The organism is Hyphomonas neptunium ATCC 15444, assembly GCF_000013025.1.
Classification (GTDB): domain Bacteria; phylum Pseudomonadota; class Alphaproteobacteria; order Caulobacterales; family Hyphomonadaceae; genus Hyphomonas; species Hyphomonas neptunia.
The window spans coordinates 3,390,403-3,444,646 of record NC_008358.1; the positions used below are offsets into that span (position 1 = coordinate 3,390,403).

Here is a 54,244-nt window from a genome sequence, read left to right on the forward strand (position 1 = left end):
TATTCAGGCTGTCTGTGACCAGATGAAGGCCGAAGGGGGCCAGAAATCGCGCGTTACATTCTACTACCTTCTGGCGGAACACTTTGGCCGCCTGGATGCCCTCGCGGGTTGAAGCCGCGCTGGAAAGCCAGACTGAAGATCAGAGTGGCTTTTCATCGGATTAAGTGTGTGGTGAACAGGCGGTATGTTCCGCCTGTTTGCTGCGCTCCCGATTCCGCCTGAAGTCTCGGCTCCCTTGCGGAAGCTGCAGAAAGATCTGCCCGGCGCCAGCTGGCGGCCGGAAGAAAACTTCCATGTCACCCTCTGCTTCTATGGTGAGCTTACCGGCAATCAGGCCCGCGATCTGGACGAGCTGCTGGACGAGATTGAAGCCGATGCGTTCGATCTGAGGGTCGAGGGCATGGGCTGGTTCGGCCGGCGCGAGCCGAACGCCGTCTGGGCACGGATTGGCGAATGCGATGCGCTACGCGCCCTCGCCAGCCAGTGTGAGCGCGCCGCAAGACGCCTCGGCCTCCCGCTGGAGAAACACCCCTTCACCCCGCATATTACGTTGGCCTACCTGCACGCCACGCCCCTAGAGGCCGCTCAGGAATGGGTTCACACTCACCAGTCTCATCGCAGCGAGCCCTTCCGCGCGCGCCTCTTCCACCTCTATGCAAGCCGCCCCCGCCGCGGCGGCGGCCCCTCCCGCTACGAGCCAATGGCCGACTATCCACTGCGAGACCTGCTGGCAGGATTTGACTGATCTGAAACGTCTGACTGGTGCCCCTGGCCGGACTCGAACCAGCACTCCTTGCGGAAGCGGATTTTGAATCCGCCGCGTCTACCATTCCACCACAGGGGCTCCCGTGCAGGACGGGCAAACTCCTGCCGCAGAGGGAAGTGATATGTCAATCTCTCTGCTATAGTCTGAGGCTATTATGACCACACCCATGACCGCCACGCCCGAGCGCACATTGCTGCAGACGATCGAACTTCTGGCGGAGGCTGCGCCGGAAGAAGGCTTCTCCCTGCGCGAAATCTTTGACCGGCTGGACGAGAGCGCTTTTGGCGCGGGCCTCTTTCTGCTGGCCCTGCCCTGCTGCATTCCGTTTCTGTATGGCGTGCCGCAGGTGGTGGCGTTGCCGATGCTGGCGCTGGCTTTCCAAATGGTGATCGGGCGTGAAGAACCCTGGTTGCCTGCCAAACTTGCCGCCCGGAAAATCGACCGGAAGGGCTTGACCCAGATGGCCCAGGGCGGGCGCAAATGGTTTGGCTGGATCGAGGCGATCATCCGCCCGCGCCTGAGCTTCATCACCGGGCGCAATTCAGAACGGGTCATCGGGCTGTTCCTGTTCATCTTCAGCGCCTCGATCCTGGTTCCCCTGCCAATGACCAACACCGTGCCGGGCATGGCCGTGGCGATTACGGCTTTTGGCCTGATGCAAAAGGATGGTCTGGCTGTGATGGGCGGCATTGTGCTGGGCACATTCTGGGTTGGCGCGCTGATCACCGGAGCGTTCCTCGGCCTCAACATCATCACGCAGATTTCAACCGCCCTGCTGGGCTCGTGACACGCCGCCGCATTGCGTTGTGAGGGGTTTCCCCCCGAAGCTCCAATTCATGCAGCTGCTTACGACTGCCCTGACCGGATGGCGCTGGCCCGCCTTAGCCCTTGCTGCTTCAGCCCTCATGCTGGCGGCGGCCCATGCGTTCGAATCCATTGGCGGTCTGCCGCCCTGCCCGCTCTGTCTGCGGCAGCGGGAGGTCTATTGGGCGTTGATCGCGATGACCCTGACAGGCCTGGCCTGGTGGCGCTTCATGCCCAAGCGCCGCTTCCTGGTGGCGCTGAATGTGCTGATCGGCCTCGTTTTCATCGTCGGCGTGATCGTGGCGGGCTATCATGCGGGGGTGGAGTGGGAGATTTTTCCGCCCCCATCTGGCTGCTCTGCCGGCCCGCCGGTTGATCCCTTTGCCGTGGGCGATCTCAGCCAGGCATTCGAACTGCCGGCCTGCAACGAGGCCCCGTTTTACATCCTCGGCCTCTCGATGGCCGGATGGAACGGCGTGATTTCAGCCATCCTCGCCGCGATCAGCTTTGCGGCCGCCGCCATTACGTTCCGCAGCTATCGCCCCGCCTGAACTTGACTGCGTATGCAGATCAGAGCCCCAGCACCTTGCGGGCAATGATGGTTTTCTGGATTTCATTCGTCCCGCCATAGATCGACTGGGCGCGCCCGGCAAAATACGTCGCTACATCACGCGGCGTGGTGCCGGAAGATGGCCCGCGATGGCCTACATGCGGCCCCGCAGCGTCCAGAAACAGCTCGGTGATCTGCTGGTGGGTTTCGGTGGCAAGGATTTTCACCGTGGAGGCCGCATCCCCTGGCGTGCCGCCCGCAGCAACGGCAGAAAGAATGCGGAAAACCGTCATCTCAAGCCCGTCCACAGCAATCTCGGCCTCGGCAAGGCGCATGGCAAATCCCGGATCATCGATCAGCCGCTCGTTGGTTCCGGGCGACCCTGCCGTGGCCAGCGCGCGCACATAGCGCAGCATCGCGCGCTTGCCGCCGATACGCGCGTAAGAGGTGCGCTCAAAGCCGAGGAGATACTGGGAATAGGTCCAGCCCTTCCCTTCCTCGCCGATGCGGTTGTCCTCAGGCACCTTCACATTGTCGAACAGGACTTCATTGAGCACATGCGCGCCATCAATCGTCACGATCGGCTTCACGGTCAGGCCGGGTGCGCCCATCGGGCAGCAGATGAAGGAGATGCCTTCCTGTTTCTTCTCGCGGCGGCTGGTGCGCGCCAGCAGGAAAATCCAGTCGGCATGCTGGGCGGCGGACGTCCAGATCTTGTGGCCGTTGAGGGTATAGGTTCCGTCTTTCAGCTCGGCTGAAAACTCCAGGCTGGCGAGGTCAGAGCCTGCGCCGGGTTCCGAATACCCTTGCGCCCAGCCATTGGAGCCATCGCGGATGCCTGGCAGCCAGCGCTGTTTTTGCGCCTCTGAGCCGAATGTGTAGATCACCGGGCCGACATAGACGACGCCCATCGGCGTAACGGTCGGTACGCCGGCGCGCTCCAGCTCCTCATCGAAAACATACTGCTCCTCGATGCTCCAGCCGGGACCGCCATGCTCCTTTGGCCAGGCCGACGCTAGCCAGCCTTTGGCGCCCAGCGCCATTTCGGAACGGCGCACGTCCGCCGTGGCCAGAGGCTGGCCAGCCTTGTATTTCTCGATGATGTCCTTGGGAAACTGCGTTTCAAACCAATGGCGGACCTCCCGGCGGAAATCCTCGACATGCGCGCTGAACTTCAGGTCCAAAACGATCCTCCCCAAGCATTCAGGCGTGCTCTGCCTGTTCCCAGAAAAGAATGAGGGCAGGGCGCCATCTGGCAAGCCCTGCCCTCGCGTTCAGTCCAGCAGCTTGGGCAGATCAGCCGGCCGCTTTGACCTCTTCAATCCAGCGGTCAATCTTGGCTTCCAGCATGGCCAGCGGCAGTGCGCCGCCGCCCAGAACCGTGTCATGGAAGGCGCGGATGTCGAACTTCTCGCCCAGCTCGGCTTCGGCTTTGGCCCGCATCTGCTGGATTTCGATCATGCCGATCTTGTAGGCGGTGGCCTGCCCCGGTATCACGATATAGCGGCGCACTTCAGAACGTGCCTGGCCTTCGGTGATCGCTGAATTGTCGAGGAAGTATTGCACCGCCTGTTCTTCGGTCCAGCCTTTGGAATGCAAACCGGTATCGACCACCAGACGGATCGCGCGCCAGATTTCCGAGCCGAGCCGGCCGAAGTCCGAATACGGATCAGTATAGGTGCCAGGCATTTCCTTGGCGAGCTTTTCCGAATAGAGGCCCCAACCTTCCGAATAGGCGGTGAAACCGGCCTGCGTGCGGAATTGCGGAACGCCGGTCAGCTCCTGCGCGATCGAGATCTGCATGTGGTGGCCCGGCAGACCTTCGTGATACGCGATCACTTCCAGCTCACCCTTGGGCATCGCCTTCATGTCGAGAAGGTGGGCATAATAGACGCCGGGGCGCGAGCCATCGGGTGTGCCCGGATAGTAATGCTGGGCGGCGCCTGCCTGCTCGCGGAAGGGCTCAACCCGCTTCACGACCAGATCAGCTTTCGGCAGAATGCCGAAATAGTCCGGCAGAACCGCCTTGATCTTCTCGATGGCAGCTGTGGCGTCATCGATATAGGCCTGACGGCCTTCATCCGTGTCAGGATAATAATGCTTTGGATTATCCTTGTCGTCGCGGATGCTGGCGAAGAATTCGTTCAGCGTACCGGTAAAGCCAACCTGCGTCTTGATCGCTTCCATCTCTTCATGAATGCGATCGACCTCCGAAAGGCCCAGATTGTGGATCTCGTCAGCCGTCATGCTGGTCGTGGTCATCTGCGACAGCATGAAGTCATAGAAGGCTGAACCGTTTGGCTGAGTGCTGATCCCCTGCGGCCCGGCCGGGTCCGGAGAGTTGACCAGATCTTCCTCAGTGAAGGCGATGATCTCGTTATACACGGCCTGAAAATCGCCCGTCAGCGCGGCTTCGGCTTCGGCGATGAGCTCAGCGGCCGTTTCCGGCGTGGTCTTGCCCGCATCGACGAGGGCCTGAACATCGGTCTTGAAGTCTGCCAGAACGGCGCTGTCGGGGCCGTCCGTGAACGGCGCGCCGGTGATCAGCTTCTTCGACTCTTCGGCAACTGCTTCATACGCAAACTTCGGCGCATGAACGCCCTTGCCGGCCTTGTCCCGTGCCTGCGCCAGCAGTTCGCGCAGCGCGCGGGCGCCTTCGGTGATGCGCTTCACATAGGCGCGGGCGTCGGCCTCTTCGTCCACCGAATGGAACTGCATCAGGAAGGTCGGCACGAAAGTGTGCATGCCGCTCATCTGGTCGAAGATCAGGCCGTTGTCGCGGAAATCGACCGCCTTTGCGGCCTGCTCATACTGGAATACCCAGAGATCGTAGGAATCCTTGTCGGCGGCCGAAAGCTGATCGTAATTGAAGGTCGCCTTCAGCTCATCAACAGCCGCTTTCGCCTTGGCCAGCTGCTCGTCCTGGCAAGCAATAGTCATGCAGTCGATCTGGTCATTCTTGTCCTTGCGGCCAAGGAAAGAGAGCTGAACCGGGCTCTCCTGAAGCTGTTCTTCATATTTGGTATCAAACCACGCGTTCAGCTGCTCGCTGATCGCGGCCTGCTCTTCAGCAGTCATTTCGGCCGGGGCAGCCGGCTGGGGTGTCTCGGGCGCGCACGCCCCAAGAACAAAAACGAGGGCGAGAGCGGACGCAGCGCTGCGCAACATGGCGAATCCTCCAAGGTATTTGCCGTAAAACGATAAGGATGGGTACCCCCCTGCGCTCCCGGCGTCAATTGGCAAGCGCCGCTTCCGCGGTTAGGGAGAACCATGACCCAGATAGACCCTCCCAAAGGCGGCAAACGCCTCCGGCTTGGAACGCGCGGCTCTCCGCTGGCGCTGGCCCAGGCCCACCAGATCGCAGACGGTATCCGCGCCGCTTCGGCCGGCGCCTATGACTGCGAAATCGTGGCTTTCACGACCACCGGCGACAAGCTGACCACCGAACGGCTGATCAACTCCGGCGGCAAGGGCCTGTTCACGCGCGAGCTGGACGATGCCCTTTCGCGCGGAGAGCTTGATCTGGCCGTCCACAGTCTCAAGGACGTCCCCTCGGTGCTGCCACCTGGTCAGATCTTCGCTGCGTTCCCGAAGCGGGAAGATCCCCGCGACGGCTTCCTCTCCCACGGCGCGAAGTCGATCCAGGACCTCCCCGAAGGTGCCACACTCGGCACCGCCTCCCTGCGCCGCGAAGCTCAAGCGCTCGCCCTGCGGCCAGACCTCAAAGTTGTCACCTTCCGTGGCAATGTCGCCACCCGCATGCGCAAGCTCGAAGAGGGCCTGGCTGACGCCACCTTCCTGGCGATGGCCGGCCTCACCCGCCTTGGCCTTTCAGAGGTTGCCACCCCCATCCCGCTCGAAGACATGCTGCCCGCTGCCGGGCAAGGCATCATCGGCGTGGTCACACGTGATGATGTGGATACGGAGCTTCTGGAGATTCTCGGCCAGCTCAGCCATGAGCCGAGCCGCGTCGCCGCGATTGCCGAGCGCGCCTTCCTCGAAAAGCTCGATGGCAGCTGCCGCACGCCGATTGCCGCCCACCTGTTTGACCGAGGCGATGAATGGCAGCTGATCGGGGAAGTGCTCAGCCCCGGCGGTACGACCCGCTGGCGCGGAGACGGGGTATGCCGCAAGGATGCCACCGATGCCCAGCTGGTCCTCTTGGGCCGGGCCGTCGCGCAGGAGATCATCTTCGCGGCCAAGGAAGCCCTTCCCGTTTTCGGAGACGAGCGTTGAATCTGGCGGTGATCGTCACGCGCACACAGCCGGGCGCGGACGAAACCGCCGCCCGTCTCACCGCGCTGGGCTACCACGCCATCCTCTCGCCCATGCTGTCGATCCTGGAAACAGGGCTCGCCCCGGCCGCCCTTGAGGGCGTGCGCGACATCATCTTTACCAGCGCCAATGGCGTGCGGGCCTTTGGATCAGCGCGCCTTCCCGCCTCCGGCTTCACAGCCTGGTGCGTTGGCCCTTCCACGGCCACAGCCGCGCGCGAGGCAGGCTTTGACCAGGTGGTGGAGGGCGACGGCGATGCAAGCGACCTTGCAAGGCTCATCCTCACCGCCCGCGCCGAACTTTCCGGCCCTCTCCTCCACATCGCCAATGACGCCGCCGCCGGACATCTGGTCGCCAGCCTGAAGGCGGCAGGCCTCGATGCCCGCTTTGCTGCGGCCTACCAGACGGTTGCCGCGCCCTCCCTATCGGCCGGCGCCCTCGCCGCGCTGGCCGAAGGCCCAGCCATTCTGCTGATCCATTCGGCAAAGGGCGCTGAGGCCCTCGTGCAATCTGGCGCGGCGCTGGACCGTGCCGCGGCCATCGCGATTTCAGCGCCCGCTGCCGTGCCCCTTGAAAAGACCCCGCTGGCCGGCCTCTGGATTGCCGCGCGGCCCAACGAAGACGCGCTGATGGCCGCCCTTGAAGAAGCGGCCACCTCGCTGCGCGCCTGAGGCGCCTGCTTTGCCGTAGAGGCGCGGTGTGCCACACTCATGCCCAAGAGTTAGACCACCGAAGGCGACATGACAGATACTCCCCCACCCGGTCAGGAACCGCCCGGCGAGCCGATCGACGCTCATTTCGAGCCGGCGCCCGACCCCGTGCCCGCAAAGTCGAGCTCCGGCAGCCCCGGCTGGGGCGGGGTTGCGCTTGCCGCTGGCCTCGCGGCCCTTGCGGGCGCCGCTGGCGGCATCTTCGGGCACGACATGATCCTGCCCGGCAAAACTGCAGCTCTGGAAGCCCAGGTTGCCGGTCTTGAAGCGCAGCAAGCGGAGTTCGAGCGCCTCATCAGTGAAATGCCCGAAGCCTCTGATGAACTTTCTGGCCTGATCGGTGACGTCAGCGCCAATTCCAGAAAACTCAACGAACTGCTGGCCAGCGGCGCAGGAATCCCCGCCGTCGAAACGCTCGCTGCCCGGATCGACGCGCTGGAAAGCATAGAGCCCGGCGAAGGCGCCACACCGGCCGAAGCCCTGCGCACGATCACCGCTCTGGAAGCGCGCCTCGCCGCGATGGAAGAAGCCGCTGCTACTGCGGCGGCAACACCAGTGGCGCCTCCGGAACCAGTGGCTGAACCGGAAGAGGACCGTCAGGCAGAGGCCGCCCTCGCCCTCTCAGCCATCGAAAGCGCCGCCCGCCGGGGTACAGGCTTTGAGGCGGATTACCGCACGCTGCGCGCTGCGGCGCCCTCAAACCAGACCGTGCGGCGCCTTTCCCCCTACATCACCGGCGTGCCGACAACTTCGAAACTGCAGGCAGACTTTGCCACCATGCGAACGGCTGTCACAGCTGCCGGCAAGGCCGACGCGGCCGCCGAAACACCGCAGAGTCAGCTTTCCTGGCTCAATCGTGTTTTTGGAGACGCCGTCACCGTGCGCCCCGCCAACAAGCGCGAGAACCCGGTCACGGCCGCGCTGGACACTTCGGCCAAGGCGCTTGCCGCCGGAGACTTGCCAGCCAGCGTCAAAGCCCTCTCAACCCTCGACGGCACTGCCGCCCGCGCGGCGCAGGACTGGACCCGCGAAGCAAACCGCCGCATCACGCTGGAGGCGGTGCTCGAAGATGTCAGGCTGAGCCTGGTCGAGCCGGAGAACTAAGAAGAATGAGCCGGTTTTTTCTTTTCATTTTCGTCCTTCTGCTGATTTCCATCGGCGCAGTGCTGGCCTGGTGGGCCTTCAGCCTGCCCGGTGAAGTCACTTTCCCTGTGGGTCAGGAGATTGTTTCGGTCCGCGCCGGCGTGGCGGCGATCCTGCTGCTGGTGTTTGGTGGCCTGATTGCGCTCGCCTGGTGGCTGGCAACCGGCATCCTTGTGCTGCCGGGGCGCATCTCCAAGGCCCAGCGCCTCTCCCGCGCCCGCAAGGCCAATGCCGCGCTCGCTGAAGGCTTGCTGGCGGCAGAAGGCGGCGATTCCAAAGCCGCGCTTCGCCTCGCCAGGAAATCCATGCGCCACGCGGAAGATGAGCGCCTGAAGCTGCTGCTGGAAGCGCGCGCCGCCGAGGCCAATGATGACTGGGCCGGCGCCGAGCGCGCCTGGGGCCTGCTCACCCGTCTGCCGGGCGGACAGCTTGCCGGCCTGCGCGGCTCCGCCACCGCCGCCTCCGAACGCGGCGACCCCCTCACGGCCGAAACCCGCGCCCGCGAAGCCCTTGAACTGCGCTCCGACGCAGACTGGCCGTTCAACTCCCTGTTCGACATCCAGGTCGCCAAGGGCGACTGGGACAAGGCGCTCGATACCCTCGCCATGGGCGAGAAGCGCGGCCTCGTCGAAGGTATCAACCTCAAACGTCGCCGCGCCGTGCTCTTCACCGCGCGCGCTGTAAACCTGCCTATCGCGGAAAAACCCGCCGCCCAGAAATCCCTGGCCGATGCCATTCGCTCTGCCCCGGACTTCCCTCCCGCCGCGTATCATGGCGCCCGGTTCCTGATGGTCGATGGCAAGGCGAAAGCGGCGCAAGGCGTTTTGGAGCTTGGCTGGAAAGCCCGGCCCCACCCCGCTCTCGCCCAGCTCTCCCGCCGCCTCGTGCCACAGGACACCCGCGAGAACATCGCCGCACGGCTCAAGGCACTTGTGGACGCTCACCCGAGCCATCGCGAGAGCCGCATCCTTGCCGCTGAGCTGTCGATGGACTCCGCCGATTGGGTCGAGGCCATCAAGACGCTCGCCCTGCTGGTTGAAGAAAACCCCACCGCCCGCCTCTGCCTACTCATGGAACGCGCCCTCAAGGGCTATGGCGATCTGGGCGAAGCCCAGCGCTGGGGCCGCATGGCGGTTTCTGCTTCCCGCGAGGCCGACTGGTCAGACATCGACCCCAAGGGCGGCGCCTTTGACTATGACCGTCAGGGCTGGGCCCGCCTCGTCTATGCCTTTGGCGATGTCGGCGAGCTGATCCATCCGCGCTATGAAAGCTATGGCCGCGAACTGGAAGCAGGCCGCGTGCTGGCCCTGGCGCACCAGCCCGAAGACGGCCCCCTCAGCGCCCCCAAACCCCCGCAGGGCCCGCTGACCCAGCCGCTGGATTACGCCCCGGACGAGGACTGACACCGAAGCCAAAACCGGCTTGCATGCCAAGGGCCCTGCCAGTATATGCGGGGCCTGCCGAAACGGCATGCCGCTTTAGCTCAGCTGGTAGAGCACATCATTCGTAATGATGGGGTCAGGTGTTCAAGTCACCTAAGCGGCACCATTTCCCCTTTCCCTCCGCCCTGTGCGCCTTATCTCGCTGCCCATCATGATCGCAGCAGTTTTCGGCAGTTCCGGCGGTATTGGCCGCGCCCTGGTCAGCGCGCTGCTCGCGCGCGGCGGCTACACGCACGTCTTCGCCATCTCCCGCAGCGGCGCCGCCCATGAGGGCGCGCAGGCCCGGCAGGCCGACTTTCTCGATGCGGCAGACCTCGCCGCCCTTGCCGAGGAAATCGCGGCAGCCGGGCCACTCTGCCTCGCCATCGTAGCCAGCGGCCTCCTCTCCGATGGCGACGCGCTGCAGCCGGAAAAAACCTATCGCCATCATTTGCTCGAAAACTTCCAGCGCGTGTTCGAGGCCAACACCTTTGCGCCCGGCCTTATCGCCAAACACATGCTGCCGCTTATGCCGAAGAAGGAGCGCGGCGTGTTTGCTGCCCTCTCCGCCCGCGTCGGGTCTATAACGGACAACCGCCTCGGCGGCTGGCACGCCTACCGCGCCTCCAAAGCCGCCCTCAACATGCTGATCCGCAACTACGCCATCGAGCAGGCAAGACGCGCGCCCGGCGCGATCTGTGTTGGCCTTCATCCGGGCACGGTGGATACCGGCCTCTCCAGGCCCTTCCAGTCCGGCGTCTCCGAAGGCAAGCTGTTCACCCCGGACCAATCGGCCGGCTACCTGCTGGATGTCATCGGTAATCTCACTCCGGAAGACAGCGGCAAATGCTTCGACTGGGCCGGCAAGGAAGTGCCCGCTTGAAGCCCCGGGTCTAAAGCCGGAACTGCCCCTCAATGACCGTCACCGCCCGGCCGACCAACTTTACCCGGTCGCCCTCCAGGCGCACATCCACGCGCGCGCCCCGCCCAGGATAAGCCTGCCAACAGGCCGCTTCAGGCAGATCAAAATGCGTACCCAGAATACGCGACAGCATTGTGTGCCAGCTGCCGGTCGCCGGGTCTTCATCAATGCCCGAACCCGGCGCAAAGAACCGGCTGGTCACCTCCACCCCGTCCCCGCCCAGCGCAAAGCAACCAAAATTGCCCCGGTCCCAGCCGCCCCCTTCGGCGCCCAGCGCTTTAAGTGCCTTCAGATCAGGGCTCAGCTGTTTCACCGCATCCGGGCTGTCAAACCGCGCGGCATAAAACATGCCGCCCCAGGCCTCCAGCGGGCGCGCGCCCAGCGCTGCCACAATCTCGTCCGTCACCGGAACAGGCCGGATCGGCGCGGAAGGAAAATCCATCTCCAGCCGGCCATCGTCCAGACGCCGCACGCTCAGCCGCCCGGACTGAACTGTATCGAAATGAAGGATGTCGGCGTCATACCCACCCGCATCAAACAGGACATGCGCCGAGGCCAGCGTCGCATGTCCGCACAGTGGCACCTCCACCGCCGGCGTGAACCAGCGCAGCGCCCAAACCCCATCCGCCTGCGGAACAAGATAGGCTGTCTCGGCCACATTGTTCTCCGCCGCGATTTTCAGCAGTATGTCATCGGGCAGAAACGCCTCCATCGGCATGACGCAGGCCTGATTGCCCTCAAAGGGCTGGTTGGCGAACGCATCGACCTGATAGAAGGGATAAGTGGGCATGTAACCGGCTCCGCTGAAGCGAGCCCTTCTCTGGCATGGCCCACCGGCAGCGTAAAATGAAGTTTTCTGCAGGGCCGTTAAGCCTGGCTAATCATCCGCCTTCAGCGTCCAGCCATGATTGACCGGGTGATGGCCCTTGCCAAACCCCTGTGCATTCTGGATCGCGCCAAACAGATACGCCCGCGCCCGCTCGATTGCTTCGGGCAGGCTCACCCCTTGCGCCAACAGCGCGGCAATTGCCGAGGCCAGCGTGCAGCCCGTGCCATGGGTTGCCTGCGTATCGATGCGCGGCCCCTCGAAAATCCACTCGCCGGTCGTCGTCTGCAACACGTCGTGAATCATTGAGCCGCCCACATGCCCGCCCTTCACCAGCGCGCCATGGGCGCCCAGCTCCAGCAGCCGCTCTGCCGCCCGGCGCTGGCCGTCGAGCGTATCGACCGCCTTGCCCGTAAGCACTTCAGCCTCCGGCGCATTCGGCGTCACCAGGCGCGCGCGCGGCACCAGCTCCGCGCGGATCGCGCCGATCGCCCGCTCGTCCACGAGCCTGTGCCCGGAGGTCGAAATCATCACCGGATCAATGACGCGCGAAATCCCGAACGCGCGCGCCTCCAGCATTTCCGCCACCGCCTCGACCAGCGGCGCGGTGCCCAGCATGCCGGTCTTGATCGCATCAGCGCCAATGTCAGCCAGCGTCACCTGCATCTGCGCGGTCACGGTCTCGACCGGCACAGGCCACACGCCATGCACGCCGGTCGTGTCCTGCACCGTGATGGCGGTCACCGCCGTCATCGCGAAGCCGCCCAGCATCGTCACGGTCTTGATGTCGGCTTGAATGCCCGCCCCGCCCCCGGAATCGGAGCCGGCAATGATCAGGACACGGCCGCGCGGGCCTTCTGCCTCCGCCATAGGGATCAGACCTCGATGCCGGCCTTCTTCGCGTCCGCAAGGAAGGTCTCAAGACCTTTATCCGTCAACGGATGGCTGACAAGACTACGGATCACTGCCGGCGGCGCCGTCATCACGTCCGCGCCGGCCAGCGCGCAGAGCCGCACATGGTTGGGGCTACGGATCGAGGCGGCAAGGATTTCCGTCTCGAACATGTAATTGTCATAGATCTGGCGGATCTCCTGGATCAGCTCCATACCGTCGATGTGAATATCGTCGAGGCGCCCGATGAACGGCGAAATGAAGGTTGCGCCCGCCTTGGCCGCCAGCAACGCCTGATTGGCCGAGAAGCAGAGCGTGACGTTCACATCAATGCCATCAGAGGTCAGCGCCTTGCAGGCCTTCAGCCCCTCAAGCGTCAAGGGCAGCTTGACGGTGACATTGTCTGCAATCTTGGCCAGCTTTCGGCCCTCGCGCATCATGCCGTCAAAATCGATCGCCACAACTTCGGCGCTCACCGGCCCGTCCGTGAGGGCGCAGATTTCAGCAATCACCTCGGCAAACGGGCGGCCAGACTTTGCGATCAGCGAGGGATTGGTGGTCACCCCGTCAATCAGACCCGTGGCGGCAAGGTCGGCAATGTCTTGGGTGTCGGCGGTGTCGACGAAGAACTTCATGAGCTTGCTTCCTGATGCGCTGCTTGGGGAGGACTATACGGCAGGCCGGCCGATGGAGGTATAGGCAAAGCCATGTTTGGCCAGATCGTCGGGGTGGTAGATGTTACGCAGGTCGACGACGACATTGCCCTTCATCGCGGTTTTGAGGCGGTTGAGGTCAAGCGCGCGAAACTGATCCCATTCGGTAATGATGACCATCGCGTCCGCCCCGTCGACGGCCTTATAGGGGCTGTCGACAAACTCGATGTCTTTCAGCAGATGCGCCGCTTCCTTCATTGCTTCAGGGTCATACGCGACAACCCGCGCCCCGGCTGCCTGCAGCGCGGGCAGAATATCCAGAGATGGCGCGTCGCGCATATCGTCCGTATTCTGTTTGAAGGCGAGGCCGAGCACGCCGATCGTCTTGCCGGTCACACTCCCGCCCATCGCGGCGATGACCTTGTCTGCCATGGCTTTCTTGCGGTCTGCGTTGACCTCGATCACCGTGTCCACAATGCGCACGGGGCTACCATAGTCATTCGCCGTCTTGGTCAGGGCGAGGGTGTCTTTCGGGAAACACGAGCCGCCATAGCCCGGACCGGCATTGAGGAATTTCGCGCCGATGCGGCCATCCAGGCCAATCCCGCGGGAGACCTCCTGAACGTTGGCACCGACCTTTTCGCACAAATCGGCCATCTCGTTGATGAAGGTGATTTTCACCGCGAGGAAGGCGTTAGCCGCATATTTGATCAGCTCGGACGTGCGCCGTGAGGTGAACAGGATCGGCGTCTCATTGAGGAAAAGCGGCCGGTAAAGCTCGCGCATGACATCGCGCGCGCGCTCATCATCAGTGCCGACAACCACACGGTCAGGGATCTTGAAGTCCTTGATCGCCGCGCCTTCCCGCAGGAATTCGGGATTTGAAACCACCGCAAAGTCAGCGTCGGGCCGGGTCTTGCGGATGATTTCCTCTACCTCGTCTCCGGTGCCCACCGGCACAGTCGATTTGGTGACAACGACTGTGAACCCGTCCATCAGCTGGGCAATCTCTTCGGCAGCGCCGTACACATAGGAGAGGTCGGCATGCCCGTCGCCCCGCCGGGAGGGGGTGCCCACGGCGATAAACACCGCATCGGCATCCTGGATCGCTTCGCGCGCCTCCGTCGTGAAGAAGAGACGCTCCTCTTTCACATTCTTCGCAACCAGGCTTTCGAGACCAGGCTCGAAGATCGGCATGATGCCATTCTTCAACTTCTCGATTTTGGCAGCGTCCTTGTCGACGCAGGTGACCGTATGGCCGAAATCGGCAAAACAGGCGCCCGAAACCAGGCCAACATAGCCCGTACCGATGATCGCAACACGCATGGGATTCCCTCAACACTCTTGAAGCGAGGCAGATGCTCGCGGGGTGCATTTTTTAGGCAGCAGAATCAAGAGGAGATTGCCGCAGCGAAAGATGGGTTGACGGAAAAGATCTGGCACAACAGGATCAGACCGTGAACAATCGGAGCGTCGCATGAGTCTCGTTTTCTACACCAATCCCATGTCGCGCGGCCGGATTATCCGCTGGATGCTGGAGGAAGCCGGCGCGCCGTATGAAACCCGCTTCCTGCGCTATGGTGAGGAAATGAACAGCCCGGCCTACGCGGCCATAAATCCCATGCGCAAGGTGCCCGCCATTGTGCACAACGGCCATGTGGTGACCGAGTGTGGCGCCATCTGTCTTTATCTTGCCGATGCGTTTCCGGAAGCCGGCCTCGCTCCGCCTCCGGCCGGGCGGGCAGACTATTATCGCTGGATGATGTTTGCCGCCGGCCCCTGGGAACAGGCCAATGTGAACGCCGCTCTGGGCGTCAATGTGACGGCAGAACAGTCCCGCATGGCAGGCTATGGCACGTTTGACCGGGCGCTGGATGTTCTGCTCAGCCTGGTCCCGGAAGACGGCTACATGCTGGGGGAAAAATTCTCTGCGCTCGATGTCTATGCCGGGTCGCATATCGGCTGGGCCATCGAGTTCGGGTCCGTGCCCGCCACGCCGGAAGTGGAGGCCTATATCAAGCGCATCCGCGCCCGCCCGGCCGCATTGCGCGCCGTTGAACTCGACGACGCCGCGGCGGCCGAGTATGGGCCGGTCAGATCTTGACCGGCCGCAAAGCTCAGATTTCCCGGCTTCAGATTTCCTGATTGTATTTGCCCACTTCGGCATGCTTGCCGAGGCGCGGTTTCACTTCCTTATGGAAGAGGTCCTTCATGTCGGCTTCGCTGCTCATGGATTCCACCACGACCACCAGTTCGGGCTTGTTTGAAGAGGCCCGCACCAGCACCCAGGAGCCATCCTCAAGCGTCACCCGCGCGCCGTTGACCGTATTCACTTCCACGACCTTCCGCCCCAGGATCATCGTGCCATCGAGGCCCTGATATTCGGCAACCATCTTGTCAACGACATCATATTTCACCTCGTCGCCGCAATGGGCCGCCATGGTCAGCGAGGTGTAGGCGACGCCCAGCTCGCCATTCAGGTCCGCCATCGTCTTGCCGGGGTTGCGGTCCAGCATTTCGAGGATCGCCTTGGCCGCAATCAGCCCATCATCATAGCCCAGCCCAATCGGCGGCCGGAAGAAGAAGTGGCCGGACTTTTCAAACCCCGCCAGCGCGCCGAGCTCATTTGTGCGGCGCTTGATGTAGGAGTGGCCGGTCTTGTAATAATCCACCGTCGCGCCGTTGGCCTTCAGCACCGGGTCGGTCTTGTAGAGGCCGGTCGATTTCACATCGACCACAAATTTCGCGTTGGCAAAATTCTTCGACAGGTCGCGTGCCAGCATCAGGCCAATCTTGTCGGCGTAGATTTCCTCGCCGTTATTGTCGACTACGCCGCACCGGTCCCCGTCCCCGTCAAAGCCGAGCGCCAGATCCGCCCCGGTTTCCTTGACGGTCACCGCCATGGCATGCAGCATTTCCTGATCTTCCGGGTTCGGATTGTATTTCGGGAAGGTCATATCGAGATTGCAATCCATCTCGATCACGTCCGCGCCAATCGCGCGCAGCACGTCGCCCGCAAAGGCGCCTGCCGTGCCATTGCCACAGGCAGCCACCACCTTCAGCTTGCGCGTCAGCTTCGTGTCGCCCACCACAGCCTTGATATATTTCTCGCGGATACCGTCGATGCGGCGGTGCGTGCCGCCCTCACGGGTGACGAACTTGCCGCCCATGACAATCTCTTTCAGGCGGCCCATTTCGTCCGGCCCGAAGGTCAGCGGCCGGTCGGCGCCCATCTTCACGCCCGTCCAGCCATTCTCGTTATGCGAGGCGGTCACCATCGCGCAGCACGCCGCGTCGAGCTCAAACTGGCTCCAATAGACCATCGGCGAGAGCGCCAGGCCCACATCCAGCACCTCACAGCCCCCGGCCATCAACCCCAGGGTCAGCGCATTCTTGATCGGCTGGCTGATCGAGCGATAGTCATGCCCCGTCACCACGGTCGGCTTGACGCCCAGCTCATGGAACAGCGTCGCCATCCCCAGCCCCAGCGCCTGAACGCCCGTCAGGTTCAGCTCGGCCGGCTTGGCGTGCCCGATCCCGTTGAACCACCAGCGCGCATCATACTCCCGGAAGCCGGTCGGTTTCACGAGGGGCAGCACCTCGAATTCAAGCGTATTCGGGGCGATGTCAGCGAGCGGTTTTGGAAACATGTGTCTCTCCGTGAAACGGTTTGGCGCGTGTTGAACACGAGCCTTGGGTCTGACGCAACACAATGCAGATTTCGCGCCGCAGGGGAACGGCGCGTGATTCTCACGAAAAGTTCAGAAATAAAATATTGAAGGCCATATATTTTATTCTACTTCCCTGATCAGATGGGGCGCCCGGCATCCACCGCCGCCCATCTCCATTGAAAATCAGGAGATAGACGCATGAAATTCTACTCTGCTCTGGCGCTCGCAGGTGCGTTCGCCGCCAGCCTCGCCCTGCCGGCAACCGCGCAGGAATGGTATGTCAGCGGCTCGGCTGGCTACGTCCTCCAGAATGACAGCTCCAATTCCGGCACCACCGGCGCCTTCACCACCGGCAACGGCGCCCCCGCCCTGCCCTTCGGCACCGCTATCGCAGCCGGAACCCCCTATGGCTGGGAAACCGAGTTCGACAATGGCTACGCCATCGCCGGCGAGTTCGGCGGCTTCTATGAAAACGGCTTCCGCAGCGGTCTGGAACTTGTCTACAGCAAGGCCGACGTGGACACCCATAGCGGCGTAAACGTCGCCGGAACGGTCATCGACGGCGTCGACGCCGCCGTGCTCACCGGCTCCCCCACCCAGCTTGGCGCCACCGTCGGCGCTGTCGTGGCCGATGGCCAGGGCGACCTCAAATCCACCAGCGTCTTCGCCAACATCTATTACGACTTCAACCGCGACGGCATGATCCAGCCCTATGTCGGCGCCGGCCTTGGCTATTCCGATGTCAGCGTGGATTACAGCCCGTCTGGCGTCGGCATCATCGACGACAGCGAAGGCAAGCTCGCCTACCAGATCAAGGGCGGCGCCAGCTGGGCCATCACCGACAAGATCGACCTCTTCGGGGAAGCCGTCTACCGGGCGACAGATGACGTGGAACTCAGCAACCAACTCTTCCCCGGCACGCTGAACATCGAGAACACGCAAACCGTCCTCAGCGTCGGCGCGCGCTATCGCTTCGGCGGCTAAGCCTTCGCCGGGCCTGCCGTTTCCCTAAGGAAGCTGGCAAGCCACTGCGCCAGAAACCGGCGGTCGTTTTCTTCCTGCAGGGAAGCGACCGCCGCATCGGCCAGATCTTCGCTCAGCGACTGTCCCCGGCGCGCCGTATACAGCGCGGCGAGAAAATCCGCCTCAAACTCAGGGTGGCATTGAAAACTGATCGCCGGGAAGCCCGCATAGGAAAGTCCGGCAAACTCGGTAAAATCCGAATGCGCAATCACATCCGCGCCCGGTGGCACGGCGACCACCTGATCCTGATGGCTCACACCCACGCGCATCTGCGCGGGCGCCGCGCCGCCTCGCCAGCCCGGCAGGGCCGCGATCTCATACGTATGCGCGCCCACGCCCCAGCCCTTGTCAGACTTGACCACGTTGCCGCCCAGCGCCTGCGCCATCACCTGGTGCCCGAAGCAGATGCCCAGCTGCGGGCACTTCGCCTGCGCGCCTGCCCGGATGAAATCCATAAGCGGCGCCATCCACGGCTCATCATCATAAACCCCTGCGGGCGAGCCTGTGTAGAGCACAGCCTCAAGGCGCGCCGGGTCAGGCAACGCCGCCCCCTTCACCAGCGACACCGTCTCGCACACGATCCCGGCGTCCACCCCGGCAAACATCTGCGCAAACATCTCCGGATAGCTCGGAAACCGGTCGCGGATCGCGGCGGGCGCGAGGCCCGTTTCAATAATTGTCAGCTTCACTCTGCCGGCTCCGTGGCGAGGTCTCTCTCAATCGGCTCAGGCTCGATCAGGAACCCGCCGGACTGGCGCGCCCAAAGCTCCGCATAGAGACCGCCTGCTGCGACCAGCTCGTCATGCGTTCCCTGCTCCACGATGCGCCCCTGATCGAGCACGATCAGCCGGTCCATCTCGGCAATCGTGGAAAGCCGGTGGGCAATCGCCAGCACGGTCTTGCCTTCCATCAGGCGGAAGAGGTTGTCCTGGATCGCCGCCTCCACCTCTGAATCGAGCGCAGACGTTGCCTCGTCCAGGATCAGGATCGGCGCGTCCTTCAGGAAGATGCGCGCAATCGCGATCCGCTGGCGCTGGCCACCAGAAAGCTTCACGCCCCGCTCGCCCACATGCGCGTCAAACCCGATGCGGCCCTTGGAATCTTCCAGCGTCTCGATGAACGCCATGGCCTCCGCCTTGTTGGCGGCAATACGAATGTCATCATCGGTGGCGTCCGGTCGCCCATAGGCGATGTTGTCCCGGATCGAGCGGTGCAGCAGCGAGGTATCCTGCGTCACCATGCCGATCTGTGCCCGGAGGGTATCCTGGGTGACCTTGGAAATGTCCTGCCCATCAATCAGAACGCGCCCGCCCTCGGCATCATAGAAGCGCAGTAAAAGGCTCGTCAGCGTCGTCTTGCCCGCGCCCGAGCGGCCGACAAGGCCGATCTTCTCGCCCGGCCGGATCGCCAGGTTCAGCCCCTCGATCACGCCCGCGCCCTTGCCATAATGGAAGGCCACATCTTCAAACACGACCTCCCCTTTTACGCGCGGCAGATCAACCGCCGCCGGGTCATCAGTTACCGCCACCGGCGTCTGCAACATCGCCATGCCGTCATAGACCACGCCGATATTTTCGAAGAGGCCCGCCACTTCCCACATGATCCATTGCGACATGGACTTGATGCGCAGCGCCAGGCCGACCGCTGCCGCCACCGCGCCGGCGCCAACCAGATTACCCATCCACAGATAGATGCCGCCTGCCGCGATCAGGAACACCAGCAGCGAGTTGTTGAGATAGACCACCACATTGAAGCCCGTGACCATCCGCATCTGGCGATAAACCGTCTGCAGAAACCCGTCCATCGAGCCCTTGGCATACTCTTCCTCGCGGCCGGAATGGGCAAACAGTTTCACCGTCTGAATGTTCGTGTAGGAATCAACAATGCGCCCCGTCATGATCGAGCGCGCATCGGCCTGCGCCTCGGCAATCTTGCCCAGACGCGGCACAAACCAGCGCAGCACAAAGCCATACACCACCGCCCAAAGCAGCAGCGGCAGGGTGAGGCGCCAGTCCGCACTCGCCACCAGCGCGAGGGCCGAAACGAAGTACACGATCACGAAGACGAAGACGTCGAGCACCTTCATCACCACTTCGCGCACGGACAAGGCCGTCTGCATCACCTTGGTGGCGACGCGCCCGGCAAACTCGTTGCCGAAGAAACCCATCGACTGGCCCAGCATCTGCCGGTGCATCCGCCAGCGCGCGCTCATAGGCACGTTCCCCATCAGGCCCTGATAGACGATCAGCCCCTGTATCAGCGTTGCCAGTGGCAGGCCGATCAGCAGCACGATACCCATAATGGCGAGCGTGCCGCCTTCCCGCTGGAGAAAGCCTTCCCGGTCCGCCGTCGCCAGCCAGTCAACAATCCCGCCCAAAAAGCCGAACAGCGCCACCTCGCCGGCCGCAATCAGCGCGGTGAAGATCGACATCGCGATCAGCCAGGGCGCGGCCGGGCGGATGTAATACCACAGGAATGACCGGAACCCGCTCGGCGGAACGCCTTGGGGATTTTCCGGAAACGGATCGATACGGCGTTCAAAGAAGCGAAACATGACCCGCCCCATTTGGAGAGGCAGGCCGCAAAGAGCAAGCACGCTTCCGGAGAATTGTGCGCCCTAAGGCGCCGCTGGCGCATCCGCAACAGATTGCGTCGCGATCCAGGCCTTCACCTGCATCTCAAGCACATCCATCGGCACCGCGCCCTGCCCCAGCACCACATCATGGAACGCACGAATGTCGAACGCCTCGCCCAGCGCGCTTTCGGCATCCGCCCGCAACGCGCGGATTTTCAGCTCGCCGATCTTGTAGGCCGTCGCCTGCCCCGGCCAGCCGATATAGCGGGTCACTTCGGTCTGGATGTTGAGCGGGGCCAGCGCCGTATTTTCCTTGAAGCAGGTCTCGGCCTCTTCCCGGCTCCAGCCATACCAGTGCAGCCCGGTATCGGAGACCAGCCGGCAGGCCCGCCACATCTCCATGGACAGCGCGCCAAACTCTTCATACGGCGTCTGCATCAGCCCGGCTTCACTGGCGAGCCATTCGGCATAAAGGCCCCAGCCTTCGCCGAAGGCCGTCGCATAATAGTTCTGACGGAAATAGGGCTGGTCGGCCATCTCCTGCGCCAGCGCGATCTGTAGATGGTGCCCCGGCACCGCCTCATGCGCCGAGAGCGCGGGCAGCTCATATAAAGGCCGCTGATCGAGCGCATAGGTATTGACCAGATACGCCCCCTTGCGCCCCTCCGCCGGATCGCCGGACATATACCGCCCGGACGTATACCCCGGCGCAATCGAAGCCGGCACAGGGTCCACCGTATAGCCCAGCTCCGGCAGCCGGTTGAAATAGAGGGGCAGGATCGCGTCGAGCCGCGCGGCAATCTCCGTCGCCGCCGCCATCAGTTCCCCTTCGCTCCGGGCGTAGAATTGCGGGTCGGTGCGCAGGAAAACGAGGAAGTCGGCAAAACTGCCGTCAAACCCGGTTTCGGCAATCACCGCCTCCATCGCCGCCCGGATGCGCGCCACCTCTTCCAGGCCGAGGGCGTGGATCTCTTCAGCCGAGTAGCCCGCGCCCGCCGTATGGGTCTCGATCAGCGCGGCATAGGCCTCTCGCCCCCCTTCCAGCCCGGCAATCCCGGCGCCAGCGCGCGCGGCGGGGGCATACGTCCCATCGATATAGGCAAGCGTCTCGCGATAGGCCTCGATCGCCCGCGCCGCTGCGGCCAGCCCTTCAGCCTGAAGTCTTGATCTGGACTCCGGGTCGATCGCTTCGCTCATGTCGGCCAGCGGCCGGTACAGCTCGCTCGCGGCCACATCATCGGTGATCTGCGCCGCGATCTGTTCACGCACCGTGTTGAGCGGATCGATATGCGCCGTCCAGCCGGTCTCGATCCCGCGGGTCATGTTCTCCCGGTTCTGCGCAAAATAGCGGGGCACATCATTCAGCCGGGCAATCCAGGCTTCCGCCTCGTCGGCCGTGCGCAGCCGCAGGCGCATCGCGGCAAACACCGGCTCGGCCTGAAAGCCCCAATCCCCGGTGAAGGGAATGCGCGCCGAATCATAATGATATTCCGCCAGCTCGTCCGTCAGCAGCCGCGCCAGGATCGCCTGATCCACCTGCCGCACGGTTTCGGCTGCCTCAATTTCAGCCAGCAGGCCCGCCGCCCGTTCTGCCCGCGCCGCCACTGCGCCGGGCGAAACATCGCGCCAGCGCCGGGGGGCCTCATCGCCCATATCCCTTGCCTGCGCCGGGTCACTCAGGCGCACATGCGCCTCATATTCAGGGATCAGCGCGTCCAGCGTGTCTCCAGGCTCCGCGAGGGCAACCGGGCCGAGCAAACCCAGCAAAAGGGCAAAGACTGCAGGTTTCAATTTGTCGCTCCCTCCAGGGCTTGCGTTGACACGACCCTAGAGGCTCGTAGAAGCGGTTGCCAGCATCCCATTGCACGCGAGGAAACCTCAATGTCCGGAACGAAGCGCGCCGCCACGCGCCCCTTGTCCCCGCATATCCAGATCTGGCGGTGGCACATCAGTGCCCTCGCCTCGATCACCCACCGGATCACTGGGGGTGCCCTGTATGTCGGAACCTTCCTGATCGCCGCCTGGCTCGTCGCCCTGGCGATCAGCCCGGACGCCTACGCCGCGATGGAAGGCATCATCACCTCCATCCCCGGCAAGATCGTCCTCTTCCTCTGGGCGGTCGCGACCCTTTTCCACCTGTATAACGGCATCCGCCACCTGATCTGGGACGGCCCCGGCATCGGCTTTTCGCCGAAAGTCGCCAGCCAGGTTTCCACATTCATCTACGTCCTCGCGATCCTCAGCGCCGCTGCGCTGATGTTCGCCGCTGGCGCGGTCTGAGGAGAGTTCCATGTCTGAAGGCCAATACGTCACCCCCACCAAGGCCGCACGGGGCCTGGGCTCTGCCAAGTCCGGCACGCAGCACCACATCCGCCTGCGCGTCACCGCCATCGCCCTGGCATTCCTGGTGCCCTGGTGCCTCTACGCCGTCATCAAGGCGTCGGGCGCAGGCTATGAAGGCGCGCTCGCCTGGGTCGGCCAGCCGATCAACGCCACCCTGCTGATCCTGACAGCCGCTGCGGTATCTTATCACATGCGCCTCGGCATGCAGGTTATCATCGAAGACTACATCGCCAAGACCGCCACGCGCACTACCCTCCTGATCCTGAACACCTTTGCCGCCTATGCGATGTTCATCGCCGTCGCCATGGCCGTGGTTCAGATCTGGACGGCACGCTGAGACACGCGAAGAAGAGATAAAAGAATATGAGCAGCTATAACTGGATTGATCATACCTACGACGTGGTCGTGGTCGGCGCCGGCGGCTCCGGTCTCCGCGCAGCCCTTGGCGCCGCGCAGGCGGGCCTGCGCACGGCCTGTATCACCAAGGTCTTCCCCACCCGCTCCCACACCGTGGCAGCTCAGGGCGGCATCGCCGCCTCGCTCGGCAACATGTCCGACGACAGCTGGCAGTGGCACATGTACGACACCGTCAAGGGCTCCGACTGGCTCGGCGACCAGGACGCGATCGAATATCTCGTGCGCAACGCGCCTGACGCGGTTTACGAACTTGAGCATTGGGGCATGCCCTTCTCGCGCACCGAGGAAGGCAAGATCTACCAGCGCGCTTTCGGCGGCATGACCCGCAATTTCGGCGAAGGCCCCGTCCAGCGCACCTGCGCGGCGGCAGACCGGACCGGCCACGCCATGCTGCACACCCTCTATGGCCAGTGCGTGCGCGAAGAGACCGAATTCTTCATCGAGTATTTCGCCCTTGATCTGATCATGGATGATGACGGCGTCTGCCGCGGTGTCACCGCCTGGAAACTCGACGATGGCACGCTTCACCGCTTCCGCGCCCAGAAAACCATCTTGGCAACCGGCGGCTATGGCCGCGCCTATTTCTCCTGCACCTCGGCCCACACCTGCACCGGCGATGGCAATGCCATGGTCCTGCGCGCCGGTCTGCCGCTTCAGGACATGGAATTCGTCCAGTTCCACCCCACCGGCATCTACGGCTCAGGCTGCCTGATCACCGAAGGCGCCCGCGGCGAAGGCGGCTATCTGACAAACTCCGAAGGCGAACGCTTCATGGAGCGCTATGCGCCATCCGCCAAAGACCTCGCCTCGCGCGATGTTGTCAGCCGCGCGATGACCATGGAAATCCGCGACGGCCGCGGCGTCGGGCCGGAGAAAGACCACATCTTCCTCCACCTGAACCACCTCGCGCCTGAAACCCTGCATGAGCGCCTTCCGGGCATCTCGGAAACCGCCAAGATCTTTGCCGGCGTCGACGTCACCAAGGAGCCGATCCCGGTTCTGCCGACCGTCCACTACAATATGGGCGGCATCCCGACGAACTTCCACGGCGAAGTCCTCACCAAGAAGAACGGCGATCCCGACGCGGTTGTCCCCGGCCTGATGGCTGTGGGCGAAGCGGCCTGTGTGTCCGTACACGGCGCAAACCGCCTCGGCTCCAACTCGCTGATCGACCTGGTCGTGTTCGGCCGCGCCGCCGGTCTGCGCTGCGGCGCCACCACCGAGGCAGGCGCCCGCCAGCCCGGACTCGCCAAGACCGCAACCGACAGCCACATCGCCCGCCTCGACAAGATGCGCAACGCCACCGGCGACCAGCCGGTTGCCAAGCTCCGCCTAGAAATGCAGCGCGCGATGCAGTCCAACTGCGCCGTGTTCCGCACAGGCTCGGTGCTGAAAGAGGGCGTCGACGCAATCGAGGACGTCTACAAGAAACTGCCGGGCATCGATGTCAAAGATCGCGGCATGGTCTGGAACACAGATCTCGTTGAAGCGCTCGAATTTGAAAACCTGATCTGCCAGGCGGCCGTGACGGTGAATTCGGCCGCAAACCGGGAAGAAAGCCGCGGCGCTCATGCCCGCGAAGATTTCGCCGACCGCAACGACGAGACATGGATGAAACACACCCTCGCCTGGTGCGACGATGCCGGTAAGGTCTCGCTCGATTACCGCCCGGTTCACGAATACACGCTCTCCAACGAGATCGAGTACATCAAGCCAAAAGCGCGGGTATACTGATCACTTGACTATCAAGACCGGCGCGGTGCCCAGATGACCCCCTACAAGACTGTCTGGGTTCGCGCCGGGAAACTGAAGAAGGAAGAGAAGAAACTCCTCGGCAGGGGCAAAAAACTGGTCGACGACCCGCACCAGGCGGACATCGCTGAACTGGCCACCCTGATCGAGACCGCCTGCAACACATTGCACGAAGAAGGCTACGACATCATTTCCATCCTGCCGTCCGTCAGCGGCCATTCGGAAAAGGGTGTCATGAGCCAGGGCGGTTACGGTTTCGGATTTAGCATAACCGATGGCGCGGTGATCACAGCGCGCCGCAAGACAACAGACTGAAAGACGGCACGCACAGCCCGAGGGAATTGAAGACATGGTACAGCTGACCCTTCCCCAGAACTCGAAGGTCAAAAAAGGCAAGACTTGGCCCAAGCCCCAGGGCGCGACCAATCTGCGCGCTTTCAAGATCTACCGGTTCAGCCCTGAAGAGGGCGGCAATCCGCGCTGGGACACCTATTGGGTGGATATGGACCGCGCCGGCACGATGATCCTCGACGTGCTGATCTACATCAAGAACAACATCGACCCGACCCTCGCCTTCCGCCGCTCCTGCCGCGAAGGCGTGTGCGGTTCCTGCGCGATGAACATTGCGGGCCGCAACACGATTGCCTGCACCAAGGGCTTTGAAGAACTTCCCTCCGGCGAAGTCATCATCGCGCCCCTGCCCCACCAGCCCGTCGTCAAGGACCTGATCCCGGACCTGACGAACTTCTACGCCCAGCACGCCTATGTGCAGCCCTTCCTGAGAACCTCCACGCCCACGCCGGAGAAGGAATGGCGCCAGTCGGCCGAAGACCGCACCAAGCTCGACGGCCTCTATGAGTGTATCCTGTGCGCCTCCTGCTCCACCTCCTGCCCATCCTATTGGTGGAATGGCGACAAATATCTCGGCCCTGCCGCGCTTCTGCAGGCTTATCGCTGGCTGATCGACAGCCGCGACGAAGCCACCGGCGAACGCCTTGACGATCTGGAAGATCCCTTCAAGCTCTATCGCTGCCACACGATCATGAACTGCACGCAGGTCTGCCCGAAAGGCCTCAACCCCGCCGAGGCCATTGCCAAGATCAAGCACATGATGGTCGAGCGCGTGGCGTAAGGCATTTCCTGCTTATTCAATATGATCGAGCCCCTGAACCGGAAGGTTTCAGGGGCTCTTCATTTCCTGCCCAAGCACAACGCCAAACCCCTTGTATGTCATCTTTTGCCCGGCCTGCTATATTTCCGCGGTCGGCAGCGGATGAGAGCACCCCACCCCTGAGGGACACCAAGCCCGTGGGAGAGCGTGTCGCCTCATCCGCCTTGGTCATCACCCCGGACAGTCGCTTGGGCCGGCGAAAGCGAAGCCCGCATGCGCAAGGTCGGGATATGAGCGAGAGATTTGTTGGAATTGATGTGTCGAAGGAGACATTGGACGTCCATGTATTGCCGGAGGGGCGTGCCTTTGCCGTCGCGCGCACTCCAGCGGGGATAGACAGCCTTCTGGCCGCGTTGTCGGAGCTGGGCGCGGACCTGGTGGTGCTGGAGGCCACCGGCGGGCTGGAACGGGTGGTCACCGCCGCCCTGGCCGGGGCGCAGATCCCGGTTGTTGCGGTCAATCCCCGTCAGATCCGGGACTTTGCCCGCGCCACCGGGCAGCTGGCCAAGACGGATGCGATCGATGCGGCGGTAATCGCCCGGTTCGGACAGGCGATCCGGCCGGCCCCGCGAGCCCTTCCGGACGCCGCGGCCCAACAGTTGGCAGAGCTGGTCACCCGGCGGCGGCAGGTCATCGACATGGCGGTGGCCGAACGCAACCGCCGCCGCCTGGTGACGGCCAGGCCGGCCCTGCGCAGCATCGACCGGGTGCTGAAGGTTCTGGAAGCCCAGCTGGCAGACATCGACAGGGAGATCGGGGACCGCATCCATGCCAGCCCGGCCTGGCGGGAGGCAGAGGACCTGCTCAAATCCGTACCCGGCGTTGGCGACCAGACGGCCCGCACCCTGATTGCGGCCCTCCCGGAACTAGGCACCCTTGGCCGCCGTCAGATCGCGGCCCTCGCGGGGCTTGCCCCCTTCAACCGCGACAGTGGCCAGTGGCGCGGCCGCCGCTCCATAACCGGCGGCCGCGCCGATGTGCGCAGCGTCCTCTACATGGCTGCCCTGGCCGGCATCAGGTTCAACCCAGCCCTGAAAGCCTGCTACCAGCGCCTCCGGACCGCCGGAAAACCCGCCAAGGTCGCCCTCGTGGCCGTCATGCGAAAACTTCTCACAATCCTCAACGCAATCCTCAGAGACAAATCCCCATGGCAAACACAAAACGCTTGAAAGCGAACACAGTCGCTCTCCCTCTGGGAGAGGCTGCGGAGGATCAGCGTTTGCACTGCAAACGCCCGGAGCAGCCCATCGCATAGCAATGGGAGGTGAAGGCCTCCGCCCTATCCGACAAACCCAACCCCCGCCGCCGCAAAAATCCCCATCCCAATCAACCCCTTGCAAATAATCTCCCAAAACCTTCCCCACCCCCTCGGCCGGCGGACATATACTCGTCCCCATGCCGAGCTTGATGCGCCTCCGCAGACATCCAGACTTCGCCGGGTTCTTTGACCTGGTGCACCCCTTCTTCTGGCCGGTGCTGTTCTGGCAACTGATCCGCGCGTCGAAATACATCGCCACGCTCGGCTGCCGCGAGGCCCTGGTGGATGTAAACTGGTGGGGCTTTGTCACCATCGCCTTCCTCGGCGACCGCGATCCCAGCCCCTCCGCCTACAGACCACTGGCGCCCACACGCAAACCGTGGAGCGACCCTGTCTGGTCGAGTTCCGTTCCCGCAGACCTTCTCCCCGAAGCACGACGCCTTATCTTCCCCTGCACAAGCGGGGGAAGTGGCAGGGCGCGCAGCGCCCTGACGAAGGGGGCCTCCGCCCTCACGGCCACCGCCGACACCTCCTAGCTTTAAACAGATCTCGAATTCAGCCCAACACACCGGCCAGCCCCGCTGCGTCCGGCCAATCGTGCTGCCTGAAACCTGAATGCTCCGCGCAGGCGGGGATCTCGCAAGGAAAATCCAAACAAATCCAGACCGTGATCAGAAATTCAATTCACACTCACTAGCGTCTCGCAAAAGAAATCATGTAACAAATCAGTAATTATCACCTTGTCTCGGTTATTATTGGGTATTTTACTCGAAGCTTTATTTATTTCCGGACAGATGGGTGTAATCCATATTTTGAGCGCCACTTGTATTAAGCGGAATAACCTTTCCGTGGAAACGAAAGCCAAAACCATGGCCGACCAAAAAAACCAGAACAATCAGAACAGCCAGAACGCTCCTAACAAGGGCGAGCCGATGACCGAACAACAGAAGCAGGCTGCCGAAACCGAGCGCAAGAACCACGCACCCGGCTCACAGGAAAAACAGCCAGGCGCGCCAGGCGGCGACACTGACAAGAAGTAAGATCAGACCTTCAGGCAATTCCCCTGTCTGAAGTCACCTGTGAGCCGCTTCCAGCCCTTCGGGGCCGGGACGCGGCTTACGGTTTATTCGCCATCCAGTCAGCATAAGGATCAAATGCCTTGACAAACCGCGTCTCAAAAAGGCTGGTTACCTTCAATAAACCCTTCCGCCTCGACAGTATCGAGCGTCAATGGCCTGCGGGTGATTACACGATCGAGACCGAGGAAGAGCCCCTCGACAGCAAGTCTCTCCTCGCCTACCGCACCATCTGCACAACGATGATCCTGCATCCGCCTTCGGGAAAATCGGGCCGGCACATCTTCATCGAGATCGAAGCTTCAGAACTTGACCAGGCCCTGCTGCGCGACCGTGAAGAACACGGGCAGTCGCAAAGCGAAGGCCTTTCGGCCTGATTTCGGTTTGATCCGGGTGGCTGGCAGGTCAGCTCCGCCCCTTCTTCCAGTTACATTCGGCATGGGCCAGCTGAAGGTTCACCGGCTTGTCCGATCCGCCCCGCGCCCGCGCGCGGATATGATCAAAGCTCGGCCGCTGTTTTTTCCAGAGCGTGGCATGGGCAACCTCGAACCGGTGGCGTGGCATCGGTTGTCCGCAAAGGGCGCAGAGACCGCCCTGTTTGTCCCAAAGTGTCCGGAATTGTCCTGATTCTGGCGGCGTATGGCTCTGGCTCACAGCCCCTCCGGCACGGTCCAGCCGCGCCGCGCGCAGGCCGCCAGCACCGTATTGCGCAAGAGACAGGCAATCGTCATCGGCCCCACCCCGCCCGGCACCGGCGTGATGAACCCGGCCACTTCCGCGCAGCTTTCATAATGCGCGTCGCCCACAAGCCTTGTTTTTCCTTCACCTTTTTCAGGCGCCGGAATGCGGTTGATGCCCACATCGATCACGGCAGCACCGGGCTTCACCCAGTCGCCCCGCACCATCTCCGGCCGGCCAACCGCTGGCACCAGGATGTCTGCAGACCGGCACACGTTGGCCAGGTCTGCCGTCTTGCTATGGGCGATGGTGACGGTGCAGTTTTCGGCAAGGAACAGCAGGGCGGCGGGCTTGCCGACCAGGATCGAGCGGCCGATGACGACGACATTTTTCCCCGAAAGATCAGGGCCTAAGGCGCGTTTGGCCAGGATGACGGAGCCAACGGGGGTGCACGGGCGCAGGCCCGGCTTGCCGAGGCTGAGACGGCCGGCGGACACTTCCGTCAGACCGTCTACATCCTTGTCCGGATTGATTTTTTCAATTGCCGCGTCGGCGTCGAGGCCCTTTGGCAGGGGCAGCTGGAGAAGGATGCCGTCGACTTCCGGGTCAGCGTTGAGGCTTTCGATGAGGCGCTCAACCTCGGCCTGGCCCGTATCTGCGGGCAAACGATGGTGGATGGAGACCATGCCGGCGGCCTCGGTCATCTTCACCTTGTTGCGGACATAGACCTCGCTGGCAGGGTCTTCGCCGACCAGCACAACGGCCAGGCACGGCTGCCCCGGAAGGGCCGAAACTGCAGCGGCCACAGCAGATCGCACATCCGCCGCCACTGCATTGCCATCAAGTCTTGTCGCTGTCATCGCCCGCCAATCCGCTTATACGGGCCGCGAGGTCGGGCGGCCCCTCGATTTCGAGGCTTTTTAGCCGGTTCTTGCCGCCCGTCACCACCCTGACGGCAGACTTCGGGACACCGAGTGCTTTTGCCACAAGGGCTTCCACGGCGGCGTTCGCCGCGCCCTCCGCTGGAAGCGCGCGCACGCGCAGTTTCAGAAAAGGGCGCCCGGCCTCATCGGCGGCCCAGCCATCCAGCCGGTCAGACGCCGCCTTGGGCTGGACCCGCGCAGTCAGACGGTGCCGCATTCAGCCCCCACCCGGACCCGCTCAGAACGGCACCAGACCATAGCCATACCGCGCGATGACCTGGCGCAGGAAGAAGATGATCAACAGCACGATCAGCGGTGTCAGGTCGAGCCCCTGCATCGGCGGCAGAAGATTACGGATCGGGCGGTAGACCGGCTCGGTCATCCGCTCCAGCCCCGACCAGATGGACCGCACGGTCGGGTTGCTGAGGCTGATGACGTTGAAGGTGAGAAGCCAGGACAGAATCGCCTGGATGATGATGATCCAGGTGATGATGTTCAGGATCACCAGAATGACGTCGAGGATGGCGGCCATCGGCCCGGTCTCCATTAGGCTGCAATGTTGGCCCGAGACTTAGGGGGCGCCGCCCCTTGAGGCAAGCGCGGCTATGACGCGGCTTCAAATGAAGGAATGCTTTGGCAAGGGCGCCCGCCCGGCCTAGTTTGGTATATCTTTTAATGGGTATATCGAATGCATTCCACTGACACGCCGCTGCATCCGCTGACGGCTTTCCAGAGAGCCATGCTGATGGTGGGCACGGTGGCGGTTGCTGCCGGCATGAGCATCAACTTCGTGGTGGTGACGCCTTTGACGCGCAAGGCAGGCCTCAGCGAGATGGAGGTGGCGGGGTTCATGACGCTGTCGACCATCATTTTTGCGGTGATGATCCCCGTCTGGGGCCGGATTGCCGATCTTGTGGGGCGCAAGCGGGTGATGATCTTCTCCCTGTTTGCGACCGCGCTGACCAATATGGCGTTTCTCTTCACGCTGGAGGCCGGGCTTGCGGGCATTCTGACCGGCGCGTCCCTGCTGTTGACGCTGACTTTCGTGCGGGCCTGGTTTGGCCTGCTGGCGCCGGGGCTGCAGCCGGCGGCGATGGCGGCGATGACGGACGCGACGGTGCCGACAAACCGGGCGGCGGGCCTGGGCATGATTGGCGCGGCGATGGCCATCGGCTCGATCATCGGCCCGGCAGGCGCGGCCGTGCTGGCGCCGTTCGGCGCGCTGGCCCCGCTCTGGGGCACGATCGTTTTCTGTGTGCTCGTTGGCTTCCTGATTGCCTTCACCCTGCCCAGGACGGTGAAGCGCGCGCGCAATGCGCCGCGGCCCAGGCCTCTGTCGCTGACGGACACGCGGATGCGCCCGCACCTCCTCTTCCTGCTGATCTATTTCATCGCCATCGGCATGATGCAGCAGACGCTCGCCTGGTTTATCGAGGACCGCTACCGGCTGACCGAGACGCTGGGCGAGGACGCAGGCAAAGCCGCAGTGCTCTACACGGGCATCACATTCGCCTGTTATGCGGTGGCCTCGCTGATCGTGCAGTTTGGCTATATCAACCGTGTGAAGCCGGACCCGCGCAAGGTGTTGCCCATTGGCCTGGCGATGGTGGCGGGGGGCTATCTGGCCGCCGATCTCTTCTATGAGCTGTATGTGGTCTATGCCTGCTTCTTTGTTGTGGGCGCAGGCGCGGCGCTGGCGATCCCTTCCGCCAATGCGCTGGGCAGCCTCTCGGTGAGCCGGGAAGAACAGGGCGCGGCGGCCGCGCTGCTGGCGGTTGCCCCGCCCAGCGGATTTATCTTCGGGCCGATGATCGGCGCGTGGCTTTATGGGGTAAACCATGCCCTGCCCCTGCTTGGAGCTGCCACCATGGTGGGCGCGCTGGCGGTGTATGCGGTGCTGGTGACGGCGCGACGGCCGCTGACGCCGGGCTAGCAACGGGCAATTCGCCCTGCCCCGAGGAAAGGGTTTGCAAGGATTGGGTGGCGACATAGCTTGTGTCCCTTCTAGGGCGCCGGGGACCACACCAAATGGACGACACCGAAACGCCGCTGCACCCGCTGTCTCCCTTCCAGCGGGGCATGCTGATGCTGGCGACCATTGCCATGGGCGCGGGCATGAGCATCAATTTCGTGGTGGTCGCCCCGCTGACGCGCAAGGCGGGCCTTGGCGAGGTGGAGGTGGCAGCGATCCTCACCCTCTCAACCCTGCTTTATGCCGTGATGATCCCCCGCTGGGGCCGGATTGCCGACCGGGTAGGCCGCAAGCGGGTGATGGTGTTCTCGCTGATCGCGATGGGGGTGACCAATATGGCGTTCCTGTTCGCGCTGGAGGCGGGGCTGGCAGGCGTGATCACCGGCACGTCGCTGATGCTGACACTGATCTTTGTGCGGCTGTGGTTCGGTCTTCTGACGCCGGGGCTTCAGCCCGCCTCGATGGCGGCAATGACGGACGCCACGACCATACGCGACCGGGCCGCCGGGCTGGGCATGCTGGGCGCAGGGATGAGCATTGGCTCGATCCTCGGGCCGGCGGGCGCCGCCGCGCTGGCGCCCTTTGGCGCGCTGGCGCCGCTCTGGGGCACGATTGTGTTCTGTATCCTGATCGGCATTCTGCTGGGCTTTTCCCTGCCCCGCACGGTGAAGCGGCCGAGGAATGCGGCGCGGCCAAAACCGCTTTCGATGTTTGATGCGCGCGTGCGCCCACACCTTCTCTTCCTGCTGTCCTATTTCATCGGTGTGGGGATGGTTCAGCAGACGCTCGGCTGGTTCATCGAGGACCGGTATGCGCTGGCCGGGGACGACCCGGCCGCCGTGGGCCAGACAGCCGTGCTCTACACCGGGATCGTATTCTCGTGCATGGCCGTCTCCACGATCGCCGTGCAGTTTGGCTATATCTCTCGCCTGAAACCTGACCCGCGAAAGATCCTCTGGGTCGGCCTCGCGCTGGTGGCGGTAGGCTATACTGCCGCCGACGTGTTCCACGCTTTCCCTGTGCTCTGCGCCGCGTTCCTGCTGATCGGGGCGGGCTCCGCGCTCGCCATCCCTTCGGCCAATGCGCTGGGCAGTCTTTCGGTAAGCCGAGAGGAACAGGGAGCAGCCGCCGCGTTGATGTCGGCTGCGCCGCCGGCGGGGTTCATCTTCGGGCCATTAATGGGCGCCGGGCTTTACCAGGTGAACCATGCCCTGCCGCTGATCGCGTCGGCGGTGCTGGTGGGATCGCTGGCGGTCTATGCGATGCTGGTGACGGCGCGCAGGCCACTAGCCGAGGGTTAGCGGCTGAAAGGTTCGGCGCAGGCGGTGCCCTGTCTTGGCGAGCCGAAGAGGCCGGGCGGAAGGCGCAGCGCGCCGCCAACAAGCTCTGCCGTACCGGTGAAGGCTGCATCTGCCGGGATGTGGTTGCCGTCCTCAGGGGAGAGTTGCAACCGGCCATCCTCAAAGGCGTAACCGCCCCAGTAATCCTTATATATCTCGAACGGCGTCCAGGTGAGGGAGAAGGTGCCATCGGGATGGAAGATCAGCTCACGGACGGGCTCGGCGCCCGATGCGGCGCACGCCGCCTCCGGCTGAGCCCATGTGCCGACGAGAGGCAAGGCCTCCTCCAGATAAACGAGCATACGGCCGGACAGGCTGGACTCTCCCACCCTGCCCTGCAGCTGAATGGCGGCGCCGGGAGCCGCGTCCGCATCTATCAGGATTGTGCGCCCGCCCGGCCCAAGCGTGGCCGGGCCGCTGATGGCAACGTCTTCAAGGCAGGCGGGGGGCACGGGCTCGACCATGCCGGGCCGGCGCGTGAACCAGGGCGTCAGATCGATACTGGCGCCCGGCAGCACAGCTGGCGGCTCGAGCCAGAAGATATAGCCGCCAAACTCGGAGGGCGGCGCGCAGCCGACCGGAGCAGCGGGCGCGGCGCGCTCCTCCGGCGGGTTGGCGCAGGCCGCCAGAAGCAGACCTGCGAGGCAAAAACCCGATTTCTTCATGCAGACCTTGCTGAAACGAGCCATGCGCCAATAGGTGACGGTTATTTCTGGAGTGATTTGGCCAGCGCTGTCTACCGCCTACATCGCGCTGATGCCGCCATCGACTTTCAGTTCGGCGCCGGTGACGAGTTTGGATTCGTCCGACGCCAGATAAAGCACGGCATAGGCGATGTCGTCGGGCTCACCCACCTTGCCGAGCGGGACCTGGCGGGCGAGCTTTTGCAGGCCCTTCTCCTCGCCGAACATTTCCTTGATGCCATCAAGGATCGGCGTGTTGATGAATACGGGGTGGACGGAGTTACAGCGGATCTGGCCGCCGGTCTTGGCAAGGTGGAGCGCGATGGATTTCGACATGTGACGCACCGCCGCTTTGGCCGTGTTGTAGGAGATATAATTGGCGCTGGCGATGATGCCCGCGATGGACGAGATGTTGACGATGGAGCCGAGGCCATGGTCGCGCATCAGGGGGATGGAATATTTGCACCCCAGAAAGATGGAATCGACGTCCACGGCCTGCACTTTCCGGAAGCGCTCATAGGTTTCGTCCTCGACCGAGCCGAGGCCGCCGATGCCGGCATTGTTGATGAGGATGTTGAGGCCGCCCATCGCGTCATGGGCTTTCTGGGCGACGTCTTTCCACTGTTCTTCGCTGGTGACGTCATGCTGGAAGGCAAAGGCGGTGCCGGGCCCGTGGGCCTCGTTGATGGAGGCGGCGACCTTTTCGGCGCCGGCGCCGTTCACGTCGGTGACCGTGACCTTGGCGCCTTCGCGGGCGAACATGCGGGCGGTGGCTTCGCCGAGGCCCTGGGCCCCGCCCGTGATGAGTGCCATTTTACCTGAAACGCGGCCCATTGAATTTCCTCCTGATTTTTTCCTGATCCCAGCCCTAGCAGCCCGCTTCCCCGCTCGCCAAGCCCGGCTTTTGCCCGATCGATCAAATTTCCAACAATCCGTTCAGCGGGCACTTACCTTGCCCGTGATATGCGGGCGGGATGCCACGGCGCCTGATTTACCTCCTCCTGACGGGCTATGCGATTGCCTTTGCCTTTGGCGCGATGACCGCTGTGCGCTGGCCGTCGATCGTGATGGTGATGGGCTGGATCGTGACCGATGATGTGGCCGGGGGCCTGAAGGCCGTTGACTGGCGCCAGCTGGGCATTGCCCATGGCGGGGCGTATCTGCTGGCAGCAGTCTGTTACTACGCGGCGGCCGCGACGCTGGCCGCGCGCAAGCCGGGCGCCGTGCTCTGGTATGTGATGGGGCTCGTGGCGTCGATCCCGACGATATTCCTGGTGCATTTCGATCCGCAATGGTGGCTGAACCCGAGCGCGGGCGAAGGCGCAATGGCGGGGATGGCTGCGGGCGCGCTGCTTCTGCTGATTGCCGTTTGGGAGCTGCGCTATCGCTCGCCGGAGGAACTGGCCGAGGAGCGGGAGATGCTGGAAGCGGCGCCTGCCCCGATTGACTATCAGACCGCCCCTGCGGCCCCGATCCTTCGCAAGAAACGCCCCCCTGTGTTCATCGCAGATGTGGTGGTGCAGCGCCAGCGGGCGATGTTCATTGCCCAGGCCCGCCGCAAGAAGCTGCGCCGCGCCGAGCGGATGGCAGCGCGCTATGCCGAACCTGACGAGGACGAAGACTAGTTCCCGTTGCCGCCGCGCACGCTTCGGCCTACCCTTCTGGTGATAAACGCCCGTGGGGAGGCACTCTAATGCTGACAATTCGCCGTATCGCGGGCCTCGCGCTTGCTGTGCTGTCCGGCTGGCTGCTGTGGCAGGGTCTGGAGGGGGTGTTGATGATGACCTCGCGGGGGAGTTCGCTGGCGCAGGCGGTGGATCTTTTGAACGGCTGGCGGTTTCTGGCGGCGGGCGTTGCGATCATTGGCGGGCTGATGGCAGCGGCGGGCATTCGCTTTGGCGCGACGGTCTCGCTGACCGGGACGCTGCTGTTTGCTGCACTGGCGGCGGCGTTCATTCTGGCGGGGACAGATTCCAGCCTCTGGATGGATGAAGTTATCGGCGCGGCGGGAATGATCGTACTGACAGGCATTCTTCTGTTTATCCGCAGAAGCTAGGTCCAGTTTTCGGCCTTTGCAGATTGATTTTGAGGCAAGAATGCCTAGGTTGGCGCCAGATTCGCACCAGCCTTCTCAAAGGAATATATTCCCATGGCAGAGACCTATGACGTCGTCATCATCGGCGGCGGCCCCGGCGGCTACAACTGCGCCATCCGCGCCGGCCAGCTTGGCCTCAAGGTTGCCTGTATCGAGATGCGCGGCAAGCTCGGCGGCACCTGCCTGAATGTCGGCTGCATTCCGTCCAAGGCGTTGCTGCACACCTCCCACCTTTTCAGCGCGGCGCAAAACGAGTTTGCCACGCTCGGCATCAAGACCGGCAAGGTAGAGCTCGATCTGGCGCAGATGATGGGCCAGAAGGACGAGGCGGTTGAGGGGCTGACCAAGGGCGTCGAATTCCTGCTCAAGAAGAACAAGGCCGAATACATCAAGGGCAAGGGCAAGATCCTCGGCAAGGGCAAGGTCGAAGTGGCGCTGGCAGATGGCGGCACCCGCGTGCTGGAAACGAAGAACATCGTCATCGCGACCGGCTCCGAGCCTGCCACCCTGCCCGGCATCGAGATTGATGAGGAGCGGGTTGTTTCCAACACCGGCGCCCTCAGCCTGAAAGCTGTGCCGAAGAAACTCGTGCTGATCGGCGCGGGCGTGATTGGGCTCGAGATGGGCTCTGTCTGGGCGCGGCTTGGCTCGGAAGTGACGGTCGTCGAGTATCTTGACCGCATCCTGCCGCCCGCTGACGCGGAAGTGGCCAAGGAAGCCGAGCGCACCTTCAAGAAGCAGGGCCTCGCCTTCAAGCTGGGCACCAAGGTGACCGGTATCGAGAAGACCAAGACAAAGCTGAAAGTGGCCGTGGAGCCTGCCAAGGGCGGAGCGGCGGAAACGCTGGACGCTGACATCGTGATCGTCGCCATCGGCCGAAAGCCGTATACGGAAGGCCTTGGGCTGGAAGCCGTGGGCGGGAAGACCGACAAGCGCGGCGTGATCGAAGTGACCGATCATTTCAAGGTGGCAGACGGTGTCTGGGCGGTGGGCGACTGTATCCCCGGCCCGATGCTGGCCCACAAAGCCGAAGACGATGGCACGGCGGTGGCCGAGCTGATCGCGGGCAAGGCGGGCCATGTGAACTATGACCTCGTGCCGAGCGTCGTCTACACGAACCCGGAGATCGCTTGGGTCGGCAAGAATGAGGAAGAACTCAAGGCCGCTGGCGTTGAGTATGTGAAGGGCAAGTTCCCCTTCATGGCAAACTCCCGTGCCCGGACGAACCATGAGACGGTGGGTTTCGTGAAAATCCTCGCCGAAAAAGGCACCGACAAGATCCTTGGCGCGCACATGATCGGCGTGGGCGTTGGCGAGATGATCGCCGAAGTCTGCGTGGCGATGGAGTTTGGCGCGTCTTCGGAAGACATCGCCCGCACCAGCCATGCCCACCCGACGCTTTCCGAAGCCGTTCGCCAGGCGGCGATGGGCGTCGAAGGCTGGACGATGCAGATGTGAACCTGCCCCCTGCCCCGGCGGCATGTCAGATCATGACCGCCGGGGCAGCGCATGGCAGCTGTGCGCAGCTGTGTTTTACCGCGCTTGGCGCTGGACGGGGGCGCCCCGGCCTCTTACTTTGGCTGCCATGTATACTCACTTCGGAGCCGGATGGATGATCAGGCCGCTGGAAGCAGCGGACATCCCCGAATGCCGTGACATCTTCACGGATTGCCTGACGGATATGCCCTGGCGCGAGCGCCACCGGGGGCAGCATCTGGCATTGCGCCGGGCGCTGGAAACCCAGCCCGCCTGGGTGGCCGAGGAGCCCAATGCCGGCATTATCGGCTTTCTGACACTTCAGGTGCCGACAGATTATGTCGACCATCTGTTCGTGGACCCAGACTGGCGCTTTTGCGGCGTGGCGCGGGGCCTGCTGGAAGTGGCCCGCCAAGAGGCAGCCGGCACGCTGAGCCTGGACGTGGATTCTGAAAACCTGATCGCGCGGCGCGCCTATGAGGCGCTCGGCTGGCAGGTTGTGGCCAGCACCGGCGGATCAGGCCGCGCGCGCCAGATGCGCCTTGTCGGCCCCTGAGGGGATGACATCTGCCACCCCGGATACGGTTTACGCCGCGCCTGCCGAATGGGTCGCGCGGGGGGCTGGCGCGCAGGGAAACCTTTTCCTGACCGGACGGGCGGGCACGGGCAAAACCACATTGCTGCGTAAATTCCTGGCCGAAGCGGGCGAGAAAGCTGTTGTACTGGCGCCGACAGGCGTGGCGGCGATGAACGCGGGCGGACAGACGATCCATTCCTTTTTCAAGCTGCCGCCGCGCCTGGTCGAACCCCAGGATGTGCGCCGCCTGCCCAATGCGCGGGTGGTGCGGGCCGTGGAAACGGTGGTGATCGACGAGATTTCGATGGTGCGCGCCGACATGCTGGACGCCATCGACCGCAGCCTGAAGCTGAACCGGGGATCGAAGCGGCCATTCGGCGGGGCACGGATGATCCTCTCGGGCGACCTGCATCAGCTGCCACCTGTAGTATCCTCTCAGGAGGGGCCGATCCTGGCTGACCGGTATGGCGGCTCCTACTTTTTCAATGCGCCGATTTTCCGCGAGGCGGAGTTTTCGCTGCTGGCCCTGAAACATGTGTTCCGCCAGGCAGAGCCGCGCTTTCTGGCTCTGCTGGGCGCGCTGCGCTCTGGCCGGGTGAAGCCCTCGGATGAGGCCATCCTGCAAGGGCTGGTGTCGGGGCGCAGCGCAGCGGACGCTTCCGATACGCATGTCGTGCTGACGCCGAACAATGCCAATGCCTTCCGCATCAATCAGAACCGGCTGGCGGGCCTGAAGGGTGAGCGAAAGAGCTTCCCGGCCACTGTGCAGGGACAGTTCGACGAGAAAAGCTTTCCGACCGAGATGGACCTGGAATTGCGGGTTGGCGCGCGGGTGATGCTGATCAAGAACGATCCGGAAGGGCGCTGGGTGAACGGCTCTCTGGGCATCGTTGAAGGGTTTACCTCACGCACGGTGATCGTCTCCATAGATGGGCGGGTCTATGAGATCGAGCCGACGGCCTGGGAGAAATACCGCTACGATTTCGAGATGGATTCGAAGAAGGTGAAGCGTGAAGTGGTGGGCACCTTCAAGCAGGTGCCGCTGCGGCTGGCCTATGCCGTGACCATCCACAAGGCGCAGGGCCTCACCCTGGACAAGGTGTTCATCGACTTTGATTCCGGAATGTTCGCCCACGGACAGGCGTATGTGGCCTTCTCCCGCGCGCGCACGCTGGAGGGGCTTGAAATCTCCCGCCCCCTGCGCCCGCGCGACCTTGTGCTGGACCGGGAAGCCTTTGCCTTTGGCGAGTTGGAAAAGATCGACGAGACGCCCGCTTACCTTCTGGCGAAATTCCGCAAGGATGAAGGCGTTCTGGTTTAGCCTGCCTCAGGCGAGACGGCGGATTTCTTCTGCCAGATCGCGTTCTTTGTCGGTCACGATTTTCTCAAGGACGCGCACGCGATCCTTCAGGCGGCCGATTTCGTCGCGCATGGCAACCATGTCTGACTGGCTTGCCATATCGGCTGGTGCGTTTTCGCGTGCCTTGATCCAGGTTTTGATCAGCCCGGCGCCGACCGTGATGGCGACAATGGCGATAACCATAGTGAATGGGTCCATGGGACGCCTCCTTATGCGCAGATTGAGTTTGTATAATGCAGGATTGCGTCTGCCGCCAGCATCAGCCGAGGCCGTCAATATCGCGGCGCAGGCGCCAATCGCGGTCGGTGATGATCTGTTCCAGCGTGCGGACGCGGGCGGTCAGACGCTCGAACTCGGCGTCGCGCGCGTCGGGCCGCTTCTGCTCTGCGCCGCGCTTTCGGCCTGACCGGAACGCCAGCCAGAACACGAAGGCCCCGACGAAGAAGTAAAAAGCTGCTGCCATGACCACTCCCTCCTTATTGATATTCAATATGTGGGGAAGATGGGCTCGCGTTCAAGAAAAATTGAACGGCGGGGGCCATTATTTTTGGAGAGGACGCCCCATAAGCGGTCCGTCAGCGGCCTGTGGAGCCGAAGCCACCTGCCCCGCGCGCGGTCTCGCCGAGCGCCTCAACCTCAGTCCAGGCAAGCCGCGTGACCGGGGCCAGCACGAGCTGGGCAATCCGCTCGCCGCGCTGGATGGTGAAGGGCTCAGCGCCGAGGTTGATCAGGATGACCTTGATTTCGCCGCGATAATCGCTGTCGATCGTGCCGGGCGTGTTGAGGCAGGTAAGGCCGTGCTTGGCGGCAAGGCCAGAGCGCGGGCGGACCTGGATTTCGTAGCCTTCGGGAATCGCGACCGAAAGACCGGTGGGCACCATGGCGCGCTGGCCGGGGGCCAGAATAACCGGTTCGCGATCTGGCACCGCCGCGCGGACATCCATGCCGGCAGAGCCCGCCGTCTCGTAAGCGGGAAGATCAAGCCCGGCAAAATGGGGCAGCGGAAGCACTTGAACGGTCACATCGGTCATGACGCGACGGGTGGGGAGACTCTGGGGAGGAGTCAAGCGGGGAGCTTACTCCGCCGCGAGGGACAGGCCGTCTGCATCGCCAGCAAAGGCCTCGGCAATCTTTTCGGCGAGGCGGGCGCTGACGGCTTCCTTGGGCATGCGGGGCCAGCGGTCGATACCGGCCTGGGTAATCAGGGCGATCTCGTTTTCGAGGCCGCCCATGACGTCGCCGGAGACATCATTGGCAACGATCCAGTCGCAGCCCTTGCGGGCGAGTTTTTCGCTCGCATGGCGCTCCAGGTCGTGGGTCTCGGCGGCAAAGCCGATGACGAGTGCCGGGCGCTTTTTCTTCTTGTGGCTGATCGTGCGCAGGATGTCCGGATTTTCGGCAAGCTCGATGGCGGGGGATTTGCCCTCCCCTTTCAGCTTGAGCTTCTTGTCGGCCGCTTTCACCGGGCGCCAGTCTGCGACGGCGGCGACCGAGATAAAGATATCCGCTGGCAGAGCATCTTCGCAGGCCTTGAGCATCTCGCGGGCGGTTTCGACCTTTACCAGCGTGACGCCTTCAGGGGCTGGGAGAGAAACAGGGCCGGAGACGAGCGTAACCCTGGCGCCTTCGGCGGCGAGGGCCGCAGCAATGGAATAGCCCTGCTTGCCGGAGGAATGATTGGAGATGTAGCGCACCGGATCAAGGGGCTCGCGTGTCGGCCCGGCGGTGACGAGGGCGTGGCGGCCGGCGAGGCGTTTCTGCCGGGGGCGGAGCATCGCCTCGATCTGCGCCACGATACGCGGCACATCCGGCAGGCGGCCGGGGCCGAACTCGCCGCAGGCCATCGGGCCAACATCAGGCTCCATGACTGTAACGCCATCCGCGCGGAGCTGGGCAATGTTGCGCTGGGTGGCGCCATGCTGCCACATGCGCACATTCATGGCGGGCACCATGAGGACCGGCTTGTCAGTGGCGAGCAGCGTGGTGGACGCAAGGTCGTTGGCGTGGCCGTGAACGGCCTTGGCCATCAGGTCTGCGGTGGCGGGGCAGACGACGACGAGGTCGGCCGAGCGGGAAAGCTCGATATGGCCCATCTCGGTCTCGTCGGTCAGGCTGAAGAGTTCCGTATACACTTTTTCGCCGGAAAGCGCGGCGACGGAGAGCGGCGTGACAAACTCTGTGCCCGCCTTTGTGAGGATGACGCGCGCGCCAATGCCGCGCCGGCCGAGCTCACGGATGAGCTCAAGGCTTTTATAGGCGGCAATGCCGCCACCGATGACGAGTAGGATGCGTTTGGCGCTCATATATCCGCTATATCGGGTGTGACTGGCCGCGTTTCTAGCGCAAAAACATTGCCGGGACGCCATCAAAACCCCGCGAATGCGCGCGCGGCCTCAACTTTCCGGCAAGGTTTGGCGCCTCAGTCGCCAACGCGGATGATGCGGGCCTGGCTGGAACCAGAGAAGCCGGCACGGTCGGACACCTTGATCACGGCGCTCTGCTGAGAGGCGCCCGCGTCGCGGCGTCGGATGACGACGGTGGTGGCCATGGGCTCGCCGGGGCGGGCCATGTGGATGACTTCGCGGGCGGGGCCCGCGTCTGCGCAGGGGCCGGTGATGATAATGACGCCGCCCTTTTCCATATCAGAAACGTCAAGTTGCGCGGCCTTGCTGCAATTTGCGCCCGCGAGGCCCTGAGCGAAGGCGGGCGCGGCGAGCGCACATGTGGCGGCGAGGAGAATTGCGAGCTTCATCGATCCGGCTCCCTTCTGGTGGCGGAGCCGCAGAAGGTAACCGAAGTCTTAACGCGAAAAAGCGCTTACGCCTCTGACGGGAACCCCACAGGACAGGGTGCGCCACAGCCGCGAGAAATTCGCCCGGCCTTAAACCTGCTTCGGTTTCAGCTGGGCGAGGAAGGCCAGCCCCTCAGCCGTTTGCCCCTCTCCCGTGGCTTTCTTCGGCAGGTTTTCGCAAAACTCAACGAAGGGCAGCTTTGACTCGATGCCAAACTGTTCTTCGAGGACGACGGCTTCAGGCGCATCCAGGCTGCCAATGGTGACATATTGGGAGGATGTTGGCCGATCATAAGTGAAACCGAGGGGGGTGCCGCAATCGGGACAGAAGGCGCGCGCGGCGAGATTGGAGCTCCAGAACACAGGCGGCGCCTGCCCGGTCCAGCGGAACTCGTCCTTCGGCGCACCTACAAGAGCCGCGAAAAGGCCGCCGGTTGCGCGCTGGCACATGCGGCAATGGCAGACATGCCCCCATTTCAGCACGTCCATCTCGTAGCGATATTTTCCGCATTGGCAGCCGCCGGTGTAAGCCATCATTCCATCCCTCCTTGCGCCGGAAAATGCACAATCGGCACGGGACAGGCAAGGCAGGTCAGGTCAGGCGAGTTCCTGAACAATCCAGGCGGCGGTCGCGGCGAGCGCAATAACCAGACCGAACCAGCCCCACCAGGGGGCAAAGCGTTCGCGGGGTGGCGGCGGGGCGGGCTCGGCCTCAAGGCTTTTCTCGAACCGGTCCATCACTTCGGGCAGGCGTTTCAACCGGTTTGTCACTTCACGGACATTCTCGCTGATGAAGCGCGCGGCGCCCTCGGGGCCGAAATTCCGGCGCATCCAGCCTTCAATGACGGGCTCTGACGCGTTCCAGATATTGTGGGAGGGGTCAATCGTGCGGGCAACGCCTTCGACCTGCACCATGGTTTTTTGCAGGAGGACAAGTTCGGGGCGCAGCGCCATGCCGAATGTGTGGGTGTAATCGAAGAGTTGCAGCAAAACGCGGCCCATCGAGACTTCCTCGGCGGGACGGCCAAACAGCGGCTCCCCGATGGAGCGCAGGGCCTGGGCAAAGTCGCCCACAGACTGGCTGGGCGGGACATAGCCTGCCTCGAAGTGGACCTGCGCGATGCGCATGTAATCGCGCTTCAGGAAGCCCCAGAGGATTTCTGCGAGGAAGCGCCGCTCGATGATGCCGATGCGGCCGATGATGCCGAAATCAACCAGCGCAATCGTGCCTTCGGGCGTCAGGATGGCGTTGCCTTCATGCATATCGGCATGAAAGACGCCGTGATGGATGGCGCTGGCGAGGAAGCCTTGCGTGATGTCGTTGGCGAGGCGCTTGCGGTCAATGCCCGGCTGGTCGAGAACGCCGGGGGCCGTCAACGGAATGCCCTCGATCCATTCGGCGGTCATTACCCGCTTGCCGGTGCGCTCCCAGTCGACCTTCGGCACACGGAAGAAGCCGGTCTTCTCGTAAATCTCGCGCATTTCATCCGCCCCGCCCGCTTCCAGGCGGAGGTCTGTCTCGCGCAGCATGGCGTTTGCGATGGTTTCGGTGAAGGCGACGGGCTTCAGGCGGCGGCTTTCGGTGGACACCCCTTCGATGGTGCGCGCCGCGCGGCGCATGGCTGACAGCTCCAGCGTCAGCTGACGCTCGATCCCTGGGCGGAGTATTTTGACCGCGCGGTCACCATCGGGAAGCGCCATGCGGTGGACCTGCGCGAGGGAGGCGGCCGCCACGGGCTCGCCCAGTCCGGGGAAAAGGCGCGCGGCCTCGGCGGCGCCGAATTCGGCCGCCAGCGCGGCGCGCGCCTGCTTCATGGGGAAAGGCGGCAGCTTGTCTTTCAGGCGGGCAAGATCCCCGGCGACTTCGGAACCGAATACATCCGGCCGGGTAGCAAGGAACTGGCCGAGCTTGATATAGGCCGGGCCAAGGCGCTCAAGCGCATGGGCGAGGCGTTCGCCCGGACGCCCTTTCGCGCCGCCGCCGAAAATGCGCAGAACGCCGCCGGCAATGCGGGCGGGAAGCGGCAGGCGGGACTGATATTCGCCAGGCAGCACGACGTCGTGGCGGGCCAGGGATGTGCCCGCACGGATGAGCCGCCGATAGTCAGCGAACATGCCCATCTAGCGCGCGCCCGGTTCTGTGGAACCAATCGGCATTGCAGCGCGTTGTCCGGAAAGGAATATCGTCAGGAGGCGAAGAATAATCATGTCTACATCCCCCTCATCCAACAAGCTTATGTACTTCATCGTTGGCATTCTGGTGGCCGGTGCCATCGGTTTTGGCATCTACTACTTCACCGAAGGGCCGGGCGGCGAAGACAAGGTCGAGATTTCCATCGGCGAAGATGGCATCGACATCGACGGGAACTGACCCCGCGCGCATCAGACCGCCCAGCCAAAGTGCAGGGCGGCGATGCCGCCGGAGTAGTTTGTGACGGAGACCTGGGAGAAGCCCGCGTCTTCGATCTCGGATTTGAACGTCTGCTGGTCCGGGAATTTCCGGATAGATTCAATCAGGTATTGATAGCTGTCCCGGTCGCTGGTGATGAGTTCGCCGAGGCGCGGGATGACGGCGAAACTGTAGCGGTCATACGCGTCCTGCAGGATCGGCGCGGTCATATGGCTGAATTCGAGCACCGCGAGGCGCCCACCGGTTTTCAGCACGCGGCGGAATTCCTTCAGGCCCGCAACACGGTCTGCAAAGTTGCGGATGCCGAAGGACACAGTCACCACATCAAAGCTCTTGTCGGGATAGGGCAGTTTCTGTCCATCGGCGCAGACCCAGCTCAGCCGGTCGCCCCATCGGGCGTTGTCGCTGCGCGCTTTGCCCGCTTCGAGCATGGCGTCGTTGATGTCTGACACGATGGCGGTGGCCTGGCGCGTGTCGCCGCGGCGCTTGCCGGCCTTGTCCGCCAGATCGAGGAAAGCGCGGCCGAGTTCGCCTGTGCCGCCGGCGACATCGAGATGGCGCTCGCCCGGCTGAGGGTTGATGCGGTTCATCGCATCATGCTTCCAGAGGCGGTGGACCCCGGCGCTCATCAGATCGTTCATCAGGTCATAGCGGGACGCCACCGAGCGGAAGACGCCCTTCACGCGCGCCACCTTCTCGGTTTCCGTCACATCTTCGAAGCCGAAGGAGACGATGCGTTCTTTGCTGTCCTGACCGGTCATGGGAACCTATCTTACCTGCGAATGCCTTAGCGTATATGCGATAACGATGCCTGAATTACCTGAAGTCGAGACAGTTCGCCGCGGACTTGCCCCTGTCATGGAGGGGCGGCGCATCGTCAAGCTGGAACAGCGCCGGGCGGACCTGCGGTTTTCCCTGCCCGAGCGCTTTGCCGAGCGGCTCTCGGGCGCGCGGATCGACCGGCTCGCCCGGCAGGCGAAATTTCTCGCCGCCCACCTCTCCACCGGGGAAGTGCTGGTGATGCATCTGGGCATGACCGGGCGGTTTACGATTGGCGGGCAGATGCCGGGGGAGTTTCACTATGGCGCCGGCGGGATCGCGGCGCATGACCATGTGGTGTTCCATATGGAGGGGGGCGAGACTGTCACCTACAACGACCCCCGCCGCTTTGGCTTCATGGAGCTCTGGCCTGCCGCCACATTCCTGGCATACCCAAGGTTAATGACGATGGGGCCTGAGCCGCTCTCAAACGGCTTTTCCCACGCCTATCTGGACGAGGCGCTGCGCGGCAAGGCAGCGCCGATCAAGGCCGCGCTGCTGGACCAGAAGGTGATTGCGGGGCTCGGCAACATCTATGTCTGCGAAGCGCTGTTCCGCTCAGGCATCTCGCCCAAGCGGCTGTCGAAAACCATTCCGGGCCAACGCGCTGCCCGTCTGGCCCCGGCGATCAACGCGGTGATTGCCGAAGCGATTGCGGCGGGCGGATCGTCGATTTCAGACTTTGCCGCCACGGACGGGGCGCTCGGCTACTTCCAGCACCGGTTTGATGTATATGACCGCGAGGGGCAGGCGTGCAAAAGCTGCGGGATGGAGATCAAGCGGATCGTGCAATCGGGGCGCTCGACGTTTTATTGCCCGAGCTGTCAGCGTTAACGCTCTACAGTCAGCCCCATCTTGTTCAGCGGCGCGCCAAAGCCCCCGGCCACGAGCCCAGCCAGCAAGGGCGGCGCGGGCCAAAGGCGCAGCAGTGGCGCGGCGAGCCGGTCGCGCAGCCAGGGGGTCACCGCGCCGTCGGACTGATAGACCGGCGTGAAGGCCCAGGTCATCAGCTGGTATAGGCGGACATGGTCGGCTCGGATCTTCAGGAAGCGGCGCAAGCCGGCAGGCACATCGGCCTCCTGCTTCAATGCCTGGAAGAGGCCGTAGGCGTCGAGCAGCGCCATGTTGGCGCCCTGCCCCAGCTGAGGGCTCGCCGCGTGCCAGGCATCGCCGATATGCACGAGGCGATCCTTTACAGGGGAGGCATGCGTGCGGTGACGGTAACGGGCGAAGGTCAACTGCTCATGATCCGTGATCTGATCGAGCAGGATGTCGGTTTCCGGCCAGAGGCGGCGGGCGGCATCTTTCCAGTGGGTGAGCGGCGCAGCGCGGAAGGTTTCATACTGATCGGCGCGGATCGACCAGAAATAGGTAAGGCTGTCCGGCGCGCCGGGTGCCGCCCGGCCCGAGGGCATGACGCCCGCCATCTTGCGTGCGGCCTCATAGCGCTGCTCGAGCGCGGACCGGTCAAAAAGGCTCCCGACCGGCCAGGGCAGCGTGGCCCAGAGCGCGCCATAAGTCAGCTCTTTCTTCGGCGCCGACGACAGCGGCGAACGCACGCCCAGCGCGTCGATCACCAGATCATACGGCCCGTGCACCCCGCCTGCCGCATCTGTCAGCGTCGCAGTGGTGGGATCGGCAGCCACGATATGCGTGCCGGTAACGAGGCGGACGCCTGCGGCCAGCGCTGCGGCCTGCAACACATCAAACAGCACCGCGCGCTGGATGCCGAGACCGGAAAGCGCCGGCCGCAGAGCCGCGTAGCGGACATCGAGCACGGCGCGGCCCGTATCCACCGAAATGCCGTGAAGGCGCGCAATCGGTGTGCCGAGCGCCTCTGCCTGGGCGCGCAGGCCCAGGGCCCCGAGCACGGCGAGCCCGGTTTCCTGCAGCATCAGGCCGGAGCCGACCGGGCCAGCCGCCTCAAACTGGTCAAACACGGTCACACGGTGGCCTTCACGTGCCAGCAACGCAGCGGCGGCTAACCCGCCGACCCCGGCCCCGGCGATGCCAATGCTCATCTGCTCTGCCATCGGCTTCCCCCGTAATCGCCCGCCCTGCCGGGTGGACCATTCAGAAAGCTGACCGGCAAGGCAAGCCCAAACAGTTATTGGGGAATGCGGGTATCCCGTGCATTCAGATTGATCGCCATATTGGGGCCAGCGTCTTTCGGGGTGAGGATGAGGTATCCCCGGCGCAGATCTATCTGCACACGGAAAAGAGACAGGAGATCGAGACCCAGCAGCATCGCAGGCTCATCACTCAGGCCGAGATCATCGAACATCGCAGGATCGGCAACAATCATGTTGAGCCTGCGGACACTGAAGCGGGCAACCGACAGACGCTTTACCGAGGCGACCGACACCGCCATCGCCCCGCCGGTGGCCCCTTGCAACATCTGGGTTTTCTCGTCGTCCTGCTGCGCCTTCGCGGCGCGGGCCATTTGCGTGTTCATGAAACTGAACGGCGACCCTGTATCTATGAGGGCGCGGCCCTTGACGCCGTTGACGGAAACTTCCGCAAACATCAGGCCGCCCTCCAGGATCAACCCGCCCCGGCCAGCGCTTCCGGATGTGCCCTTGGGGCGGCCTTCATAGACCGTGAAGCGCCGGGCCGGAAAATCAAAATCGAGCACATCCCCGCCAAAGGCCGTTGCCGGGATGACCAGCGGCCCGCCCGGCATCTGTTCCCGGTTGTTATAGGCGGCGGCCAGCTGGGCAACCTGTCCGCCGTCACCGCTGATGGAACCGATACGGATCAGGGGAAACTCCCGCTGCCCGAGAAGGCCGAAGACGGGAACCTGAATTTCATCCGCAGGCGGGACTTCTATGCCGGCGCGCCCGGCAGCTCGGCTTTCGATCATGGCAATCGTGGCGGCTGTATCAATGATGGCGGGCATTTCCTCAGCGCCGTTTACCGCCATGGGCGTCACGAAATAGCCTGCGTCATTCAGCGAAAGCGGAAATGTGAGGCGCCCGGTCGAGGCGTCGCCCGGCAGGCAGAGGCTCATCAAGGCGAGCGCGGCGGCACAAAACCGCGTCCACCCTCCAAACGCCACGGCGCTTTGCATCGGCAGATCCTCCCGTCTCCTCCGCGCACTTTTCAGCAGGATGCCACAAAAACCGGCTTCCCGCCAGAATGCTCACACCATGGCGCCATCGGTCGGCAGCCCAAAGAGAATGCGTCCCGTCAGTTCCAGCGTAGAGGGGGCGGTGACGATATGCTGGGTGATGGCATGAGCATCGCGGAAGCGGCGTTGCAGGTCGCTGGCCTCAAACAGGGCGGCGCCCCCGCCCAGATCATACAACGTGCGGCAGATGTCGGCGCCGGTGCGGGTCATATGGGTACACGCCAGGCGCAGATCAGCGCGCGCCTCCATCGGAATGGCGCCATCGCCCTGCGCAATTGTCCAGACACGGTCGATCTCTGCAAAAAGATAAGCCCGCGCGGCGCGCCATTGGGCTTCACAGCGGGCATAGTCTGCCTGCATGGCCTGGCGCTCGCTGAGCGTCTTGGATGATCCCTGGCTTTTCTTAACTGTGGCGAGGGCGTGAAACGCGTCCAGCGCGCCACGCGCATTGCCAAGCGCGACGGCCGAAACGCCCAGCGCCAGCAGACCAAAGGCGGGGAATTTGAACAACGCCCCGGATTCGCGCGGCGCATCGGCCACCAGCGATACCGAGCGCCCGCGCGGCACCAGAATGTCCTTCACTTCAATGTCGCCCGAGCCTGTGCCCTTCAGGCCCATCACATGCCAGGTGTCATGCAGGGTCACTTCGGAAGCGGGAAAGACCATCATCCGCGTGTCGGGCGCGCCGCTGGGCAACCGCTTCATCTCGTCCGCTTCCCAGACGGTGCAACCCCCGCAGAGCCAGCTGCAATTGGCCGAGCCCGAGCCCCACTGCCAGCGGCCGGAAACGCGGTAGTGATCCCCCTCCACCACCGCCTTGCCCATTGGCGCAAAAACGCCGCCGGTGATTGTCAACGGATCGGCGTAGATTTCGCGGGCATATTCGGGCGCCATATAAGCGGCGTTGAGCGCCGTGGTTGCGGCGATCATCACGCACCATCCGGCGCTGGCATTGGCGCGGGCGGCCGCTTCGGTGACCTCGACAATCTCGCGCGGGCTGAGCTCAAGTCCGCCAAAGGTCCTGGGCGTCACCATCCGGAAAACACCGGCAGCGGCAAGCTTTTGCGCAAGGTCTGCCGGAAGGCGCCGCGCCGCCTCCATATCTCCCGCGCGGGCGGCGAGCTCGGGAAGAAGCGGCTGAAGCAGTGCAAGCGTGGTTTGCATGGTCATTTGTCCTCGGGCAATTCAGCGCTGTAGATGGTGACGCCTTCCTTGATGGTTTCAAGGATGCGAATATCGCGCATGGAAGCGGGGTCTATCGTCAGCGGATTATCTGACAGGACCACGAAGTCTGCCTTCTTGCCGGGCGTGATGGAGCCTTTCTCGTCTTCCTCGAAATACTGGCGGGCCGCATTCAGCGTCACCGCGCGCAGGGCGTCCATCGGGCCTGCGCGCTGGTCCGGGCCAAGGATTTCCCCCGATCGGGTCTCGCGGTTCACGGCCACCCAGAGCAGCCGGATCACATCGGGCGGGACGACCGGGGGATCATTGTGCACCGTATACGGAATCCCGAGCGCTTTTGCGGCGGCGAGCGGGCTGATGAAGGCCGCCCGCTCTGGGCCCAGCACTGCGTCCCGGTGCCAATCGCCCCAATAGAAGGGATGCGCCGCAAAGAAGGACGGAATGATGTTGCCCGCCGCCATCTCTTCCAGCTGGTCCTGCCGGGCTGCCTGGGCGTGAATGATGACCGGGCGGGCATCCTGCTCCGGATGGGCCGCGATCACCGGCGCGATCATGTCCAGATACTGATCAATTGCCCGGTCGCCATTGGCATGCGCGATGATCTGGATGTCCCGGCTGTAGGCAGCCTCAAACAGGGCCGCGACGCTTTCATCGGTATGAATGCGATAGCCTGAATAGCCCTCCGCCTGCCCCGCAGGCGGGCTGACATAGGGTTTGGTAATCCAGCCTGTCTTGCCCTGGAGCGAGCCATCGAGCAGCAGCTTGATGCCCCCGACCCGGAAGCGGTTTTCATAGGTTTTCGAAACCGTGAAATCCTCCGCAATCATCGCGCCGTCCGGGAACAGCTGGTAGGCAACGACATCCAGATAAAGCCCGCCCTGACCGGCAACCTTTTTCAGATCCTGGATATTCTGGGGCCGGGCTGCGCCTTCCTGAACGGTGGTGATGCCATAGCGGGCATAGAGGGTCTGGGTTTCCAGGATGCCCGCAATGCGCTGGCTTTCGCCGGGCTGGGACAGGTGCTGGTAAAGCAGATAGAGCGCGGATTCTTCAAGCACACCATTGGGCGTGCGCCCGTCGGGCTCCCTGCGGATGACCCCGCCGGAGGGATCGGGCGTTTCCGCCGTGAGCCCGAGTATTTCAAGGCAGCGGGTATTGCACACCGCAAAATGGGCCGAGGTGTGCATCAGCATCACCGGCTTTTCCGTCGACACGGCGTCAAGGTCCTGCCGGGTCGGGTGGCGCTGCTCGGCCAGCAGGGAATCGTCATACCCCCAGCCGGTGATCCAGGCGGCGTCCGGGTGTCGCCCGCTCCAGATTTCGAGTTCGGCCTGCAATTCCGGGATCGTGCGGACCGGGCCGGCGGGCGGGGGCTGAATATTGGCCATGCCGGCGGCCTGCGCCATGAGGGCGAAGTGGCCGTGCGTGTCGATGAAACCCGGCGCGAGGGTTGCCCCGCCCAGATCGCGCAGCGCGGCGCCTGCGCCCGCCATGCGCGTCACCTCTTCGCGCGTTCCGACAGCAAGGATGCGCCCGTCCTTTACCGCCACCGCCTCTGCCTCGGGCCGGGTCTCATCCACGGTAATGATCCGGGCGTTGAGAAATACCGTAGCACCCTCGCCGGCGCCCTCACCGCTGAGCGCCTGGGGCGCGGCGCACCCTGCGAGCAGAGCGCCTGCCACCACGAGGCTGCGCCATAAGCCGGTCCGTGCCCTCGATGGCATGGTGATCTCCCCCTGATTGTTTCTTGTTTTGCGAAACCATCCGCCATTCCGGCCCTGGATGGCAAGCCTTGCGCTTACCTTCCCGGTAGCAGACCCTGGAGCTTCGCCGGGGCAGCATGGCGCCAGGAGAGCGTGAGTGCCGAGCGCAGCGTGACAAGATCACACGCGACCAGCCGGATCGAGGTCGCCCCCTTCTCCCCCCATTTGTTGGGCACGGGGAAGAAGATGTCCGGCTCCGCCGCGCACAGCATCTGCTGTTCATCGACCGTGAGGAAGACATTCGAAAATTCGTGATGGGGCGGCAATGTGCAGAAAATCTTGCCCTTCGGCGCGTCTACCCGAAAGCTCGCCCAGTCGAAGTGGGGCCGCTCAACCGCGTGAGGCAGCGTCAGCGCTTCGGCGCGGAGGGTCCCCGGAGCAATCACAGCGACAACGCCCCGAGGATCACCGCCGTCAGCAACGCCGACATGAGGATGCAGAAATAGATGCTGTCGAGCGTCAGCACCCGGAGCACCGAACTGAACCTCCCCCGGCCATAAACGGTCCGGTTCAGGCGATAGAGATACCAGTTGGAATAAACGATGATCGCCAGGGTCACCCAGCCGACGCCGACCACATAAGCCGCCAGCATGCCAATCGCCATCGAGAAGAACAGGGCAGAATGGAAGTGCAGCGATACGATCAGATGGTCATAGAACAGGAACTGCCGGCGCCAGAGATACACCAGACCCAGAAGGCAGGCATAAACCGGCAGCAGCACGAACATCATGCGCGGAATCCATTCCTGCGTCTGTTCGGCCAGCTGGCCGGGATTGTCCATCACCTCGGCAAACCGCGCAGCTTCCGGGTCGCCCTCCGCCCCCGCCGCGCGCACGGCGTCGAGCGCCTCTTCCGGCATGAAGCCAGCCCATTCACTCTCGTCGCCGGCGGCGGGCGCATCGGTCTCGCCAGGCGGGGTCGGAGCGTCCGGTGTGAGGAGATTTGTGGGGCCGCTGCGCCAGAGGCGCTCGACTTCCGTGAGGCCCGCAATCGCCTCCTGATATTCGGCGTCGGTCATGTCGCCGTCGGCATAGGCTGTCTCGATCTGCTCGCGCGCCTCGTCGAAGTTCTGCGCGCCGCCGGGCACCACCGAAAGGCCCTGCCCCGTCACCAGCGGCAGCAACACGAAGAACAGCAGCGAGGCCACCACATAAAGCCGGAAGGGCGGAATGAAGCGCATGCGCTGGCCATCCAGATACGCCCGCGTCATCCGCCCCGGCCGCAGCAGCAGGTCAGGCACCGTCCGCGCAAGGCGGCCATCCACGGCAAACAGGGTTTCCAGGCTTTCGGCCAGCAAGGCCCAGAAGGGCCGGCGCACGCTCTGTGCGCTTTGCCCGCAGACATGGCAGAAATCACCTTCAAGCGCGGCGCCACAATTGCGGCAATGGGTGTCAGCGCCTGTGCCCCGGCCGCGGGCGAGCCCGGCAGCCGCATCCGCCGCGGCATGCTCGATCGCCGTATCGGCGGCGCTTTCAAACGAATCGCTCATGCCTTCCCCTCCCGGATCAGCGGAACACGCGTGGCTTTTTCGCCATGAAGCGGGCCGTAGCCTCATTATATCGCAAAGCCCGCCCCTCCGGCGCAAGTCCATAGGTTTGATCGCGCAGGAAGGCCATCAGATCACGCCGTTTACCCGCCGCCTCCAGCAGGGCGGGCGAGAGGGTGTCCCCGATGCCGACCGTCAGGGTCTTGCCCATCCGGCGGCGCACTTCGCGGAACACCAGCGCCAGGCGCAGCTCCAGCGACAGATGCGAGGCGATCTGGAAGAGACGCGAATTCTGCCCCTCGAAGAAAATCGGTGTCACGGCGGCGCGTCCCTGGGTGATCAGCCTGGCGGTGAAGGGTTTCCAGTCATCATCCACCGCGAGGGGATCAAACGGGCCGGGCGTGGTGGAGACCCCGCCCGCCGGAAATACGATCACGCAGCCCCCGGCCTTCACATGCGCCAGAGCCGCCCGGCGCATCGCCACATTGGCCGCCACGGCTTCGCGTGTTCCGGCAAAGTCCACCGGCAACAGGAACGGCCTCGCTTCGGGCACGGCATCGAGCACCGAATTGGTCAGCACCCGGAAATCCTCGCGCCGCTGCCCGACGAGCCAGCTGATGATGAGCCCGTCGAGCACACCGAAAGGATGGTTCGCCACGATCACCAGCGGGCCGTCTGCGGGCAGGTCCGCCAGGCGGGTTTTGTCAAACAGGATGGTGAGTTCCAGAAGGCGGATCGCGGCTTCGAAGAAGCCTGTCTCGCCCAGCTCTCCGGCGCGGTAGCGCTCATACAGACGCGCGAGCCTGGGCTGTCCCGTTGCCCGCTCAACGGCGCGCACCAGCGCCCGTTTCAGAGGGTCGTTGAAATACGCGGCATAGGAAAGCTCCGGCGCGGCGGGCGCGTCCATCAGAGCCGCCACATCCGGGCAAGGTTGTTCTTCTGCATGTCCGATGATCCGCCCACGATCGGCATACCCAGAAGATCGCGCAGGTTCCGCTCGATGTCATAGGCGTCCGAGAGGCCATAGGCGCCGATCACCTGCTGGCAGGCAAGACCGATCTCGACGCCCGTATCGGCCACATAGAGCTTGGCCATCGCCGTCTCTGCCGAGCAGGGCTGGCCGGTGCTGGCCAGCCAGGCGGCGTGGTAAAGCATATGGCGGCAGGCGGCGAGTTTCGTGCGCGCGGTCACCAGCTTGTGGGCAATCGCCTGATGCTGGCCGATGCGCTTGCCGAACTGCTCGCGTTCCCCGGCATAGCGCCAGGCCTCCTCCAGCGCAGCCCGCGCAAGGCCGAAGGCGACCGCTGTGATC

Annotated in this window: 61 protein-coding genes and 2 tRNA genes (2 of these 63 running past the window's edge); 30 read left to right on the forward strand and 33 right to left on the reverse strand. The window is 63.6% G+C overall.

Translation table 11 applies throughout. The features are described 5' to 3' along the window. Together HNE_RS15925 and thpR are read left to right on the forward strand one after the other, a co-directional pair. On the forward strand, nt 1-112 hold the end of the coding sequence (locus HNE_RS15925; protein WP_011648191.1) for a DUF2853 family protein. The gene continues 221 nt to the left of window position 1, outside the view; the window shows 112 of its 333 coding nt (coding positions 222-333); its start codon lies off the left edge, out of view; it ends in the stop codon at nt 110-112. A gap of 72 nt (nt 113-184) precedes the next feature. Next, nucleotides 185-745: an RNA 2',3'-cyclic phosphodiesterase gene (gene thpR / locus HNE_RS15930; RefSeq protein WP_011648192.1), complete on the forward strand. Its 561-nt coding sequence runs from the start codon at nt 185-187 to the stop codon at nt 743-745. A gap of 15 nt (nt 746-760) precedes the next feature. Here thpR and HNE_RS15935 read toward each other — a convergent pair. Beyond that, nucleotides 761-844 (reverse strand) — tRNA-Leu (locus HNE_RS15935). Nucleotides 845-920: 76 nt separating this feature from the next. On the opposite strand from HNE_RS15935, the gene HNE_RS15940 reads away from it, so the two are divergent. Together HNE_RS15940 and HNE_RS15945 are read left to right on the forward strand one after the other, a co-directional pair. Further along, nucleotides 921-1,553, forward strand: coding sequence for an exopolysaccharide biosynthesis protein (locus tag HNE_RS15940; protein WP_011648193.1), 633 nt, complete (start codon nt 921-923; stop codon nt 1,551-1,553). A 49-nt stretch (nt 1,554-1,602) separates the two neighbouring features. Continuing rightward, on the forward strand, nt 1,603-2,121 hold the full coding sequence (locus HNE_RS15945) for a disulfide bond formation protein B (protein ID WP_011648194.1): 519 nt from the start codon (nt 1,603-1,605) through the stop codon (nt 2,119-2,121). A gap of 19 nt (nt 2,122-2,140) precedes the next feature. Here HNE_RS15945 and HNE_RS15950 read toward each other — a convergent pair whose 3' ends face one another. Then, entirely contained in the window at nt 2,141-3,304 is a 1,164-nt protein-coding gene (locus HNE_RS15950) for an acyl-CoA dehydrogenase family protein (RefSeq protein ID WP_011648195.1), read from the reverse strand. A 112-nt stretch (nt 3,305-3,416) separates the two neighbouring features. Further along, nucleotides 3,417-5,288 (reverse strand): DUF885 domain-containing protein, encoded by a 1,872-nt coding sequence (locus HNE_RS15955; RefSeq protein WP_011648196.1) that lies wholly within the window; start codon nt 5,286-5,288, stop codon nt 3,417-3,419. A gap of 102 nt (nt 5,289-5,390) precedes the next feature. Here HNE_RS15955 and hemC point away from each other — a divergent pair, with 102 nt between their 5' ends. The 6 genes from hemC (at nt 5,391) to HNE_RS15985 (ending at nt 10,552) form a co-directional block, all read left to right on the forward strand. After that, nucleotides 5,391-6,356: a hydroxymethylbilane synthase gene (gene hemC, locus HNE_RS15960; RefSeq protein WP_011648197.1), complete on the forward strand. Its 966-nt coding sequence runs from the start codon at nt 5,391-5,393 to the stop codon at nt 6,354-6,356. Further along, nucleotides 6,353-7,066 carry a uroporphyrinogen-III synthase gene (locus HNE_RS15965; protein WP_011648198.1) on the forward strand — a complete coding sequence of 238 codons (714 nt, stop codon included), beginning with the start codon at nt 6,353-6,355 and terminating at the stop codon, nt 7,064-7,066. The genes hemC and HNE_RS15965 overlap by 4 nt, the downstream gene beginning before the upstream one ends. Before the next feature lie 69 nt (nt 7,067-7,135). Beyond that, nucleotides 7,136-8,209, forward strand: coding sequence for a COG4223 family protein (locus HNE_RS15970; protein ID WP_011648199.1), 1,074 nt, complete (start codon nt 7,136-7,138; stop codon nt 8,207-8,209). Nucleotides 8,210-8,214: 5 nt separating this feature from the next. Beyond that, a complete protein-coding gene (locus tag HNE_RS15975) occupies nt 8,215-9,651 on the forward strand; it encodes a heme biosynthesis protein HemY (protein WP_011648200.1) in 1,437 nt (478 codons plus the stop codon). 69 nt (nt 9,652-9,720) lie between these two features. Continuing rightward, a tRNA-Thr gene (locus HNE_RS15980) sits at nt 9,721-9,796 on the forward strand. Between the two features lie 45 nt (nt 9,797-9,841). Further along, nucleotides 9,842-10,552, forward strand: a complete 711-nt coding sequence (locus HNE_RS15985; protein ID WP_011648201.1) for an SDR family NAD(P)-dependent oxidoreductase — start codon at nt 9,842-9,844, stop codon at nt 10,550-10,552. 10 nt (nt 10,553-10,562) lie between these two features. Here the strand turns inward: HNE_RS15985 and HNE_RS15990 are convergent, their stop codons facing one another. From HNE_RS15990 to HNE_RS16005, 4 genes are all read right to left on the reverse strand, one after another. Then, nucleotides 10,563-11,381: a PhzF family phenazine biosynthesis protein gene (locus HNE_RS15990; RefSeq protein WP_011648202.1), complete on the reverse strand. Its 819-nt coding sequence runs from the start codon at nt 11,379-11,381 to the stop codon at nt 10,563-10,565. A gap of 87 nt (nt 11,382-11,468) precedes the next feature. Beyond that, nucleotides 11,469-12,287, reverse strand: a complete 819-nt coding sequence (gene thiD, locus HNE_RS15995; RefSeq protein ID WP_011648203.1) for a bifunctional hydroxymethylpyrimidine kinase/phosphomethylpyrimidine kinase — start codon at nt 12,285-12,287, stop codon at nt 11,469-11,471. Nucleotides 12,288-12,292: 5 nt separating this feature from the next. Next, a complete protein-coding gene (gene fsa, locus HNE_RS16000; protein WP_011648204.1) occupies nt 12,293-12,943 on the reverse strand; it encodes a fructose-6-phosphate aldolase in 651 nt (216 codons plus the stop codon). 33 nt (nt 12,944-12,976) lie between these two features. Then, entirely contained in the window at nt 12,977-14,287 is a 1,311-nt protein-coding gene (locus HNE_RS16005; RefSeq protein ID WP_011648205.1) for a UDP-glucose dehydrogenase family protein, read from the reverse strand. Nucleotides 14,288-14,438: 151 nt separating this feature from the next. Between HNE_RS16005 and HNE_RS16010 the strand changes: the two genes are divergently transcribed. Beyond that, nucleotides 14,439-15,065: a glutathione S-transferase family protein gene (locus HNE_RS16010; RefSeq protein WP_011648206.1), complete on the forward strand. Its 627-nt coding sequence runs from the start codon at nt 14,439-14,441 to the stop codon at nt 15,063-15,065. Nucleotides 15,066-15,093: 28 nt separating this feature from the next. Here HNE_RS16010 and HNE_RS16015 read toward each other — a convergent pair whose 3' ends face one another. Further along, a complete protein-coding gene (locus tag HNE_RS16015) occupies nt 15,094-16,611 on the reverse strand; it encodes a phosphomannomutase/phosphoglucomutase (protein WP_011648207.1) in 1,518 nt (505 codons plus the stop codon). Between the two features lie 219 nt (nt 16,612-16,830). Between HNE_RS16015 and HNE_RS16020 the strand changes: the two genes are divergently transcribed. Continuing rightward, nucleotides 16,831-17,616, forward strand: a complete 786-nt coding sequence (locus HNE_RS16020) for a P44/Msp2 family outer membrane protein (RefSeq protein WP_011648208.1) — start codon at nt 16,831-16,833, stop codon at nt 17,614-17,616. Here HNE_RS16020 and HNE_RS16025 read toward each other — a convergent pair. From HNE_RS16025 to HNE_RS16035, 3 genes are all read right to left on the reverse strand, one after another. Beyond that, nucleotides 17,613-18,344 (reverse strand): type 1 glutamine amidotransferase, encoded by a 732-nt coding sequence (locus tag HNE_RS16025; protein WP_011648209.1) that lies wholly within the window; start codon nt 18,342-18,344, stop codon nt 17,613-17,615. The two genes, HNE_RS16020 and HNE_RS16025, sit on opposite strands and share 4 nt — an antisense overlap. Then, on the reverse strand, nt 18,341-20,209 hold the full coding sequence (locus HNE_RS16030) for an ABC transporter ATP-binding protein (RefSeq protein WP_011648210.1): 1,869 nt from the start codon (nt 20,207-20,209) through the stop codon (nt 18,341-18,343). Before HNE_RS16030 ends, HNE_RS16025 begins: the two co-directional genes overlap by 4 nt. A 63-nt stretch (nt 20,210-20,272) precedes the next feature. Beyond that, nucleotides 20,273-22,021 (reverse strand): DUF885 domain-containing protein, encoded by a 1,749-nt coding sequence (locus HNE_RS16035; RefSeq protein ID WP_035592654.1) that lies wholly within the window; start codon nt 22,019-22,021, stop codon nt 20,273-20,275. Between the two features lie 90 nt (nt 22,022-22,111). On the opposite strand from HNE_RS16035, the gene sdhC reads away from it, so the two are divergent. The 9 genes from sdhC (at nt 22,112) to HNE_RS16080 (ending at nt 28,624) form a co-directional block, all read left to right on the forward strand. Next, on the forward strand, nt 22,112-22,510 hold the full coding sequence (gene sdhC, locus HNE_RS18625; RefSeq protein ID WP_011648212.1) for a succinate dehydrogenase, cytochrome b556 subunit: 399 nt from the start codon (nt 22,112-22,114) through the stop codon (nt 22,508-22,510). A 10-nt stretch (nt 22,511-22,520) separates the two neighbouring features. Then, nucleotides 22,521-22,910, forward strand: coding sequence for a succinate dehydrogenase, hydrophobic membrane anchor protein (gene sdhD / locus HNE_RS16045; protein ID WP_011648213.1), 390 nt, complete (start codon nt 22,521-22,523; stop codon nt 22,908-22,910). Between the two features lie 26 nt (nt 22,911-22,936). After that, complete coding sequence (sdhA, locus tag HNE_RS16050) at nt 22,937-24,724, forward strand: succinate dehydrogenase flavoprotein subunit (protein ID WP_011648214.1); 1,788 nt, start codon at nt 22,937-22,939, stop codon at nt 24,722-24,724. Nucleotides 24,725-24,757: 33 nt separating this feature from the next. Further along, on the forward strand, nt 24,758-25,057 hold the full coding sequence (locus HNE_RS16055; RefSeq protein ID WP_011648215.1) for a hypothetical protein: 300 nt from the start codon (nt 24,758-24,760) through the stop codon (nt 25,055-25,057). A 34-nt stretch (nt 25,058-25,091) separates the two neighbouring features. Then, entirely contained in the window at nt 25,092-25,874 is a 783-nt protein-coding gene (locus HNE_RS16060) for a succinate dehydrogenase iron-sulfur subunit (RefSeq protein WP_011648216.1), read from the forward strand. Nucleotides 25,875-26,143: 269 nt separating this feature from the next. Then, nucleotides 26,144-27,082 carry an IS110-like element ISHne3 family transposase gene (locus HNE_RS16065; protein WP_011647564.1) on the forward strand — a complete coding sequence of 313 codons (939 nt, stop codon included), beginning with the start codon at nt 26,144-26,146 and terminating at the stop codon, nt 27,080-27,082. Between the two features lie 238 nt (nt 27,083-27,320). Continuing rightward, nucleotides 27,321-27,707, forward strand: a complete 387-nt coding sequence (locus HNE_RS16070) for a hypothetical protein (protein ID WP_035592011.1) — start codon at nt 27,321-27,323, stop codon at nt 27,705-27,707. 312 nt (nt 27,708-28,019) lie between these two features. Next, nucleotides 28,020-28,211: a hypothetical protein gene (locus HNE_RS16075; RefSeq protein WP_035592009.1), complete on the forward strand. Its 192-nt coding sequence runs from the start codon at nt 28,020-28,022 to the stop codon at nt 28,209-28,211. Between the two features lie 119 nt (nt 28,212-28,330). Continuing rightward, nucleotides 28,331-28,624: a hypothetical protein gene (locus tag HNE_RS16080; RefSeq protein WP_011648219.1), complete on the forward strand. Its 294-nt coding sequence runs from the start codon at nt 28,331-28,333 to the stop codon at nt 28,622-28,624. Nucleotides 28,625-28,652: 28 nt separating this feature from the next. Here the strand turns inward: HNE_RS16080 and HNE_RS19070 are convergent, their stop codons facing one another. The 4 genes from HNE_RS19070 to HNE_RS16100 all read right to left on the reverse strand — a co-directional run bounded on the left by HNE_RS19070 (nt 28,653) and on the right by HNE_RS16100 (nt 30,380). Then, nucleotides 28,653-28,811 (reverse strand): HNH endonuclease, encoded by a 159-nt coding sequence (locus HNE_RS19070; RefSeq protein ID WP_148205913.1) that lies wholly within the window; start codon nt 28,809-28,811, stop codon nt 28,653-28,655. 86 nt (nt 28,812-28,897) lie between these two features. Beyond that, nucleotides 28,898-29,785, reverse strand: coding sequence for a bifunctional methylenetetrahydrofolate dehydrogenase/methenyltetrahydrofolate cyclohydrolase FolD (folD, locus tag HNE_RS16090; protein ID WP_011648221.1), 888 nt, complete (start codon nt 29,783-29,785; stop codon nt 28,898-28,900). Further along, entirely contained in the window at nt 29,766-30,065 is a 300-nt protein-coding gene (locus HNE_RS16095; protein WP_011648222.1) for a DUF167 family protein, read from the reverse strand. Before HNE_RS16095 ends, folD begins: the two co-directional genes overlap by 20 nt. A gap of 21 nt (nt 30,066-30,086) precedes the next feature. Continuing rightward, on the reverse strand, nt 30,087-30,380 hold the full coding sequence (locus tag HNE_RS16100) for a YggT family protein (RefSeq protein WP_035592006.1): 294 nt from the start codon (nt 30,378-30,380) through the stop codon (nt 30,087-30,089). Between the two features lie 156 nt (nt 30,381-30,536). Here HNE_RS16100 and HNE_RS16105 point away from each other — a divergent pair, with 156 nt between their 5' ends. Together HNE_RS16105 and HNE_RS16110 are read left to right on the forward strand one after the other, a co-directional pair. Further along, nucleotides 30,537-31,781 (forward strand): MFS transporter, encoded by a 1,245-nt coding sequence (locus HNE_RS16105; RefSeq protein ID WP_233351935.1) that lies wholly within the window; start codon nt 30,537-30,539, stop codon nt 31,779-31,781. Between the two features lie 95 nt (nt 31,782-31,876). Next, nucleotides 31,877-33,121 carry an MFS transporter gene (locus HNE_RS16110; RefSeq protein ID WP_233351936.1) on the forward strand — a complete coding sequence of 415 codons (1,245 nt, stop codon included), beginning with the start codon at nt 31,877-31,879 and terminating at the stop codon, nt 33,119-33,121. On the opposite strand, the gene HNE_RS16115 is transcribed toward HNE_RS16110, so the two are convergent. Then, nucleotides 33,118-33,849 (reverse strand): hypothetical protein, encoded by a 732-nt coding sequence (locus tag HNE_RS16115; RefSeq protein WP_011648226.1) that lies wholly within the window; start codon nt 33,847-33,849, stop codon nt 33,118-33,120. The two genes, HNE_RS16110 and HNE_RS16115, sit on opposite strands and share 4 nt — an antisense overlap. A 54-nt stretch (nt 33,850-33,903) precedes the next feature. Next, entirely contained in the window at nt 33,904-34,677 is a 774-nt protein-coding gene (locus tag HNE_RS16120; protein ID WP_011648227.1) for an SDR family oxidoreductase, read from the reverse strand. Between the two features lie 140 nt (nt 34,678-34,817). On the opposite strand from HNE_RS16120, the gene HNE_RS18185 reads away from it, so the two are divergent. The 5 genes from HNE_RS18185 (at nt 34,818) to HNE_RS16150 (ending at nt 39,312) form a co-directional block, all read left to right on the forward strand. After that, complete coding sequence (locus HNE_RS18185) at nt 34,818-35,468, forward strand: hypothetical protein (protein WP_011648228.1); 651 nt, start codon at nt 34,818-34,820, stop codon at nt 35,466-35,468. 68 nt (nt 35,469-35,536) lie between these two features. Beyond that, on the forward strand, nt 35,537-35,899 hold the full coding sequence (locus HNE_RS16135) for a hypothetical protein (RefSeq protein WP_011648229.1): 363 nt from the start codon (nt 35,537-35,539) through the stop codon (nt 35,897-35,899). A 93-nt stretch (nt 35,900-35,992) separates the two neighbouring features. Next, nucleotides 35,993-37,396: a dihydrolipoyl dehydrogenase gene (lpdA, locus tag HNE_RS16140; RefSeq protein WP_011648230.1), complete on the forward strand. Its 1,404-nt coding sequence runs from the start codon at nt 35,993-35,995 to the stop codon at nt 37,394-37,396. 154 nt (nt 37,397-37,550) lie between these two features. Beyond that, nucleotides 37,551-37,970 (forward strand): GNAT family N-acetyltransferase, encoded by a 420-nt coding sequence (locus tag HNE_RS18770; protein ID WP_049755185.1) that lies wholly within the window; start codon nt 37,551-37,553, stop codon nt 37,968-37,970. Between the two features lie 4 nt (nt 37,971-37,974). Continuing rightward, complete coding sequence (locus HNE_RS16150) at nt 37,975-39,312, forward strand: ATP-dependent DNA helicase (RefSeq protein ID WP_011648232.1); 1,338 nt, start codon at nt 37,975-37,977, stop codon at nt 39,310-39,312. Nucleotides 39,313-39,318: 6 nt separating this feature from the next. Here HNE_RS16150 and HNE_RS16155 read toward each other — a convergent pair whose 3' ends face one another. The 7 genes from HNE_RS16155 to HNE_RS16185 all read right to left on the reverse strand — a co-directional run bounded on the left by HNE_RS16155 (nt 39,319) and on the right by HNE_RS16185 (nt 44,263). Next, on the reverse strand, nt 39,319-39,549 hold the full coding sequence (locus tag HNE_RS16155; RefSeq protein ID WP_011648233.1) for a hypothetical protein: 231 nt from the start codon (nt 39,547-39,549) through the stop codon (nt 39,319-39,321). 61 nt (nt 39,550-39,610) lie between these two features. Next, a complete protein-coding gene (locus tag HNE_RS16160) occupies nt 39,611-39,814 on the reverse strand; it encodes a hypothetical protein (RefSeq protein ID WP_011648234.1) in 204 nt (67 codons plus the stop codon). 112 nt (nt 39,815-39,926) lie between these two features. Beyond that, nucleotides 39,927-40,382 (reverse strand): dUTP diphosphatase, encoded by a 456-nt coding sequence (gene dut, locus HNE_RS16165; RefSeq protein WP_011648235.1) that lies wholly within the window; start codon nt 40,380-40,382, stop codon nt 39,927-39,929. Between the two features lie 45 nt (nt 40,383-40,427). After that, nucleotides 40,428-41,654: a bifunctional phosphopantothenoylcysteine decarboxylase/phosphopantothenate--cysteine ligase CoaBC gene (coaBC, locus tag HNE_RS16170; RefSeq protein ID WP_011648236.1), complete on the reverse strand. Its 1,227-nt coding sequence runs from the start codon at nt 41,652-41,654 to the stop codon at nt 40,428-40,430. 116 nt (nt 41,655-41,770) lie between these two features. Continuing rightward, nucleotides 41,771-42,103, reverse strand: a complete 333-nt coding sequence (locus HNE_RS16175) for a hypothetical protein (RefSeq protein WP_011648237.1) — start codon at nt 42,101-42,103, stop codon at nt 41,771-41,773. Nucleotides 42,104-42,232: 129 nt separating this feature from the next. Then, nucleotides 42,233-42,679: a GFA family protein gene (locus HNE_RS16180; RefSeq protein WP_011648238.1), complete on the reverse strand. Its 447-nt coding sequence runs from the start codon at nt 42,677-42,679 to the stop codon at nt 42,233-42,235. A 60-nt stretch (nt 42,680-42,739) separates the two neighbouring features. Continuing rightward, nucleotides 42,740-44,263: an AarF/UbiB family protein gene (locus HNE_RS16185; RefSeq protein WP_011648239.1), complete on the reverse strand. Its 1,524-nt coding sequence runs from the start codon at nt 44,261-44,263 to the stop codon at nt 42,740-42,742. An 85-nt stretch (nt 44,264-44,348) separates the two neighbouring features. Here HNE_RS16185 and HNE_RS18775 point away from each other — a divergent pair, with 85 nt between their 5' ends. Further along, entirely contained in the window at nt 44,349-44,513 is a 165-nt protein-coding gene (locus HNE_RS18775; protein ID WP_156950314.1) for a hypothetical protein, read from the forward strand. Between the two features lie 11 nt (nt 44,514-44,524). Here HNE_RS18775 and HNE_RS16190 read toward each other — a convergent pair whose 3' ends face one another. Next, nucleotides 44,525-45,313: a class I SAM-dependent methyltransferase gene (locus tag HNE_RS16190; protein ID WP_011648241.1), complete on the reverse strand. Its 789-nt coding sequence runs from the start codon at nt 45,311-45,313 to the stop codon at nt 44,525-44,527. Nucleotides 45,314-45,359: 46 nt separating this feature from the next. On the opposite strand from HNE_RS16190, the gene mutM reads away from it, so the two are divergent. Continuing rightward, nucleotides 45,360-46,205: a bifunctional DNA-formamidopyrimidine glycosylase/DNA-(apurinic or apyrimidinic site) lyase gene (gene mutM, locus HNE_RS16195; protein ID WP_035592095.1), complete on the forward strand. Its 846-nt coding sequence runs from the start codon at nt 45,360-45,362 to the stop codon at nt 46,203-46,205. Here the strand turns inward: mutM and HNE_RS16200 are convergent. The 8 genes from HNE_RS16200 to HNE_RS16235 all read right to left on the reverse strand — a co-directional run. Next, a complete protein-coding gene (locus tag HNE_RS16200; protein WP_011648243.1) occupies nt 46,202-47,404 on the reverse strand; it encodes an FAD-dependent oxidoreductase in 1,203 nt (400 codons plus the stop codon). The genes mutM and HNE_RS16200 overlap by 4 nt on opposite strands. A gap of 74 nt (nt 47,405-47,478) precedes the next feature. After that, nucleotides 47,479-48,441 (reverse strand): retropepsin-like aspartic protease, encoded by a 963-nt coding sequence (locus HNE_RS16205; RefSeq protein WP_011648244.1) that lies wholly within the window; start codon nt 48,439-48,441, stop codon nt 47,479-47,481. A gap of 72 nt (nt 48,442-48,513) precedes the next feature. Continuing rightward, entirely contained in the window at nt 48,514-49,665 is a 1,152-nt protein-coding gene (locus tag HNE_RS16210; RefSeq protein ID WP_011648245.1) for an acyl-CoA dehydrogenase family protein, read from the reverse strand. Nucleotides 49,666-49,667: 2 nt separating this feature from the next. Further along, a complete protein-coding gene (locus tag HNE_RS16215) occupies nt 49,668-51,407 on the reverse strand; it encodes an amidohydrolase (protein ID WP_011648246.1) in 1,740 nt (579 codons plus the stop codon). A gap of 74 nt (nt 51,408-51,481) precedes the next feature. Then, nucleotides 51,482-51,832 carry an MmcQ/YjbR family DNA-binding protein gene (locus tag HNE_RS18780; RefSeq protein WP_011648247.1) on the reverse strand — a complete coding sequence of 117 codons (351 nt, stop codon included), beginning with the start codon at nt 51,830-51,832 and terminating at the stop codon, nt 51,482-51,484. Beyond that, the gene (locus HNE_RS16225) at nt 51,829-52,935 is read right to left on the reverse strand and encodes a DUF3667 domain-containing protein (RefSeq protein ID WP_011648248.1); all 1,107 of its coding nucleotides are present in this window, start codon (nt 52,933-52,935) and stop codon (nt 51,829-51,831) included. Before HNE_RS16225 ends, HNE_RS18780 begins: the two co-directional genes overlap by 4 nt. A 16-nt stretch (nt 52,936-52,951) precedes the next feature. Further along, on the reverse strand, nt 52,952-53,839 hold the full coding sequence (locus tag HNE_RS16230) for a lysophospholipid acyltransferase family protein (protein WP_011648249.1): 888 nt from the start codon (nt 53,837-53,839) through the stop codon (nt 52,952-52,954). Further along, on the reverse strand, nt 53,839-54,244 hold the 3' end of the coding sequence (locus tag HNE_RS16235; protein ID WP_011648250.1) for an acyl-CoA dehydrogenase family protein. The gene runs 755 nt beyond the window's last position; the window shows 406 of its 1,161 coding nt (coding positions 756-1,161); its start codon lies beyond the right edge, outside the window; the stop codon is at nt 53,839-53,841. Before HNE_RS16235 ends, HNE_RS16230 begins: the two co-directional genes overlap by 1 nt.

Excerpts from the sequence above, each read along its gene's own strand:
- thpR (WP_011648192.1), top strand. The coding sequence starts at position 185 with ATGTTCCGCCTGTTTGCTGCGCTCCCGATTCCGCCTGAAGTCTCGGCT.
- HNE_RS15940 (WP_011648193.1), top strand. The coding sequence starts at position 921 with ATGACCACACCCATGACCGCCACGCCCGAGCGCACATTGCTGCAGACG.
- HNE_RS15945 (WP_011648194.1), top strand. The coding sequence starts at position 1,603 with ATGCAGCTGCTTACGACTGCCCTGACCGGATGGCGCTGGCCCGCCTTA.
- HNE_RS15955 (WP_011648196.1), bottom strand. The coding sequence starts at position 5,288 with ATGTTGCGCAGCGCTGCGTCCGCTCTCGCCCTCGTTTTTGTTCTTGGG.
- hemC (WP_011648197.1), top strand. The coding sequence starts at position 5,391 with ATGACCCAGATAGACCCTCCCAAAGGCGGCAAACGCCTCCGGCTTGGA.
- HNE_RS15970 (WP_011648199.1), top strand. The coding sequence starts at position 7,136 with ATGACAGATACTCCCCCACCCGGTCAGGAACCGCCCGGCGAGCCGATC.
- HNE_RS15975 (WP_011648200.1), top strand. The coding sequence starts at position 8,215 with ATGAGCCGGTTTTTTCTTTTCATTTTCGTCCTTCTGCTGATTTCCATC.
- HNE_RS15985 (WP_011648201.1), top strand. The coding sequence starts at position 9,842 with ATGATCGCAGCAGTTTTCGGCAGTTCCGGCGGTATTGGCCGCGCCCTG.
- HNE_RS15990 (WP_011648202.1), bottom strand. The coding sequence starts at position 11,381 with ATGCCCACTTATCCCTTCTATCAGGTCGATGCGTTCGCCAACCAGCCC.
- thiD (WP_011648203.1), bottom strand. The coding sequence starts at position 12,287 with ATGGCGGAGGCAGAAGGCCCGCGCGGCCGTGTCCTGATCATTGCCGGC.
- fsa (WP_011648204.1), bottom strand. The coding sequence starts at position 12,943 with ATGAAGTTCTTCGTCGACACCGCCGACACCCAAGACATTGCCGACCTT.
- HNE_RS16005 (WP_011648205.1), bottom strand. The coding sequence starts at position 14,287 with ATGCGTGTTGCGATCATCGGTACGGGCTATGTTGGCCTGGTTTCGGGC.
- HNE_RS16010 (WP_011648206.1), top strand. The coding sequence starts at position 14,439 with ATGAGTCTCGTTTTCTACACCAATCCCATGTCGCGCGGCCGGATTATC.
- HNE_RS16015 (WP_011648207.1), bottom strand. The coding sequence starts at position 16,611 with ATGTTTCCAAAACCGCTCGCTGACATCGCCCCGAATACGCTTGAATTC.
- HNE_RS16020 (WP_011648208.1), top strand. The coding sequence starts at position 16,831 with ATGAAATTCTACTCTGCTCTGGCGCTCGCAGGTGCGTTCGCCGCCAGC.
- HNE_RS16030 (WP_011648210.1), bottom strand. The coding sequence starts at position 20,209 with ATGTTTCGCTTCTTTGAACGCCGTATCGATCCGTTTCCGGAAAATCCC.
- sdhC (WP_011648212.1), top strand. The coding sequence starts at position 22,112 with ATGTCCGGAACGAAGCGCGCCGCCACGCGCCCCTTGTCCCCGCATATC.
- sdhD (WP_011648213.1), top strand. The coding sequence starts at position 22,521 with ATGTCTGAAGGCCAATACGTCACCCCCACCAAGGCCGCACGGGGCCTG.
- sdhA (WP_011648214.1), top strand. The coding sequence starts at position 22,937 with ATGAGCAGCTATAACTGGATTGATCATACCTACGACGTGGTCGTGGTC.
- HNE_RS16055 (WP_011648215.1), top strand. The coding sequence starts at position 24,758 with ATGACCCCCTACAAGACTGTCTGGGTTCGCGCCGGGAAACTGAAGAAG.
- HNE_RS16060 (WP_011648216.1), top strand. The coding sequence starts at position 25,092 with ATGGTACAGCTGACCCTTCCCCAGAACTCGAAGGTCAAAAAAGGCAAG.
- HNE_RS16065 (WP_011647564.1), top strand. The coding sequence starts at position 26,144 with ATGAGCGAGAGATTTGTTGGAATTGATGTGTCGAAGGAGACATTGGAC.
- HNE_RS16070 (WP_035592011.1), top strand. The coding sequence starts at position 27,321 with ATGCGCCTCCGCAGACATCCAGACTTCGCCGGGTTCTTTGACCTGGTG.
- HNE_RS19070 (WP_148205913.1), bottom strand. The coding sequence starts at position 28,811 with ATGCCACGCCACCGGTTCGAGGTTGCCCATGCCACGCTCTGGAAAAAA.
- folD (WP_011648221.1), bottom strand. The coding sequence starts at position 29,785 with ATGACAGCGACAAGACTTGATGGCAATGCAGTGGCGGCGGATGTGCGA.
- HNE_RS16095 (WP_011648222.1), bottom strand. The coding sequence starts at position 30,065 with ATGCGGCACCGTCTGACTGCGCGGGTCCAGCCCAAGGCGGCGTCTGAC.
- HNE_RS16100 (WP_035592006.1), bottom strand. The coding sequence starts at position 30,380 with ATGGCCGCCATCCTCGACGTCATTCTGGTGATCCTGAACATCATCACC.
- HNE_RS16105 (WP_233351935.1), top strand. The coding sequence starts at position 30,537 with ATGCATTCCACTGACACGCCGCTGCATCCGCTGACGGCTTTCCAGAGA.
- HNE_RS16110 (WP_233351936.1), top strand. The coding sequence starts at position 31,877 with ATGGACGACACCGAAACGCCGCTGCACCCGCTGTCTCCCTTCCAGCGG.
- HNE_RS16115 (WP_011648226.1), bottom strand. The coding sequence starts at position 33,849 with ATGGCTCGTTTCAGCAAGGTCTGCATGAAGAAATCGGGTTTTTGCCTC.
- HNE_RS16120 (WP_011648227.1), bottom strand. The coding sequence starts at position 34,677 with ATGGGCCGCGTTTCAGGTAAAATGGCACTCATCACGGGCGGGGCCCAG.
- HNE_RS18185 (WP_011648228.1), top strand. The coding sequence starts at position 34,818 with ATGCCACGGCGCCTGATTTACCTCCTCCTGACGGGCTATGCGATTGCC.
- HNE_RS16135 (WP_011648229.1), top strand. The coding sequence starts at position 35,537 with ATGCTGACAATTCGCCGTATCGCGGGCCTCGCGCTTGCTGTGCTGTCC.
- lpdA (WP_011648230.1), top strand. The coding sequence starts at position 35,993 with ATGGCAGAGACCTATGACGTCGTCATCATCGGCGGCGGCCCCGGCGGC.
- HNE_RS18770 (WP_049755185.1), top strand. The coding sequence starts at position 37,551 with ATGATCAGGCCGCTGGAAGCAGCGGACATCCCCGAATGCCGTGACATC.
- HNE_RS16150 (WP_011648232.1), top strand. The coding sequence starts at position 37,975 with ATGACATCTGCCACCCCGGATACGGTTTACGCCGCGCCTGCCGAATGG.
- HNE_RS16155 (WP_011648233.1), bottom strand. The coding sequence starts at position 39,549 with ATGGACCCATTCACTATGGTTATCGCCATTGTCGCCATCACGGTCGGC.
- HNE_RS16160 (WP_011648234.1), bottom strand. The coding sequence starts at position 39,814 with ATGGCAGCAGCTTTTTACTTCTTCGTCGGGGCCTTCGTGTTCTGGCTG.
- dut (WP_011648235.1), bottom strand. The coding sequence starts at position 40,382 with ATGACCGATGTGACCGTTCAAGTGCTTCCGCTGCCCCATTTTGCCGGG.
- coaBC (WP_011648236.1), bottom strand. The coding sequence starts at position 41,654 with ATGAGCGCCAAACGCATCCTACTCGTCATCGGTGGCGGCATTGCCGCC.
- HNE_RS16175 (WP_011648237.1), bottom strand. The coding sequence starts at position 42,103 with ATGAAGCTCGCAATTCTCCTCGCCGCCACATGTGCGCTCGCCGCGCCC.
- HNE_RS16180 (WP_011648238.1), bottom strand. The coding sequence starts at position 42,679 with ATGATGGCTTACACCGGCGGCTGCCAATGCGGAAAATATCGCTACGAG.
- HNE_RS16185 (WP_011648239.1), bottom strand. The coding sequence starts at position 44,263 with ATGGGCATGTTCGCTGACTATCGGCGGCTCATCCGTGCGGGCACATCC.
- HNE_RS18775 (WP_156950314.1), top strand. The coding sequence starts at position 44,349 with ATGTCTACATCCCCCTCATCCAACAAGCTTATGTACTTCATCGTTGGC.
- HNE_RS16190 (WP_011648241.1), bottom strand. The coding sequence starts at position 45,313 with ATGACCGGTCAGGACAGCAAAGAACGCATCGTCTCCTTCGGCTTCGAA.
- mutM (WP_035592095.1), top strand. The coding sequence starts at position 45,360 with ATGCCTGAATTACCTGAAGTCGAGACAGTTCGCCGCGGACTTGCCCCT.
- HNE_RS16200 (WP_011648243.1), bottom strand. The coding sequence starts at position 47,404 with ATGGCAGAGCAGATGAGCATTGGCATCGCCGGGGCCGGGGTCGGCGGG.
- HNE_RS16205 (WP_011648244.1), bottom strand. The coding sequence starts at position 48,441 with ATGCAAAGCGCCGTGGCGTTTGGAGGGTGGACGCGGTTTTGTGCCGCC.
- HNE_RS16210 (WP_011648245.1), bottom strand. The coding sequence starts at position 49,665 with ATGCAAACCACGCTTGCACTGCTTCAGCCGCTTCTTCCCGAGCTCGCC.
- HNE_RS16215 (WP_011648246.1), bottom strand. The coding sequence starts at position 51,407 with ATGCCATCGAGGGCACGGACCGGCTTATGGCGCAGCCTCGTGGTGGCA.
- HNE_RS16225 (WP_011648248.1), bottom strand. The coding sequence starts at position 52,935 with ATGAGCGATTCGTTTGAAAGCGCCGCCGATACGGCGATCGAGCATGCC.
- HNE_RS16230 (WP_011648249.1), bottom strand. The coding sequence starts at position 53,839 with ATGGACGCGCCCGCCGCGCCGGAGCTTTCCTATGCCGCGTATTTCAAC.